The 55975-nt window shown below is 72.2% G+C and carries 51 protein-coding genes and 3 tRNA genes (2 of these 54 cut by a window edge); 22 read left to right on the plus strand and 32 right to left on the minus strand.

All coding sequences use genetic code 11. From position 1 onward, the window contains the following. Positions 1-322, minus strand: the beginning of a protein-coding gene (locus ACWC9R_RS08845) for an SGNH/GDSL hydrolase family protein (protein WP_450729741.1). It extends 989 nt beyond the left edge of the window; 322 of the gene's 1311 nt are visible here — the first part of the coding sequence; its start codon is at positions 320-322; the stop codon falls past the left edge of the window. 272 nt (positions 323-594) lie between these two features. Here ACWC9R_RS08845 and ACWC9R_RS08850 point away from each other — a divergent pair, with 272 nt between their 5' ends. From ACWC9R_RS08850 to ACWC9R_RS08865, 4 genes are all read left to right on the plus strand, one after another. Further along, positions 595-1938, plus strand: a complete 1344-nt coding sequence (locus ACWC9R_RS08850; RefSeq protein WP_450729742.1) for a DUF445 domain-containing protein — start codon at positions 595-597, stop codon at positions 1936-1938. 66 nt (positions 1939-2004) lie between these two features. Next, positions 2005-2790 carry a class E sortase gene (locus tag ACWC9R_RS08855; protein WP_450729744.1) on the plus strand — a complete coding sequence of 262 codons (786 nt, stop codon included), beginning with the start codon at positions 2005-2007 and terminating at the stop codon, positions 2788-2790. 32 nt (positions 2791-2822) lie between these two features. Next, positions 2823-3056, plus strand: coding sequence for a DUF3311 domain-containing protein (locus tag ACWC9R_RS08860; RefSeq protein ID WP_450729746.1), 234 nt, complete (start codon positions 2823-2825; stop codon positions 3054-3056). Beyond that, a complete protein-coding gene (locus ACWC9R_RS08865) occupies positions 3053-4681 on the plus strand; it encodes a sodium:solute symporter family protein (protein ID WP_450729748.1) in 1629 nt (542 codons plus the stop codon). The genes ACWC9R_RS08860 and ACWC9R_RS08865 overlap by 4 nt, the downstream gene beginning before the upstream one ends. Here the strand turns inward: ACWC9R_RS08865 and ACWC9R_RS08870 are convergent. The 3 genes from ACWC9R_RS08870 to ACWC9R_RS08880 form a co-directional block, all read right to left on the minus strand. Continuing rightward, positions 4659-5612, minus strand: a complete 954-nt coding sequence (locus tag ACWC9R_RS08870) for an SCO0930 family lipoprotein (RefSeq protein ID WP_450729749.1) — start codon at positions 5610-5612, stop codon at positions 4659-4661. The two genes, ACWC9R_RS08865 and ACWC9R_RS08870, sit on opposite strands and share 23 nt — an antisense overlap. 189 nt (positions 5613-5801) lie before the next feature. Further along, a complete protein-coding gene (locus ACWC9R_RS08875) occupies positions 5802-7346 on the minus strand; it encodes an NADH-ubiquinone oxidoreductase-F iron-sulfur binding region domain-containing protein (protein WP_450729751.1) in 1545 nt (514 codons plus the stop codon). Then, complete coding sequence (locus ACWC9R_RS08880) at positions 7343-8095, minus strand: hypothetical protein (RefSeq protein ID WP_450729753.1); 753 nt, start codon at positions 8093-8095, stop codon at positions 7343-7345. Before ACWC9R_RS08880 ends, ACWC9R_RS08875 begins: the two co-directional genes overlap by 4 nt. A 578-nt stretch (positions 8096-8673) precedes the next feature. Between ACWC9R_RS08880 and ACWC9R_RS08885 the strand changes: the two genes are divergently transcribed. Beyond that, positions 8674-9474, plus strand: a complete 801-nt coding sequence (locus ACWC9R_RS08885; protein ID WP_018091333.1) for a PucR family transcriptional regulator — start codon at positions 8674-8676, stop codon at positions 9472-9474. Positions 9475-9705: 231 nt separating this feature from the next. Here ACWC9R_RS08885 and ACWC9R_RS08890 read toward each other — a convergent pair whose 3' ends face one another. From ACWC9R_RS08890 to ACWC9R_RS08900, 3 genes are all read right to left on the minus strand, one after another. Continuing rightward, positions 9706-11181: a DUF1996 domain-containing protein gene (locus tag ACWC9R_RS08890; RefSeq protein ID WP_450729892.1), complete on the minus strand. Its 1476-nt coding sequence runs from the start codon at positions 11179-11181 to the stop codon at positions 9706-9708. Between the two features lie 216 nt (positions 11182-11397). Next, complete coding sequence (locus ACWC9R_RS08895) at positions 11398-11988, minus strand: DUF4142 domain-containing protein (RefSeq protein WP_450729894.1); 591 nt, start codon at positions 11986-11988, stop codon at positions 11398-11400. 290 nt (positions 11989-12278) lie between these two features. Further along, positions 12279-14177 carry an AMP-dependent synthetase/ligase gene (locus ACWC9R_RS08900; protein WP_450729754.1) on the minus strand — a complete coding sequence of 633 codons (1899 nt, stop codon included), beginning with the start codon at positions 14175-14177 and terminating at the stop codon, positions 12279-12281. A gap of 162 nt (positions 14178-14339) precedes the next feature. Here ACWC9R_RS08900 and ACWC9R_RS08905 point away from each other — a divergent pair, with 162 nt between their 5' ends. The 3 genes from ACWC9R_RS08905 to ACWC9R_RS08915 all read left to right on the plus strand — a co-directional run bounded on the left by ACWC9R_RS08905 (position 14340) and on the right by ACWC9R_RS08915 (position 16792). Beyond that, positions 14340-14645, plus strand: coding sequence for a DUF6412 domain-containing protein (locus ACWC9R_RS08905; RefSeq protein WP_450729756.1), 306 nt, complete (start codon positions 14340-14342; stop codon positions 14643-14645). 93 nt (positions 14646-14738) lie between these two features. Continuing rightward, positions 14739-15797 (plus strand): YidC/Oxa1 family membrane protein insertase, encoded by a 1059-nt coding sequence (locus tag ACWC9R_RS08910; RefSeq protein WP_450729758.1) that lies wholly within the window; start codon positions 14739-14741, stop codon positions 15795-15797. A gap of 137 nt (positions 15798-15934) precedes the next feature. Continuing rightward, entirely contained in the window at positions 15935-16792 is an 858-nt protein-coding gene (locus tag ACWC9R_RS08915) for a fumarylacetoacetate hydrolase family protein (protein WP_450729760.1), read from the plus strand. Positions 16793-17058: 266 nt separating this feature from the next. On the opposite strand, the gene ACWC9R_RS08920 is transcribed toward ACWC9R_RS08915, so the two are convergent. The 4 genes from ACWC9R_RS08920 to ACWC9R_RS08935 all read right to left on the minus strand — a co-directional run bounded on the left by ACWC9R_RS08920 (position 17059) and on the right by ACWC9R_RS08935 (position 20201). Beyond that, the gene (locus tag ACWC9R_RS08920; protein ID WP_450729761.1) at positions 17059-17286 is read right to left on the minus strand and encodes a hypothetical protein; all 228 of its coding nucleotides are present in this window, start codon (positions 17284-17286) and stop codon (positions 17059-17061) included. Between the two features lie 241 nt (positions 17287-17527). Next, positions 17528-17959: an NUDIX hydrolase gene (locus tag ACWC9R_RS08925; protein WP_450729762.1), complete on the minus strand. Its 432-nt coding sequence runs from the start codon at positions 17957-17959 to the stop codon at positions 17528-17530. 2 nt (positions 17960-17961) lie between these two features. Next, the gene (locus ACWC9R_RS08930; protein WP_450729764.1) at positions 17962-19215 is read right to left on the minus strand and encodes a DegT/DnrJ/EryC1/StrS family aminotransferase; all 1254 of its coding nucleotides are present in this window, start codon (positions 19213-19215) and stop codon (positions 17962-17964) included. Next, entirely contained in the window at positions 19212-20201 is a 990-nt protein-coding gene (locus tag ACWC9R_RS08935) for a Gfo/Idh/MocA family protein (RefSeq protein WP_450729766.1), read from the minus strand. Before ACWC9R_RS08935 ends, ACWC9R_RS08930 begins: the two co-directional genes overlap by 4 nt. Before the next feature lie 155 nt (positions 20202-20356). Here ACWC9R_RS08935 and ACWC9R_RS08940 point away from each other — a divergent pair, with 155 nt between their 5' ends. Then, the gene (locus tag ACWC9R_RS08940) at positions 20357-21682 is read left to right on the plus strand and encodes a helix-turn-helix domain-containing protein (RefSeq protein ID WP_450729768.1); all 1326 of its coding nucleotides are present in this window, start codon (positions 20357-20359) and stop codon (positions 21680-21682) included. A 111-nt stretch (positions 21683-21793) separates the two neighbouring features. Here ACWC9R_RS08940 and ACWC9R_RS08945 read toward each other — a convergent pair whose 3' ends face one another. Both ACWC9R_RS08945 and ACWC9R_RS08950 read right to left on the minus strand, forming a co-directional pair. Continuing rightward, a complete protein-coding gene (locus ACWC9R_RS08945; protein WP_450729769.1) occupies positions 21794-22315 on the minus strand; it encodes a heme-degrading domain-containing protein in 522 nt (173 codons plus the stop codon). Next, positions 22312-23442, minus strand: coding sequence for a Gfo/Idh/MocA family oxidoreductase (locus tag ACWC9R_RS08950; RefSeq protein ID WP_450729770.1), 1131 nt, complete (start codon positions 23440-23442; stop codon positions 22312-22314). Before ACWC9R_RS08950 ends, ACWC9R_RS08945 begins: the two co-directional genes overlap by 4 nt. A 140-nt stretch (positions 23443-23582) precedes the next feature. Between ACWC9R_RS08950 and ACWC9R_RS08955 the strand changes: the two genes are divergently transcribed. Then, complete coding sequence (locus ACWC9R_RS08955; protein WP_450729772.1) at positions 23583-24803, plus strand: ROK family transcriptional regulator; 1221 nt, start codon at positions 23583-23585, stop codon at positions 24801-24803. Between the two features lie 20 nt (positions 24804-24823). Here the strand turns inward: ACWC9R_RS08955 and ACWC9R_RS08960 are convergent, their stop codons facing one another. Further along, the gene (locus ACWC9R_RS08960) at positions 24824-25606 is read right to left on the minus strand and encodes a GntR family transcriptional regulator (RefSeq protein ID WP_450729773.1); all 783 of its coding nucleotides are present in this window, start codon (positions 25604-25606) and stop codon (positions 24824-24826) included. Continuing rightward, positions 25603-26145 carry a UTRA domain-containing protein gene (locus ACWC9R_RS08965; RefSeq protein WP_450729775.1) on the minus strand — a complete coding sequence of 181 codons (543 nt, stop codon included), beginning with the start codon at positions 26143-26145 and terminating at the stop codon, positions 25603-25605. The genes ACWC9R_RS08960 and ACWC9R_RS08965 overlap by 4 nt, the downstream gene beginning before the upstream one ends. A gap of 273 nt (positions 26146-26418) precedes the next feature. Between ACWC9R_RS08965 and ACWC9R_RS08970 the strand changes: the two genes are divergently transcribed. The 5 genes from ACWC9R_RS08970 (at position 26419) to ACWC9R_RS08990 (ending at position 30759) form a co-directional block, all read left to right on the plus strand. After that, entirely contained in the window at positions 26419-26628 is a 210-nt protein-coding gene (locus tag ACWC9R_RS08970; RefSeq protein WP_450729776.1) for a hypothetical protein, read from the plus strand. A gap of 114 nt (positions 26629-26742) precedes the next feature. Next, positions 26743-27522, plus strand: a complete 780-nt coding sequence (locus ACWC9R_RS08975) for an HAD-IIA family hydrolase (RefSeq protein WP_362605130.1) — start codon at positions 26743-26745, stop codon at positions 27520-27522. A gap of 149 nt (positions 27523-27671) precedes the next feature. Further along, positions 27672-28208 carry a hypothetical protein gene (locus ACWC9R_RS08980; RefSeq protein WP_450729777.1) on the plus strand — a complete coding sequence of 179 codons (537 nt, stop codon included), beginning with the start codon at positions 27672-27674 and terminating at the stop codon, positions 28206-28208. Positions 28209-28605: 397 nt separating this feature from the next. Then, a complete protein-coding gene (locus ACWC9R_RS08985) occupies positions 28606-29280 on the plus strand; it encodes a sortase domain-containing protein (protein ID WP_450729778.1) in 675 nt (224 codons plus the stop codon). 402 nt (positions 29281-29682) lie between these two features. Then, a complete protein-coding gene (locus tag ACWC9R_RS08990) occupies positions 29683-30759 on the plus strand; it encodes a glycoside hydrolase family 6 protein (RefSeq protein WP_450729780.1) in 1077 nt (358 codons plus the stop codon). Between the two features lie 166 nt (positions 30760-30925). Here the strand turns inward: ACWC9R_RS08990 and ACWC9R_RS08995 are convergent, their stop codons facing one another. The 3 genes from ACWC9R_RS08995 to ACWC9R_RS09005 all read right to left on the minus strand — a co-directional run bounded on the left by ACWC9R_RS08995 (position 30926) and on the right by ACWC9R_RS09005 (position 36094). Next, positions 30926-32878, minus strand: a complete 1953-nt coding sequence (locus ACWC9R_RS08995) for a galactose oxidase-like domain-containing protein (RefSeq protein ID WP_450729782.1) — start codon at positions 32876-32878, stop codon at positions 30926-30928. Then, entirely contained in the window at positions 32875-34890 is a 2016-nt protein-coding gene (locus tag ACWC9R_RS09000; protein ID WP_450729784.1) for a glycosyltransferase family 2 protein, read from the minus strand. The genes ACWC9R_RS08995 and ACWC9R_RS09000 overlap by 4 nt, the downstream gene beginning before the upstream one ends. A 1130-nt stretch (positions 34891-36020) precedes the next feature. Next, positions 36021-36094: transfer RNA gene (locus ACWC9R_RS09005), tRNA-Lys, on the minus strand. A gap of 380 nt (positions 36095-36474) precedes the next feature. On the opposite strand from ACWC9R_RS09005, the gene ACWC9R_RS09010 reads away from it, so the two are divergent. Further along, a complete protein-coding gene (locus ACWC9R_RS09010) occupies positions 36475-36894 on the plus strand; it encodes an SsgA family sporulation/cell division regulator (RefSeq protein ID WP_362605141.1) in 420 nt (139 codons plus the stop codon). Next, on the plus strand, positions 36894-38246 hold the full coding sequence (locus ACWC9R_RS09015; RefSeq protein ID WP_450729786.1) for a hypothetical protein: 1353 nt from the start codon (positions 36894-36896) through the stop codon (positions 38244-38246). The genes ACWC9R_RS09010 and ACWC9R_RS09015 overlap by 1 nt, the downstream gene beginning before the upstream one ends. Positions 38247-38371: 125 nt before the next feature. Here the strand turns inward: ACWC9R_RS09015 and ACWC9R_RS09020 are convergent. The 6 genes from ACWC9R_RS09020 to ehuB all read right to left on the minus strand — a co-directional run bounded on the left by ACWC9R_RS09020 (position 38372) and on the right by ehuB (position 42794). Next, positions 38372-38445, minus strand: a tRNA-Lys gene (locus tag ACWC9R_RS09020). Between the two features lie 105 nt (positions 38446-38550). Beyond that, a complete protein-coding gene (locus tag ACWC9R_RS09025) occupies positions 38551-39309 on the minus strand; it encodes an IclR family transcriptional regulator (RefSeq protein WP_450729788.1) in 759 nt (252 codons plus the stop codon). 354 nt (positions 39310-39663) lie between these two features. Further along, complete coding sequence (gene ehuA / locus ACWC9R_RS09030; protein WP_450729790.1) at positions 39664-40488, minus strand: ectoine/hydroxyectoine ABC transporter ATP-binding protein EhuA; 825 nt, start codon at positions 40486-40488, stop codon at positions 39664-39666. Continuing rightward, positions 40478-41095, minus strand: coding sequence for an ectoine/hydroxyectoine ABC transporter permease subunit EhuD (gene ehuD, locus ACWC9R_RS09035; RefSeq protein ID WP_450729896.1), 618 nt, complete (start codon positions 41093-41095; stop codon positions 40478-40480). The genes ehuA and ehuD overlap by 11 nt, the downstream gene beginning before the upstream one ends. Positions 41096-41127: 32 nt before the next feature. Continuing rightward, positions 41128-41859: an ectoine/hydroxyectoine ABC transporter permease subunit EhuC gene (gene ehuC, locus ACWC9R_RS09040; protein ID WP_362605146.1), complete on the minus strand. Its 732-nt coding sequence runs from the start codon at positions 41857-41859 to the stop codon at positions 41128-41130. Next, complete coding sequence (gene ehuB / locus ACWC9R_RS09045; protein ID WP_450729792.1) at positions 41856-42794, minus strand: ectoine/hydroxyectoine ABC transporter substrate-binding protein EhuB; 939 nt, start codon at positions 42792-42794, stop codon at positions 41856-41858. The genes ehuC and ehuB overlap by 4 nt, the downstream gene beginning before the upstream one ends. A 110-nt stretch (positions 42795-42904) precedes the next feature. Between ehuB and ACWC9R_RS09050 the strand changes: the two genes are divergently transcribed. Next, positions 42905-43405 carry a DUF3830 family protein gene (locus ACWC9R_RS09050; RefSeq protein WP_362605150.1) on the plus strand — a complete coding sequence of 167 codons (501 nt, stop codon included), beginning with the start codon at positions 42905-42907 and terminating at the stop codon, positions 43403-43405. On the opposite strand, the gene ACWC9R_RS09055 is transcribed toward ACWC9R_RS09050, so the two are convergent. Both ACWC9R_RS09055 and ACWC9R_RS09060 read right to left on the minus strand, forming a co-directional pair. After that, positions 43386-44816, minus strand: coding sequence for an amidase (locus tag ACWC9R_RS09055; RefSeq protein WP_450729794.1), 1431 nt, complete (start codon positions 44814-44816; stop codon positions 43386-43388). The two genes, ACWC9R_RS09050 and ACWC9R_RS09055, sit on opposite strands and share 20 nt — an antisense overlap. An 84-nt stretch (positions 44817-44900) precedes the next feature. Then, positions 44901-45866, minus strand: coding sequence for a D-2-hydroxyacid dehydrogenase (locus tag ACWC9R_RS09060; protein WP_450729795.1), 966 nt, complete (start codon positions 45864-45866; stop codon positions 44901-44903). Between the two features lie 206 nt (positions 45867-46072). Between ACWC9R_RS09060 and ACWC9R_RS09065 the strand changes: the two genes are divergently transcribed. The 3 genes from ACWC9R_RS09065 (at position 46073) to ACWC9R_RS09075 (ending at position 49109) form a co-directional block, all read left to right on the plus strand. Continuing rightward, complete coding sequence (locus ACWC9R_RS09065) at positions 46073-46984, plus strand: maleate cis-trans isomerase family protein (protein WP_393363744.1); 912 nt, start codon at positions 46073-46075, stop codon at positions 46982-46984. A gap of 150 nt (positions 46985-47134) precedes the next feature. Then, positions 47135-47860, plus strand: a complete 726-nt coding sequence (locus ACWC9R_RS09070) for a maleate cis-trans isomerase family protein (RefSeq protein ID WP_450729797.1) — start codon at positions 47135-47137, stop codon at positions 47858-47860. Positions 47861-47981: 121 nt separating this feature from the next. Continuing rightward, a complete protein-coding gene (locus ACWC9R_RS09075) occupies positions 47982-49109 on the plus strand; it encodes an LLM class flavin-dependent oxidoreductase (protein WP_450729799.1) in 1128 nt (375 codons plus the stop codon). A gap of 109 nt (positions 49110-49218) precedes the next feature. On the opposite strand, the gene ACWC9R_RS09080 is transcribed toward ACWC9R_RS09075, so the two are convergent. After that, positions 49219-51033, minus strand: coding sequence for a putative bifunctional diguanylate cyclase/phosphodiesterase (locus ACWC9R_RS09080; RefSeq protein ID WP_450729801.1), 1815 nt, complete (start codon positions 51031-51033; stop codon positions 49219-49221). Between the two features lie 358 nt (positions 51034-51391). On the opposite strand from ACWC9R_RS09080, the gene ACWC9R_RS09085 reads away from it, so the two are divergent. Beyond that, a complete protein-coding gene (locus ACWC9R_RS09085) occupies positions 51392-52633 on the plus strand; it encodes a M6 family metalloprotease domain-containing protein (protein WP_450729803.1) in 1242 nt (413 codons plus the stop codon). Positions 52634-52711: 78 nt separating this feature from the next. Here the strand turns inward: ACWC9R_RS09085 and ACWC9R_RS09090 are convergent. The 5 genes from ACWC9R_RS09090 to ACWC9R_RS09110 form a co-directional block, all read right to left on the minus strand. After that, positions 52712-52785 (minus strand) — tRNA-Lys (locus ACWC9R_RS09090). A gap of 56 nt (positions 52786-52841) precedes the next feature. Further along, on the minus strand, positions 52842-53474 hold the full coding sequence (locus tag ACWC9R_RS09095) for a bifunctional DNA primase/polymerase (RefSeq protein ID WP_450729805.1): 633 nt from the start codon (positions 53472-53474) through the stop codon (positions 52842-52844). Positions 53475-53664: 190 nt separating this feature from the next. Next, complete coding sequence (locus ACWC9R_RS09100; RefSeq protein ID WP_362605167.1) at positions 53665-54048, minus strand: hypothetical protein; 384 nt, start codon at positions 54046-54048, stop codon at positions 53665-53667. 103 nt (positions 54049-54151) lie between these two features. After that, entirely contained in the window at positions 54152-55564 is a 1413-nt protein-coding gene (locus ACWC9R_RS09105; protein ID WP_450729807.1) for an AAA domain-containing protein, read from the minus strand. 40 nt (positions 55565-55604) lie between these two features. Further along, on the minus strand, positions 55605-55975 hold the end of the coding sequence (locus ACWC9R_RS09110) for a hypothetical protein (protein WP_450729809.1). Its footprint extends 1177 nt past the window's final position; 371 of the gene's 1548 nt are visible here — the last part of the coding sequence; its start codon lies beyond the right edge, outside the window; it ends in the stop codon at positions 55605-55607.

A 55975-nucleotide genomic window follows, 5' to 3' on the forward strand; every position in this document is an offset into this window, starting at 1 on the left:
GGCTGACCACCAGCGGCCGGGTGCCGTAGAGGTTGGACAGCTGGATGCGGACGCCGGAGCCGCCGACGCTGGTGTGCACGACGTTGCGTATGGACATCCCCGCGTAGCCGTTCAGGGTGCCGGGCTCGGCGGCGGCCGCGGCCGCCGACCAGGTGCCGACCCACTGGCCGGAGACCGCGGGGTCCGCGGGGTCGCGCGGCTTGTGCGGGGAGCTGCCCGGACCGCCGCTCTCGCCGCCGAAGCCGACGAATATCGCGGTCGAGATCAGTACCACCACTGCCGCCAGACCGGCGAGCAGGGAGTAACCCACACTTTTCTTCATGCGGGAGGGGTCTCCTGGGTCGAGCGGAGCAGCACGCTCCGGGCGGGCAAGGGCAGCGGATGATCAGCGGCACCGTTGCGGTCCGATCGGTCCCCCATGATCCCACGGACCTCGGGTGCGCCGCCCGGCGCCCCGTTCGATGCCTCCTCGTCATGGACGCGGGGAACTCGTGGTTCGTTCCAGGAGTAGGTCACAGTGGGATGACGGCCGGAACGTGGCCGTCGTGCGGAGCACGATAGGCCGTACGGACGGTGGGGGGCACGGTGGGAGCGATGGAGCGGATGGAACGTACAGAAGCGGACACGGCGCCGAGGGCGGAGCGGGCGCCGGCGGCGGCCGGCGCCGTGCCGGGCGGGTTCGCCGCCGGTGCCGCCGACGAGGAGCGCCGGCGCGCGGTGCGCCGGATGAAGGCGCTGGCGACCGGCCTGCTGCTGGCCGTCGCCGCGGTCTATGTGCTGGCGAAATGGGCCGGATCGGCCGGGGCGGGCGGCTGGACCGGGTTTGTCGCGGCGGCCGCGGAGGCCGGCATGGTCGGCGCGCTGGCCGACTGGTTCGCGGTCACCGCGCTGTTCAAGCGGCCGATGGGGCTGCCGATTCCGCACACCGCGATCATTCCCACCAAAAAGGACCAACTGGGCCGGAGCCTGGGGGACTTCGTCGGGGAGAACTTCCTCTCCGCCGACGTCGTCCGCCGCCGGCTGCGCTCCGTCGGCATCGGCCGGCGGCTCGGCGGCTGGCTCGCCGAACCCCGCAACGCCGACCGGGTCACCGCCGAGCTGTCCACCGCGCTGCGCGGGGCGCTGACCGTGCTGCGCGACTCCGATGTGCAGGCGGTGGTCGGTGAGGCCATCACCCGGCGGGCGGACGCCCAGGAGATCGCGCCCGGTGTCGGCACCCTGCTGGAGAGGATCGTCGCCGAGGGCGGCCACCGGCGGGCGGTGGACCTGCTCGTCTCCCGCGCCCACGACTGGCTGGTCGAGCACGGGGACTCCGTGATGACGGCGGTCTCCGGCGGCGCCCCCGGCTGGACCCCGCGGTTCGTCGACCGCAAGGTGGGCGACCGGGTCTACAAGGAGCTGCTGCGCTTCGTCACCGAGATGCGGGACATGCCCGAGCATCCGGCGCGCGGGGCGATCGACCGCTTCCTGCGGGACTTCGCGGAGGACCTGCAGTCCGACCCGGCGACCCGGGCCAAGGTCGAGCGGCTGAAGTCCGAGGTGCTGGGGCGCGGCGAGGTGCAGGACCTGATCGCCTCGGCCTGGGGCTCGGTCCGCACGATGATCGTCGCCGCCGCCGAGGACGAGCGCAGCGAACTGCGGCTGCGGGTACGGGCGGCGCTGCTGTCCCTGGGCCGGCGGCTGGCCGGCGAGGAGCGGCTGCAGGACAAGGTGGACGGCTGGCTGGAGGGCGCTGCCGTCTATGTGGTGACGACCTATCAGGACGAGATCACCTCCCTGATCACCGACACCGTCGCCGGCTGGGACGCCGAGCACACCTCGAAGAAGATCGAGGCGCACATCGGCCGGGACCTCCAGTTCATCCGCATCAACGGCACCGTCGTGGGCGCCCTGGCCGGGCTGTGCATCTACGCCGTCTCGCACGCCTTCGGCGGCTGACCCCGCCCGCCGGCCGCTCCCCGCACGCCTCTGGTGACCTGTGCCCGCAGGGCTTACGGTGCCCGCGTGCGGGAGCGGATACCGGTGGTCGTGCAGGGGCGGCGGACCCGTCGCCCCGGTGTCGTACGGGTGCTGTGGACGGGCGCGGAGCTGGCGGTGACGCTCGGCGCCGTCCTGCTGCTGCTCGTCGTCCACCAGCTGTGGTGGACGAACCGTCAGGCGCAGCACGCGGCGTGGGACCAGGTGGGCCGGCTGGAGCGGCAGTGGGACGCCCGTCCCGCGGCGCCCGGCCCGGACCCGGCGCCGCGGGACGGCCGCAGGGGGGCGCGCGGCGCGGCGAGCGCGGCGCCGTCCGGGCCGCCTTCCCGCAGCGGCGGGAGCCGGGCACCGGAGCCCGCGCAGGACCGGGCGTACGCCGTCCTGCGCATCCCCCGGATCGGGCTCACCGTCCCGGTCGCCCAGGGCGTCGGCAAGGCCGCGGTGCTCAACCGGGGTTACGTCGGCCACTATCCGCACAGCGCGCAGCCCGGCCGGGCCGGCAACGCCGCGCTGGCCGGGCACCGCAACACCCATGGCGAGCCGTTCCGCCGCCTCGACCGGCTGCGGCCGGGCGACACCGTCCTCGTCGACACCGCCGAGGCCCGCTACACCTACGCCGTGCGGCGCACCCTGCCGCGGACCACCCCCGGCGACGGCACGGTCCTCGCCGCCGTCCCGTACAGCAGCGTGCACCCCGCCTACCGCTTCACCGCGCCGGACGCCTATCTGACCCTGACGACCTGTACGCCGGAGTACACCTCCACCTACCGGCTGGTGGTCTGGGCGGTGTTGCGGTCGACACAGTCCCGGTGAGCGGGGCCGGGTGTCCCCTAGGCTCTCGGCTCGTGCGAAACCACCCCTCCGGCGGCCGGTCCCCGGGTTCGAGAAGGCGTCCCGCGCTGCTGTGGCTGCTGCTGCCGTACGTGCTGTTCCTGGCGGTGCTGCCGCTGGTGAACCAGGTGACCCCGACCGTGCTCGGCCTGCCGTTCCTGTTCTTCTGGATGCTGCTGGCGACGCTGGCCACCCCGCTCGCGGTGTGGCTGGCCCGGCGCGGCGACCGGGCCCGGGGGCGGATATGAACGCGGCGGTCTCGACCGCCGTCTTCGGCGGCTTCATGGTGCTCACCGTCGCCCTCGGCCTGCTCGCGGTGCGGGGGAGGGGCGCAGGAAAGGGGCAGCCGGAAGGGCTTCCGGGGAAGGGCGGTGGCGGGCGTCGGGAGGGCGGGCTCGCCGGGTGGTCGGTGGGCGGCCGGGGGCTGGGCACGGTCTTCATCTGGGTGCTGATGGCCGGCGAGAGCTACACGAGCTTCAGCTACCTCGGCGCCGCCGGCTGGGGCTACAACTCCGGTGCCCCGGTGCTCTACGTCCTGGCCTACATGTCCTGCGGCTACGCGCTGGGCTATGTCGTCGGGCCGATGCTGTGGGCCTACGCCCGCCGGCACGACCTGGTCGGGATCACCGACATGGTCGCGCACCGCTTCCGCGCGCCCTGGCTCGGCGCCGCCGTCGCCCTGCTCGCCACGGTCTGTCTGCTGCCGTACATCCAGCTGCAGATCACCGGCATGGGCGTGGTCGTCACCACCATCTCCTACGGCGCCATCAGCCTCAACTGGGCCTACTTCCTGGCCTTCGCGGTCACCACCGGCTTCGTGGTGGTCAGCGGGCTGCGCGGCAGCGCCTGGGTCTCGGTGCTCAAGGACGTCCTCGTCATCGGCACCCTCGGCTTCCTCGCGGTCTATGTGCCGCTGCACTACTTCGGCGGCTACGGGCCCTTCCTGGAACGGCTCGTCCACGAGAAGCCGCAGTGGCTGACGTTCCCGGGCCACGCCTCGGGCGGCCTGGGCCAGGTGTGGTTCGTCACCACCACCCTCGTCAACTCCCTGACCGTGGTGATCTTCCCGACGACCGTGGCCGGCTATCTCGGCGCCCGCAACGCCGAGGCACTGCGCCGTAACGCCCTCTACCTCCCGTTCTACAACGTGCTGTTGCTGGTGCCGGTGCTGCTGGGGATGGCGGCGCTGTTCGTGGTGCCCGGCCTGAAGGGCGCGGACTCCAACCTCGCGCTGTTCAAGATGGTGGTGGACTCCCTTCCGGCCTGGGCCGTGGGGGTGGTCGGGGTCGCCGCCGCCCTCTCCTCCATCGTGCCGATGGCCGTGTTCATGCTGGTCATCGGCACGATGTGGGGGAGGAGCGTGCTGGGCGCGATCCCCCGTCTCAACAGGGGGGCGGCCGGGGCGGCTTCCGGGGACGGCGGGGGAGGTGCGGCGGACGGACGGCAGAAGCTGTGGTCGCAGCTGGTCGTGGTGGTGGCCGGCGCGCTGGCGCTGCTGCTGACCTACACCGCCCCCGACACCCTCGTCCGGCTGTCCCTGATCTCGTACGAGGGCATGGCGCAGCTCGTGCCGATGCTGCTGCTGGGGCTGGTGTGGCGGCGGCTGACGCTGCGCGCCGCGGTGAGCGGCCTGGTGGCGGGCTTCACGCTGGTCTGTGTCCTGGTGTTCGGGGGACACGACCCGGTCTGGGGGATGAACGCGGGGATCGTCGGGCTCGCCGTGAACGTGGTGGTGGCGCTCGCGGTCACCTGGCTGGGGCCGCGCGCCGCGGACGAGCGGCCGGACGCCGAGGTGCTGGCGCTGGACGACGAGTTCCCGCGCGACGGGGTGGCGTCGGGGGGCGGCCCGCTCAGCCCTCCGGTGTCGTCGTGATCTTCTCGCCCTCCTTGGAGACCGCAAACCACAGGCCCATCTTGCCCTGGCCGTTGATGTCACCGGGCTGCTCGTCGCCGGTGAACCAGTAGACCGGCCAGCAGTCGACGGCCAGCTGACGGGTGCCGTCGGGGCGGGTGACGGTGGAGATGAGCTTGGGGGCGATGCCCTTGAGCTTGGAGCGGTCGGCGGGCTTGGCGGGCTTCCAGGTGTCCAGGCAGGCGTCGTTGCAGCCGAACTTCATCGGCCAGGCGCTGTCCTTGTTGAAGCGGTAGAGGGTGCGGCCCTTGCCGTCGACGAGGATGCCGCCGAGGTCGGGGTGGTTGAACACCGAGACGTCGCTGGGCTCCTGGGCGCCGGCCTTCTTGCCGTCGGGGGCGAGCGCGTTCCAGGTGCCGCCGACGCCCTGGCCCTTGGTGTCACCGGCCTTGGTGTCCTTGATGTAGCGGTAGGCGGGCCAGCCGGCGATGGTGAGCTGCTTGACGCCGTCGGCGCGGGTGACCGAGCCCAGCTTGCTCTTGTCGATGCCGGCCGGCGCGGTGGCGCCGTCGGCGGGGACCGGGGGCCAGGTGGTGGCGCAGGACCCGTTGCAGTTGGACTTGGCGGGGTCGGGGGTGTCCTTGTCGAACCGGTAGAGGGTCATGCCCTTGGAGTCGGCGACGACGGTGCCGAGCTTGGCGTCCTGGTGCAGGGCCAGCTTCCCGGCGCTGGGCGCCTTGGGGGCCTTGCCGGCGGCGGCGTCCGTGCCGCCCGCCTGGCCGCCGCCCCCGGAGGAGCCGTAGCCGTAGTCGCTGGTGCCCTGGCCGGCGGGCTGGACGTTGTCGGTGGTGGTGGTGCCGGCGCTCTGGTTGCCGCTGCTGCCGCAGCCGGTGGTCAGGGCCAGGGTGGCGACCGCGGCGGCCGCGAACGCCGCACGACGTCGATTGCTCATGATGTCTCCTCTGCCGATGGGTGGTTCCGTCTTGCTGAGGTGGTGACCGGGTTGCTCGTCCGGCCACCCGTCCCGATCCCGTCCGGGCGCCGGCGGGGTGCCGTCGCCCGGGGAATACGCGCTCCGGGGTGCCGGGCGTTCAACGGCACCGAAGAATTTTCTCCGGGCGCAAAAGCCCTGCGTGAAACGTCAGTTGCCGCCCTGGACCCGCAGCGCCAGCGCGGGACAGCGGCGCACCGCGAGCTGGCCGCGGCGCCGCATCCGGGCGGGCAGCGGCATGTTGGCGGACTGCGGGTAGCCGTCCGCGCCGAGCTTCACGATGCCGGGGACGACGTCGGCGCACAGCCCGTGGCCGCGGCACAGCGTCCAGTCGACCAGCAGCCGTTCCTGCGGCGGCGCGGACACCCGCGCCGGGGTGGGGGCGGGGGCGGTGACCGCCAGCGGCGGGTTCCCGGTGACCGGCAGCGCGCCGGTCACCGGGCGGCCGCACCCGAACCCCTGCGCGTGGCGCTCGAACTCCTCGGGGAAGGACCTGAGGGCCGAGGCGACGAAGCGTGAGGTGCCGTCCGGGTGGCTGCACGCGCCGCGCTTCTCCACGGCCCGCATACGGGCCTGTACGGCCTCCAGGGCGCTCTCCCCGCCGCCCCGTACGGCGCGGTCGAGCTGGTCGGCGAGCGCGGGCAGGCCGAGCACACAGGGGCCGCACTGGCCGGCCGACTCGGCGGCCATCCACTGGGCGACGCGCACCGTCTCCCCGGCGGGACAGGTGTCGTACGGGATCGGCAGCACCGCCCCGGCGCCGAGCACCGCGTTGTACTCGGCCAGCGACTCCTTCGACAGGTTCGCGGTCAGCGCGTCGGCCGGGGAGATGAAGGTGCCGTGGTAGCCGCCGATCAGCACGCCCTGCCCCTGGTCCATGCCGCACAGCGCCAGGACCCGGGCGAGCGAGACGCCGTAGGGGACCTCCACGACCCGGTTGCCGGCGACCGTCAGCAGCAGGGTGCCGGGCTCGGTGGGCAGGCCCGCGGTGCGGTAGCCGAGCGCGCCGAGGCGGGCGGCCACGGCGAGCTGGGCGTAGGTCTCGGTGTTCGACAGCAGGGTCGGCACCCCGTTCAGACCGCGCTCGCTGGAGCGGATCTTGCGGCCCGAGGGCAGCCCGGCGCCGCCGCTCAGCCCGTTCGTCATGGCGGAGCCCTCGCCGGTGACGAACCGTTCGGTGAGCAGGGTGACCCGTAAAGCCGGCCGGACCGGACCGCGTTCGTCGATGGCGCGCTGCACGGAGCTCAGCACGTCGGTGCGGGTCACGCCGAGGGCGACCTCCTGTGCGCCGAGCGCGTCGGCGGCCAGCAGCGCGCCGTCGATCACCAGGTGCGGGGCGTGCAGCAGCATCGCGGTGTCCTTGAGGCAGCTGGGTTCGCCCTCGCTGCCGTTGACGACCACCGCGCCCTTGCCGTCCGCCCGCTTCATCCCGTCGATGACGGCGGTCAGCTTGCGGGCGAACGGGAAGCCGGCCCCGCCCCGGCCGCGCAGATCGATGTCCTCGGCCAGCGCCACCAGCTCCTGGGAGGTGAGCTGGGGGAGGCTGCCGTGCCGGGACAGATGGGCCACCCGGTCCATGCGGGGTATCTCGTCGAGGCCGGCCAGCAGCCGCGGCGGCCCGAAGGACGCCAGCGTCGGGACGGGCTCCGCCTCGGCGAGCGCCGGCAGCAGTTGGGTGGGGGCGGGGGCGGTCATGGGAGTTCTCCTGTGTTCCTGCGGGCGTCGCGCAGCCGCAGGCCGAGTCGTACGGCCACCCCGATGAGGCAGATGGCGTATCCGGCGATGGCCCAGCCGGCCGCCGCACGGCCGGACCTGAGGCCGTGCACCAGGGCGAGTCCCCAGGCGAGGTAGGCGCACATGTGCAGCGCGCGCCACCAGCGGGCACCGGTCAGGCCGGTGAACGCGGCGCGTACCGCGCCGGTCACCGCGACGGCGATGAACGTGTAGGCGGCCAGGGTGCCGAGGCCGATGAGCACCGGCCGGGCGCCGTCGGTGAACGGCACGGTGGCGGCCATGGTGTCGGTGTGGCCCTCGGCGATCTTCACCCAGATGTGCAGGCCGAGGAAGCCGAGGCCGGCGACCGCGGTGCCGCGGTGCACGGCCTGGGCGAGCAGCCGGTGGCCGGAGTGCAGCACCATCCGGTCGGTGGCGGCCAGGCCCCACAGCACGGTGACCGACAGCGAGACCAGCGCGAGGACTCCGGCGCCGAAGTCCAGGAAGCGCATGAGGGTGTCCGCCGCGCCGGAGTGCAGCGTGACGGCGATGAAGAGCAGCAGTGCGGCCGGAAGCGCCGGACGGAGTACGGCAGTTCCGGCGAAGCCGCCGCCGGGGGCCCGCCGGTCCGGCGGGCCGGGTTCGTTCGGAGGGCGCCGGGGGCGGGGTACAGAGGGCGACGGCCGGGCGCGGTGAGCGGCGCGGCGGCTCTGCAAACGCGGTGCGGACATCGGACCTCCCGGAGTCGGGGCACGAGTGCGGGATGCGAATTTCTATGAAATCTCCCGGGGGCGGTATTTGCCCGGGGCTTTTGTTCGGGTGACCCCCGGTAACACTAAACATTCTGTAACCGGGCGGATACGCAGGGCCGTAATCCGGATGTGCAAAAGCATCTCCGAACGTGTTCAGGCTTTCGTAAGGTTTATCGCGCTGTGACAAATTCCTGCACTGGCATCGCGGTCGCGCGGGGGGACTCCGGATGATGCCGACTCAGGCGCACGGGGGGGCGCCAATCCCCTGTACCAACCGCATCCCCGCCAGGATCGAGGTAGCGATGTGTGATCTCCTGAACCGCATCTGGTCGCGTCCCCGCGGCGAGTGGAACCGGGTAGTCAGAAATGAACTCCCGGATCTCGCCGAGAAGTTGGTCGCGGAGTTGCAACGCGGATTTCCCGCATTGTCCGCACTTCTCGGGGATACTCCCGTAGAAGACGCACATTGGGCGCTTGAACAGGCCTTGCTGACAGTTCTGGGGTACCAAAAAGAGTCGGAAAGTAAACCTCCGGCCCGCCCCTCGGTTGTCACACCGATGCCGGTGGCCCGGGCCCGCCAGGACCTGTTCGACGTGCTCGCCGGCCAACGAGAGGTACCCGAGGAGGGGTTGCACGAGCTGGCCCGCGCCGCGGGCTGGCCGGTGCCCGACACCCTCCAGGCCGTCGTTCTCGCCACCCCCGCCGAGGCGCCCCAACTCGCCGCGGCACTGGGGCATGCCCTCATCGGCAACGTCGAGGGCTACACCTGTCTGTTCGTCCCCGACCCGGCGACCCAGACCCGGGCCCGCCTGGAGGCGGCGCTCAAGGGCCGCCCGGCGGCGGTCGGGCACGTGGTCCCGGCCACCGACACCGCGTCCTCGCTGCGGTGGGCCCGGTACCTGCTCACGCTGGCCCCGAGCCGGGTCGGCCCGGAGTCGCGGCCGGCGTTCGTCGACGACCACCTCTCGGCGCTGCTGCTGCTCCAGGACGAGTCGCTGGCCGACGCGCTGACGTCCCGCTGGCTCGGCCCGCTGGAGGAGCTGACGCCCCGGCAGAGCGAACGGCTGGAGGTCACGCTGCTGGCGTGGCTGGAGGGCGGCGGCGCCCCCGAGGCGGCCAAGCTGCTGCATGTGCACCCCCAGACGGTCCGGTACCGTCTCCGGCAGATCGAGAAGCTCTTCGGACCGGTGCTGCGTGACCCGCGGACCCGCTTCGAGCTGGAGATGGCGCTGCGCAGCCGGCGTCTGATGGCCCATGTCCGCAGCTACCGCGCCCGGGCCGGCCGCCGCGCCCGCGCCGTCGCGTCCTCCATACGCCCGCTCGGCATGGCCCGCGAGGCCCGCGTCAACGGTCTTTGAAGTAGCGACGGATGAACCACCGCGCCCCTTGAGCTGACAGCCGGCCGGTCCGACGGCGTACCGCCGGCACCCCCTCAGCACCACGGCGCAGAACAGTGGCCCCGCCCCGGGAATCCGGGTCGGGGCCACTGCGTTGTCCGGTCCAGGGGGCCCACAGGCCCCTTAGGGGATGTCCCCCCAAGGGGCCCGGAGACCGTGGCCCTCAGGGCCGCCGGCCCGTCAGCCGGTCCGTCAGGAGCATTCCTGGCCGTTGTTGATGCAGTCGACGGCCTTGCTCATCAGGTTGTCCGGCATCACGTTGATGAAGTCACCGTGGTCGGTCACCGGTTTGTGCAGCTGTTCGGGGAAGCTGTCCACCGCGAAGCTGTTGCCCTGGGGGACGTCGTAGGTGATCCGCTGGACGAGCTGCGGGACCGCCTCGAAGCCCTGCGGGCAGTTGCCGTTCTGGTCGGAGAACGCCATGTGGTCGCGGTGGTTGCCGCTGTCGATGTCCCGGCCGTTCCAGCAGTTCTGGAAGGCGAAGGTGCGCACGACCTGCGAGCCCTGCGGGCACAGCGGGTACTTGTCCTTCAGCTGCCGGTCCTCGAACCCGGTGCAGCTCCAGGAGGCGTTGGCGTTCTTGGTGCCGTTGGTGAAGGCCTTGGCGTCACCGGTGATGATCTTCAGGAACTTCGGCATCGCCCGGACCTCACCGGACTGGCTGCCCCGGAAGGTCAGGGTCACCGTCGCCGGGGTCAGCGTGGTGCCGACGTTGGCGTCCTGCGCGGCGCCCGGCTTCTGCTCGGCGTTGCCGTCCAGCTTGCGCAGCACCGGCCAGTAATGGGTGGACTGGTCGCCGTTGTCGCAGGTGGTGTCGGAGGCGGCGAGCTTGTTGTCGTCCGCGAAGGCGTCGGTGGCCTTGTTGCCGACGTAGTCGTGGGTGTGGTGGGCGCCGTTGCTGACGCCCGGGGTCACGATGACGTTGTCGGAGTTGAAGTGGCCGTCCTCATTGCGGCCGCACTCGGTGGTGAAGGTGCCGGTGGAGGCGTTGCCCCCCTCGGGGGCGGCGAACGGCGGGGCGTCCGCGTTCGGCTGGACGTTGTTGATGTCGACGAAGTCGTCGGGGGACGGGCCGCCGGGCTGGCCCTGCTGCTGCCCGCCGTCCTGGGCCTGCCCCGGGTCCTGGCTCTGGGCCTGACCGGGGTCCTGGCCCTGCTGCTGGCCGTCCTGGCCCTGCTGCTGGCCGTCCTGGGTCTGGTTCTGGCCGTACCAGCCGTCCTGCACGGACTTGGTGGAGTCGGTGCCGCCCGTGCCCGCGCCCTCGTTGACCGGCTTCATGGTGCAGCCGCTCATCTTGAGCAGGTAGCCGGGCCGTTTGGCGTCCTTGGAGATCGCGGTGACCATCATCCTGATGGTCTTCTGCCGCTTCGTCTTCAGCCCGTTGAGGACGGTGTCGCCGCTGCTGCTCTTGCCGGCCATCATCGAGTGGTAGGCGTCGTGCACCTGCTTGTCGAGCGCCGACAGCCCCTTGGAGACCGGGAGCTTGGCGCTGCGCGGCACCTGGCGCAGCCGTTCGCCCACATCGGGGCAGGAGAGCGTGAAGGCGCTCGCGGTGTGCTGGGAATGGCCGGCCGACGCGTCCGGGGCGTTGTTGCCGGCCAGCGCCGTGGTGGCGTAGGCGGCGAGGCCGCCGCCGCCGAGCAGCAGGGCGGTGGCGCCGATCAGCATTCTGTTCGTCAAACGCGAGCGTTTATGGGCCTGTTGCCGTTGCCTCATGAGATCACTTCGCTTCGTCCGATGTGAGGGGTGTCGGTTGGGTGCGGGTGTCGTTTCTTCCGGGTCGCGGAGGGTGGGGGGCGGGGTGCGTCCCCCGCCGTGGGCGGGGGCGTCCGCCGCCGTCCGGGCCGGCGACCGCGCCGCCGTGGCATACCGGGGCTCCGTCGCCTAGCTGGTGTGCAGGGTGTCGAAGTCGACGCCGCCGGTCTTCTCCAGCACGGTGATGTGGTCCAGGACGATGGTGTTGGCGCGGTTCGCCAGGGCGCGCACCATCGAGTTCTTGGTCTGGTCGCGGACCATGGCCACCAGGCCGAAGACCTTGCCGTGCGCCCGGCGCAGCAGCTCCGCGAAGGTCCGGGTGAACTCGTCGCCCTGCGCCGCGTTCATCTGCGCCAGCCAGCCCTGCTGGTCGGAGTTGGGCTGGTTGGCCAGCGTGACGTCCAGCGCCCGCGCGGTCTCGATCACCCGCCGGTCCAGCTCGGTGTGCCCGGCGACGAGGTGGTTGCCGGCGGTGCGTACCGCCGCGGTCTGCCCGCGCTCCTGCGCCTGCCGGCCCGCGGGCAGTTCCCACAGGCCGGCCAGTCTGACCTTGCGCACGAAGTCCCGGTCCATCGCGGTCAGCGGACCGTACCGGGTGTTCACCGTGCCGCCTCCGTCATCGTCGTAGGTGACGGTGTTCGTCGCCGCCGACGCGGTCTCACCGAAGAGCTGCACCGGCAGCAGCAGAGCCGCGAGCGTGCCCACGAGCGCGGCTACCACCAATCCCGTGGCGATGGTCCGCCCGGATGTTGCGGAATTGCTGAGGATGGACCGCACACGGCCTCCCGGATCGTCCGTACTGAATGCCACCGGACGCTAAGTGCCGTAACGGGCCCGCGGGCGTGGGTCCTCACCCCTGGACAAATAACGGCCGGGTCCGCCGCGGCACTGCTACGGTGCCGCGAGCGGGCCCGGCCGGATGCGGGTGACGTGCGCCGGCTTCCGTATGCCCGGCCGGGCCCGTCCACAGGCGGCTGCCGTGAGCCCTCAGGGGCCCGCGTCGGCGCCGCTCAGCGCGCGTACAGGCTCTCCGCCGCCCATCTGCGCCGCTCCTGGCGGCCTTCGGGGTCCTCGCGCTGTCCCTGGGCGTAGAGCGCGTCGATCTCGTCCGCGTGGCGCCGGACGATCGCCGCCCGCCGCAGCTTCAGCGACGGCGTCACCAGCCCGGCCTCCTGGCTGAACTCCTCGGGCAGCACCCGGAACGCGCGGATCGACTCGGCCCGGGACACCGAGGCGTTGGCCCGTGCCACCGCCCGCCGCACCTCCGCGTGCAGCTGCTCCTCCGGTGTGGGCGCGCTGCCGTCCCTGCCGGGCTCCTCGCGCAGCTTGTGCCAGTGGTCGAGGGCCTCCGGGTCCAGCGTGATCAGCGCGGTCACATACGGCCGGTTGTCGCCGACCACCACGCACTGGGAGATCAGCGGATGGGCGCACAGCCGCTGCTCCAGCCCCTGCGGGGCCACGCTCTTGCCGTTGCTGGTGATGATGATGTCCTTCTTGCGGCCGGTGATGACGAGATAGCCGTCCTCGTCCAGGTGCCCCAGGTCGCCGGTGGCCAGCCAGCCGTCGTACAGCCCGCTGCCCGGGGTCTCCTCCTCGTCGAGATAGCCGGCGAACACCACCGCGCCCCGCACCCACACCTCGCCGTCCAGCGCCAGGTGCACCGCGCTGCCCGGCAGCGGCAGCCCCACCGTCCCGAACCGCACCCGGCCGGGCGGCTGTACGGTGATCGCGCCGCTGGTCTCCGTGAGGCCGTAGCCGTCGTAGACGGTGATCCCGACGCCGGCGAAGAGCAGCCCCAGCTCCCGGAAGAGCGGTGAGCCGCCGGACACCGCGGTCCGCACCCGGCCGCCCAGCAGCTCCCGGATACGGGAGTACACCAGCCGGTCGTAGAGCGCGTGCCGGGCCCGCAGGAACGGGTCGGGGCCGCGCCCGGTGCCCTGCGCCTCCGCCGCGAGGGCCTCCGCGTAGCGCACCGCCACCGTCATCGCCGCGTCGAACGTCCGCCGCCGGCCGGCCTGTTCCGCGGCCTGCCGGGCGCGGGCGCAGATCTTCTCGAAGACGTACGGCACCGCGAACAGGAACGTCGGACGGAACGAGGCCAGCGCGGGCAGCAGTTCGTCGGAGGTCGCATCGGGCTGGTGGGCGAGCTTCACCCCGCCGCGCAGACACGCCACCTGCACCATCAGCCCGTAGACGTGCGCGAACGGCAGGAAGGCCAGCAGCGACGGGCGTTCGCCGGGCGCGGCCAGCAGCCCGCCCCAGCCCGCGTAGAGGGTGTCGCAGCCCGCGGCGAGGTTGGCGTGGGTGATCACGCAGCCGCGCGGGCTTCCGGTGGTCCCCGACGTGTACACGATCGCCGCGACGTCGTCGGGGCCGACCGCGTGCCGCAGCCGGTGCACATCGGCCTCGGTGAGCCGGGTGCCCTCCTCCGCCAGCCGCTGGACGCAGTCCAGGTCCAGCTGCCACAGCCGCCGCAGCGCGGCCCGTTCGTCGCAGGCCTCGGCCACGGTCATGGCCTGTGCCTCGTTCTCCACGACGATCGCGGTGACCTTCGCCCCGGCGAGGATGCAGCGCAGCTGCTCGGCCGAGGCGGTCGGATACACCGGGACGAGTTCCCCGCCGATCGCCCACAGCGCATAACTGAACACGGTCCACTCGTAGCGCGTACGGGACATCAGCGCGACCCGGGTGCCGGGCCGTATCCCGTCCGCCAGCAGCCCCCTGGCCAGGGCCATGACCTCGTCACGGAATTGCGCCGCCGACACCTCCTGCCAGCCCTCGGGTGTCTGGTCGTCGCGGCGGGCGAGCTGAGCGAAATCCGGCTGGTGGGCGGCGGTGTCGAAGACCGAGTCGGCCAGGCCGCCGGTCCGCAGCGGAGCCGCCAGGGCCGGGACGCTGATGTCGCGCACAGCACCTCCTAGGTGTTCCCCCTTGGTCCCCCTGGTCCGCCGCCGTCCCGGGCGGCAGGGAGGGCAAGTTACCCACCGGCCTCCCGGCTGCCCAGATGTGTGGCTACTCTTGAGCGGAAGACGACAAGTCTTGACGACCGGACAACCTGAGGAGGGCGCTGGATGTACCGCATCGCCGATGCCCTGCGCCTGTACACCTCAGCCCTCCTGTTCGTCCTGGCCGGCTTCCTGCTGACGCAGACCGGTCTCACCACGGCCCTGACCGCCGCCGCGACCACCACCGCGCTGCTGCTCCTGTGCCGCGCCTTCCTGATCGCGGCCTGCGCCCGGCCCGTACCACCGGGCCGTATCCGTACGGCGATCCGCGACCGCGAGCGGCGTACGGCGTTCCTGCCGCAACGGGACCCCGACGCGGCCGGCCGCCCGCGCCCCCGGGCACCGGGCCGTTCCCTCCCGACGGCCGCGTAGGCGCACCGGTCCCCGTACCGCTCTTCCGCGTCCGCGCGGCTCGTCACGCCGAATCCACATCCCGGCACGACGAGACCCGTGGAGGGCTCAGCCATGTCCTTGTTCGGCTTCCTCGGCGATGCGCTGGCGCACGGCGCCCAGGCGATCGCCCCGCTCTTCGGCTCCGCGGCCATGGCCGCCGCCGTCGTCCTGTTCACCCTGGGGGTCCGCGCCGCGCTGCACCCCCTCGCCCGCGCCGCGGCCCGCGGTGAGAAGGCCCGTACGGCGCTCGCCCCGCAGCTGGCGGAGCTCCAGCGCAAGCACAAGGGCAACCCCGAGCGGCTGCAGAAGGCCACCGCCGCCCTGTACGCCGAGACCGGCTCCTCGCCGCTCGGCGGCTGTCTGCCGACGCTGCTCCAGCTGCCCGTCTTCTTCGTGATGTACCACCTGTTCTCCACCGGGAGCGGCGACCTCCTGGACCACACCCTGCTGGGCGCGCCGCTCGGCGGGCACTGGACCGGGGCGCTCGCCGACGGCGGTGTGTTCGGGCCGCAGGGGCTGGTCTACCTCGGGCTGTTCGCGCTGGTCGCGGCGGTCGCGACCTGGAACTACCGCCGGGCCCGCGCCACGATGGCCAAGGCCCCGCAGCCGGTCGCGGGCAACGCCGCGCTGCCCGGTATGGCCTCGATGGCCAAGGTGATGCCGCTGCTGTCTTTCGGCACGCTGATCACGGTCGCGGTGGTGCCGCTGGCCGCCGGGCTCTACATGGTCACGACGACGACCTGGACGGCCTGCGAGCGGGCGCTGCTGCACCGGGACCGCGGGCAGGGCGCGCCGGAACCGGCGGCCGCGGGCGGCACGGCGAAGGGGGCGAAGGGGAAGACCGCTTCGGGCGCGGGGAAGCCGGCCTCGGGCAAGGGGAAGTCCGCCGCCGCGGGGGAGCCGGCCGCGGGTGACGGGAAGCCGGGTAAGGGGAAGCCGTCCCCGGACCGGGCGGCCGAGGCCGTCGCGGCCGACGGGGAGCCGGGCGAGGGTGTCGCGCCGCAGCACCCGGCGCGGCAGCGGGCGGACGGGCGCGCGCCGAAGAGCCGCGCGGCCCGGCAGCGGGCGGCCCGCGCGCGGGCCAACTCGCGGGCCAAGGCCGAGGAGCAGACCGCCACTACCCCTCAGTAAGGGTCCAGTCCGTGAACGGGGTCTTGCGGACCGGACCCCGTTCTTGGACGATCAGCCAAATCGCTCGATGGCCGTCCCCCATCGGCCGGCCCGGAAGATCCCTTCCGGGCCGACCTTCGACCACGGGAGTTGAACCGATGAAGCTGCTGCGAGTCGGACCGGTGGGGGCCGAACGCCCGGCGCTGCTCGACGGGGCCGGGGCTCTGCGGGACCTGTCGGCCCTGGTGCCGGACATCGACGGCGCCCTCCTCGCCGACGAGGAAAAGCTGACCGAGATCCGCACCGCCGCCGCCTCCGGCGCGCTGCCGCGGCTCGATCCGGCCGGGCTGCGCACCGGCCCGCCGCTCGCCCGGATCGGCAAGATCGTGTGCATCGGGCTGAACTACCACGACCACGCCCGGGAGACGGGGGCCACGCCTCCCGAGGAGCCGATCCTCTTCCTGAAGGCCCCGGACACCGTCGTCGGCCCCGACGACACCGTGCTGGTCCCGCGCGGCAGCGTGAAGACCGACTGGGAGGTGGAGCTGGCCGTCGTCATCGGCCGGACCGCCCGCTACCTGGAGACCGACGCCCAGGCGAGGGCCGCGGTGGCCGGCTACACCGTGGCGCACGACGTCTCCGAGCGCGCGTTCCAGATCGAACGCGGCGGCCAGTGGGACAAGGGCAAGAACTGCGAGACGTTCAACCCCCTGGGCCCCTGGCTGGTGACCGCCGACGAGGTGCCCGACCCGCAGAACCTCGGCCTCCGGCTCCGGGTCAACGGCGACCTGAAGCAGAACGGCACCACCGCCGACCAGATCTTCCCGGTGGCCGAAGTGGTCCGCTACGTCAGCCGGTTCATGACCCTCCACCCGGGCGACGTCCTCAACACCGGCACCCCGGCAGGCGTCGCCATGGGCCACCCGGACCCCAAGCCGTATCTGCGGGCTGGTGACGTGGTGGAGCTGGAGATCGACGGCCTGGGCCGCCAGCGGCAGGAGTTCAGGGCCGCCTGAGGGGCGGGAGTCCGACGGGCGGTGCGCTCCGATGAGCAGCACGGCCCGGCCGCCCGCTCCGGGGGAGGGCGGCCGGGCCGGGAGGTCACTTTCCTCGTCGCGGCGGAAGCCGCGTACTCACCCGAACGTCTCCGCCGGAAGCGTCGGCCCACCGTCGGTGCCGTCCGGTCCGGGGCCGTGGGGATCAACGGAGTCCTTGTGGTCGGGGACGTGCAGGCGAGTGCCCCGGCTCTCCGCGACGCGCGTCACGTCACGCAACGACTCGCTCAACGGAGTGCCAGCAGGTGGATTTCGCCGGGCGTCCAGGCGAACTCGGCAAGCACGCGGGCTGCCTGATCGAGCAGTTCCGAGGCCACGTCCAGTTGGGCGCTCTCGGTGTCGTCCGCGATACGGGAGAGATATCCGGTGCCGTCCCCGACGAGATAGCACGGCTTGCCGTCCGCCCCGGCCCAGGGGAGCAGCCGCAGTGTGGTGTCCGGCGGCCCGCTGGTCATACGGTCACCGTCCTCTCGCCCCTCGTCGCCCGATGGCGGCGTGGTGGTGGAAGTAACCGGCGCGACAGCATGGTGAAGATGCGGGCGATACCGTGCGGCACGTCGACGGTAGCCCTCAGAACCTACCCACAGGTGGGCGTTCTCCGCCCCGCCCCGCCATGAGGGCCGCTACGCCACACCCGGTGTAGCGGCCCTCGCCGGCTTGACCGGCCTCTATGGCCCGCGTCTCCTCGTCACTTTCCTACACGCAGGCCAGAATCTCCCGTACGCCGTCGGTGACGCCCGGCAGGTCGCCGGCGAGGGCGGCCCACTGGTGCAGGTCGTGTTCGGTCAGGATGACCGGCCCGGTCTCGGAGACGGTGACGGCGAAGTTGAACTGGCGGGTGGTGGTGCCGCGGCTGTTCTCGTAGTCGAAGTGTCCGAGGTAGCGGTCCACGGACGCGACGGTCAGGCCGGTCTCCTCCAGCGTCTCGCGGCGGGCCGCGTCCAGGATGCTCTCTCCGGCGTCCACATGACCGGACGGGATCTCCCACAGGCCGCCCATGAAGTCGTCCGGCTTGCGGCGGACCAGGAGGATGCGGTCGGCGTCGGTGACGACGGCCGCGGCCACGAAGGTGGTGATGCCCTCGGCTTCGGCCTCCTCTGCCAGGGCTCGGGCAAGGTCGGAGGTCACGGTCACAGGAGCTCCTCGTGGTGTTCGCTGGCCTTCCTGGCCGCGCAGACGTACTGCTCGGCCAGTTTCAGATCTTGTTCACGGTGCCAGACGGGCAGCTTGAGCGTGTGCGTGTGCGCCTTCTCAGCGACGGGGAAGTCACCCTCCCGGTATCGGCTGCGGATGTTCGGGTAGTCGGGGAAGAGTTGAGAGGGGCGCTGGTAGAGGGGCAGCTGGTTCAGGGGGCGGGTGGAGCCCGGCCGGTCGAACTCGGTCGCGCCCTCCGCGACGAGGGCCGCGTGGAAGCGGTCGAGGGGCAGGCCGCCGAGCTGGTCGGACCGGTAGGTGGCCGTCAACGCGTACCAGGATGATTTCACCCCCTCGGGCATCGGGCTCACCTCCAGCCCGGGTATCTGCCCGAGCTCTCGGATCAGGTAGGCGGCGATCTCCTTGCGGCCGGCGAGGTAGGCATCCAGGCGGGATAGCTGGTCGTGGGCGAGGGCGGCGGCCAGGGGGTGGATGCGGAGCTTGAGTCCGGCCCCGGTGACCGCGTACCGCGCGAGCGGATTGCTTTCCGGGATCTCGTTCCTGGCCCGCTTGTTGTAGTGCGCGAACGTGAGAACGCGGTAGTAGGTGTCGTCATCGTCGGTGAGGACGAAGCCGCCCTCACCTCCGGACAGCGGCTTGGGACCGTTGAGGGAGAAGGCACCGGCCAGACCGAACGTGCCCACCTTCTGGCCGCCGTGACCAGCCCCGTGGGCGTGTGAGCCGTCCTCCAGCAGGTCCAGGTCGCGGTCCCTGGCCAGCGCGGTGAGGTCGGTCATCTCGGCGGGCTTGCCCCACAGGTGCGTGACCATGATCGCCCGGGTGCGAGGGGTGATCAGCTCGGGCACCCGGCCGGGGTCGATGTTGCCGTCCGGGCGTGTCTCGCAGAGGACCGGGACCGCGCCGAGCTGGAACAGGGGTGAGGCGGTGGCGTGGAAGGTCCAGGCGGGGACGATCACCTCGCTGCCGGGCCGGATGCGGGCGGCCCAGTAGGCGGCGTGCAGGGCGGCGGTGCCGGAGCTGGTGGTGATCGCGTGCCGCACGTCGAAGTAGTCCTGGAGGGCGTCTTCCAGGTCCGCGATGATCCCGGACCGGCCGGGGAGGGAGACGGCCGAATCCAGCTGGGAGACCACCTTCATGCGAGTGAAGTCGTCGATCGGGGGCCAGGTGAAGTGGGGGCCGGCGTCGGTAACGGCCGGGGTGCCGCCGAGGAGGGCGAGCGCGCTGGTCACAGCATCTCCTTCGGGTCGACGTAGCGGCCTGCGCTCTTGGACCGGTAGCAGGACGCGATGAACGCGGCGTGGGAGAGGTGCTGGTCGGGGCCGGAGACGTTGGGCCGTTCTCCGTCCAGGACCCGGCAGAAGTAGTCGATCTGTGCGGTGGCGACGCTGGGGGCGTGCGGCCGGGTCAGCTCCTCCACCACCGTTCCGTCCAGGGCGAGCCGCTGGACGGCGCCCTTCGTCAGCACGACCGAGCCGGCCGTTCCCACGACCCGCATGGACTCCGTCTTCGGCGCCATCCACCGCGACAGGACCAGCGATCCGTACAAGCCGGAGTCGTAGCCGAGCTGGACGACGGCGGTGTCCTCCGCGTCGTAGCCGCCTTCGGGCAGGGCCGTGGTGGAGAACTCCGCGATGACCCTGCTGGGCAGGCCGAAGTACCACAGCAGCAGGTCGATCAGGTGGTAGCCCATGTCGAGGAGGCAGCCGCCACCGGCCTGCTTGAGGTCCCCGCGCCAGCCGGCACCGGGGTTGGGCGTGTGGAACGAGTAGTGCCCGCCGACGAGAAACGGGGTGCCGATCTGGTCCAGCATCCCGGCCACGCTGCTGTAGATCGGGTTGAACCGGCGCTGGAGCGTCACCATCAGTTCCACGCGGCCCTTGTGGCAGATCCCGGCCAGCTCGCGGGCCTCCTCGACAGAGGTGGCGAACGGCTTCTCCTTGAGGACGTGGACGCCCCGGGCGGCGCATTCCTCGGTCACCGCGCGCCCGGCGTGGTGCGGGACGGCGACGATCACGAAGTCCGGGGCGGTCTCGTCCAGCAGGTCACCGGCCCGGGTGAAGCCGGGCACTCCGAGGGTGTCCGCTCGCTGGTGCAGGATGTCCGCGTTGTTGTCGCACACCGCGACGAGTTCCGCCCGGCTGGAGCCGAGCAGACCGGGCAGGTGATCCTCGGCAGCCTGGTGGCCAAGGCCGATGATCGCAGCACGTCGTTTCATGCGCGTTCTCCTTCCACTTCACGGAGGAACGTGTCGGGGATGACGAGTACAGCGCCAACTCCAGTTCAATCCCTAGGTGTTGGCTGTAGTCCCGGGGTTGTCCCACCTGTACGCGCGGTAGCCTGGCCGTCACCGTCGATGATGGGATTGCTCCCGTGGACGACCCGATCAGGCATCCCCTCGCCTACGCCCGCCTCTTACGCGGCTGGTCCCAGAGCGACCTCGTCGCGCGCCTGCACCGCGCTGCCGCGATGCGGCCCGAGGGTCTCCGCTCCGGCACCGACAAGGCGGCCGTCAGCAAGTGGGAGAACGGCCGCAAAACGCCGAACATCGAGTCCCAGTTCCTGATCGCGGACGCCTTCGACGTGCCGATCTCCGACCTGGAGCGGTACCCCTGGCCCCACTGGCTCCCGGGCCGGGACGACCCGGCCCCGCTCGGGGCGGCGTACACCGTCCAAGCACTTCGAGATGCACAGAGAGCCGCGATGAACCGCGAACGCCGTACCTTCCTGACCTACAGCGCACTCGCTCTGGCCGGACTGGCCTCCCAGTGGGCGGCGCTGGAACCCGACCGCCTGACAACCGCGCTCGGCGGGCGGCGCGTCGACGACGAACTGGTGGACTGGCTGGAGGACACCAGCACCAAACTGACCGCCCTGCCGACCGAGCAACGCCAGCACACCATCAAGCTGATGGACGCCCACCTCACGACTGTGACCGACCTTCTCGAAGGTGCCCGGTACAGCCAGGCCACCGGTCGCCGTCTGCACCACCTGGCTGCCTCGCTCTCCAGCACCTGTGGCTGGTACCGCTTCGACCAGGGTCAGCACTACGTGGCCGGCAAGCTGTGGAACGCCGCTCTCACCAACGCGCACACTGCCCGCGACCGGGATCTCGGGGCCGGGGTCCTGTCCGACTTCGCCTACCAGTCGATCTGGCTCGGCCATCCCGGGTCCGCAGTGGAACCCTTGAGCCAAGCCCTGATCCATACGTCCCACCCCACAGCCCGCTCGCTGCTGTACCTGCGCAGGGCCCGAGCCCACGCCGCCCTGGGGGCCGCCGCCGACTGCTACCGCGACCTCGCCGCCGCCGAGACCGCACTGCTGACCGACGTGGCCGACCCCGCCCCCGGCTGGTGCCGATGGATGAGTACAGCGGATCTGGCCGTGGACTCGGGCCAGTGTCTGCTCGACCTCGACCGTACCGACGAGGCCCGCGCCCGCATTGACGAGGGCCTGACCCTGCTTCCACGGGCCCGTGACAAAACGCGCGGGGTCTTCCGCACCTACGAGGCCCGAAGCCTCCTCCGGGCCCGCGAGGTCGAACAAGCCCTCGTCGTCAGCGCCGAGTCGCTCGACCTCGCCACCCGCATCGGCGCCGATCGCTGCGTCACCCTGGTCCGCGAACTCGCCCCCGCTTTCAAGCCCTACCAGCAGGTGGACGGCGTCCCCGAGTTCCTCGAACGTCTCCGGACCGCCTGAGAAACCACCCTGGCGGCCACCTCTCAGGTGGGCTGTACTCCATCCCCGCTGCGATCGGCCCCGGTCGCTGCCTCCACCGACAAGAGTGTGTCCCCCGCCTCTGCTTCCCCCTCAGCCCGTCGCCAGATACCGCTCCAGGCCCTCCACCACCAGCGCGTGGTCGTCGGCCTGGGGGAGGCCCGAGACCGCGACCACGCCGATGACGCCGGTACCGCGCAGCCGGAGCGGGAAGGCGCCGCCGTGTGCCGCGTACCGGTCCGGGTCCAGCCGTGAACTCTCCTCGAAGGTACGGCCCTTGGCGCGGAACCTGGCGCCGACCAGGTACGAGGACTCGGCGTAGCGTTCGACGACGGCGGACTTGCGGGCGATCCAGGCATCGTTGTCGGCGGAGGTGCCGGGGAGCGCACAGTGGAACAGCTGCTGGACGCCGCGCCGGATGCCGATGGTCACCGCGGCGCCGCGCTCCCGCGCCAGCTCCACCAGCAGCGAGCCCAGGCGCCAGGCGTCCTCGTTGCCGAAGGTGTCGAGGACCAGCCGCTCTTCCTGGGCGGTCAGTTCGCGGAGCCCGTCGTCCGCCGGGCGCGGAGCGGCCGGGCCCGTGCCGGTGCCGCGGTCCGGACCGGCCGGGCTCATGCCCGGGCCCCGATGCGGACCGTGCGGCCCTCGGCGGCGGAGAGCCTGGCGGCTTCCAGGACCCGCAGGGCGGCGGCGGCCTCGGTGGCGGTGACCGGGGGCCGGCCGCCCTCGCGGAGGGCGCGGGCGATCGCGGCGTAGTAGGCGGGGTAGTCGCCCGGCAGGGTCGGTACGGGCTCGCCGCCGCCGGTCTGCGGGGACGAGCCGGCGCCGAGCCGGCCGTGGCGCGACTCCGGCTCCACGCCCCATGCGACGCCCTCGGTGCCGGGCCGCAGGCCCTCGCGCAGTGCGGCCTCCTGCGGGTCCAGGCCGTGCTTCACATAGCCCGCCCTGCTGCCCAGCACCCGGAAGCGCGGGCCCAGCATGGCGGTGGTGGCGCTCACCCACAGGTGGGAGCGGACGCCGCTGGCATGGGTGAGGGCGAGGAAGGTGTCGTCGTCGGCCTCCGCGCCCGGACGCCGGATGTCGGACTCGGCGTAGACCGAGACGACCGGCCCGAACAGGGTCAGCGCCTGGTCGACGAGGTGGCTGCCGAGGTCGTAGAGCAGGCCGCCGATCTCCTCCGGGTCGCCGGACTCCCGCCAGCCGCCCTTGGGCTGCGGCCGCCAGCGCTCGAAGCGGGACTCGAAGCGCTGGACGTCGCCGAGGGCGCCCTCCTCGACGAGGGCGCGCACGGTGCGGAAGTCGTTGTCCCAGCGGCGGTTCTGGAAGACGGAGAGGAGCAGGCCGCGGTCGTCGGCGAGCGCGGCGAGCTTCTCGGCCTCGGCGGCGGTCGCGGCCAGCGGCTTGTCGACGACCACCGCCAGCCCGGCCTCCAACGCGGCGGTGGCGAGCGGCACATGGGTCTTGTTGGGCGAGGCCAGCACGATCAGATCGAGGTCGGCGGCGTGGTCCAGCACCGCCTGGGGGGTGTCGACCGTACGGACCCGGGGGTGCTCGGCGCGGGCCTGTGCCTGCCGCTCCGGATCGGAGGTCGAGACGAGGTCGAGCCGCAGCCCTTCGGTGGCCGCGATCAGGGGGGCGTGGAAGACCGAACCGGCCAGGCCGTAGCCGATGAGGCCGACACGGAGCGGGCGGTGCGGGGCGGGGGTGCCGGGGGAGTCGCTCATCTCGATCGTCTCGCTCATGGAAGCCACTTAAGCAACGCTGTTGCCAAAGTGCAAGCGATGCGGACAATGGGTGGGTGAGCGGCAACAGCGAGGGCGAGGACATTCCCCGGGAGCGAGGACGGGGAGGGGTGCGGGGAGGACGGGCCGGAGGGTCGGGGGTGGCTGGTACCTCGGGCGCGGTCGGCGCGACCGGTGCGTCGGGCGGCGTCGGGGGGACGGGCGCTCCCACGACCCCCGGCGCCGCCGGCGATCCGGACCCCGCCGGGAACCAGGGCGCTGCCGGACCCGCCGGCGTCAACCTCCCCGCGCTGCGCGGGCACAACGCCGCGCTGGTGCTCGGGCTGCTCCGGGCCGCCGGTGAGGAAGGGGTCAGCCGGCTGGAGCTCGCGGCCCGGACCGGGCTGACACCGCAGGCCGTCAGCAAGATCACCGCCCGGCTGCGGGCCGAGGGCCTGGCCGCCGAGGCGGGCCGCCGCGCCTCCACGGGCGGCAAGCCCGCCACCGTGCTGCGGCTGGTCCCCGGCGCCCGGCACGCCGTCGGGCTGCACCTGGACCGCGATGAACTCATCGCCGTACTCGCCGATCTCGCCGGCGCCCCGGTCGCCGTGCGCCGTGCCCCGCTCGCCTTCGAGGCGGGCGCCGGGCCGGTGCTCGACACGGCGGCCCGGGAGGTCGCCGCGCTGCGTGCGGAGGCCGGCGGGCCGCCGGTGCTGGGCGCCGGGGTCGCCTGCCCGGGGCCGCTGGACCACACCACCGGCGTCCTGCACCGGGTCACCGGCGCGCCGCACTGGGACGGCTTCCCGCTGCGGGACGCGCTCGCCGCGCGCCTCGGCCTGCCCGCCGTCCTCGACAAGGACACCAACGCGGCCGCGCTGGGCCTGGCCCGGGGGATGCCGTCCGGCGCCGGCTCGTTCGGGTACCTGCATCTGGGCACCGGCCTGGGCGCCGGGCTCGTCCTGGGCGGCGGCCTCTACCGGGGACCGCGTACCGGCGCCGGTGAGTTCGGGCACCAGACCGTGCAGTGGGACGGGCCGCGGTGCGGCTGCGGACGGCGCGGCTGCATCGAGGCGCTCTGCCTGGCGGCGGTGGCCCACGGCGATCTGCCGGGTGCGGCCGAGGTGCTGGGGACGGGCGCCGCCAACCTCGTGGAGCTGCTGGACATCGACCGGGTGCTGCTCGGCGGGCGCACCGTACTGGAGAACCCCGACGGGTTCCGGGCTGGTGTGTCGGCGGTCCTCGACGCCCAGGCCCGCGCCCGCGGCCGGACCGCCGTCCCGGTGGCGCTCGCCCGGGGCGGCGCACGGGCGGTCGCGGACGGTGCGGCGGAACTGGTGCTCGTGCCGCTGTTCGGGACACGGGGAGCCACTCCGGCGAGTTGAGGGGGTGCCGGGCGGCCGCCTCACTCCGCCGTGAACTCGTACTGCATCTCGTAGAGATGACCCGCCTTGACCATCACCGTGACCTCGATGGGGCGCTCGCCCTCGCTGCGCACCACGCGGAGGGTGCGCAGCACAGGCAGATCACCCGGCAGCCGCAGCGCGGTGAACTGCTCCTGACTGGGCACCCGCGCCGAGACGCGGTCCACGCTGAGCCGGGGCGGATACCCCAGCTCGGCCAGGAGGGCCGGCGTCCCGCCCTTGATCTTCGTGCGCCTGGCGATGGCCGTGCCACGGGCGATCTCCAGCGGGTAGTAGGAGCTGACCAGCTCGACCGGTTCGTCGTCGATCAGCAGCAGCTGGTGCCGGAGCAGCGCCGTACCGCCGTCCGGGAGGCCGAGCGCCGCGGACACATCGGCGGGCGGCGCCACCTCCGCGACTCGCAGGAGCTTGCTCCGCGCCTGCGATCCGAGCTTCTCCGCCTCCGTGAGCCACCGGTACCGGTCGTCGGGTCCCGCCGGGGCCATGTACGACGCCGGACGCATGGTCCGCTGCCGGTGTTCGCGTACGGTGACGGCTGATCCGGCGCGCCCGACGACCAGGCGCTCCTGCTTCAGCAGCCCCAGCGCCTTCTGCACGGTCGCGTTCGAGGCCGCGAACCGCTCCTTGAGCCGGGCCGTGGACGGCAGCCTGGCGCCCGGTGCGAGGTCACCGTTCATGATCTCGTCACGCAGATCGGCGGCGATGCGCTCGTGCAGCGCACGGTTGTCGAAGGTGTCGGCGCTGTCACCGGTCACGTCGGTCATCCGATCCTCACGTCGTAGCGCAGCCGCTGGAGCCGCGCGGGCATCACCATTCTGTCCGCCTGGACGGGCCGGTCCCGGGCGTCGAGGGTGAGCCGGAGCAACTGCAGTACCGGCTGCGACGGTTCCGCTTCCAGGGCGGCGGCCTCCTCGTCGCTCGGCAGCCGCGCGGAGACGTCCTCACGGGCCCGCACGCCGAGGTATCCGAGTTCGGCGAGCAGTGTGACCGCTCCGCCGGCGATTTTGGCCGTCCCGGCGAGCCGGGTGCCCCGGGCGATGCCCAGCGGGTAGTAGGTGTCCGTCAACTCGCAGGGCCGCCCGTCGAGATACATGACGCGCCGCCGCGCGACGACGAGACCGCCCGGCTCCACCCCCAGCAGCTCCGCGATCTCGCCGGGCGCGGCCACCTCTCCCGCCTGGACGATGCGCTGACCGCCCCGGCGGCCGCCGGCCGCGGTCTCGGCGCTCCAGGCGTCGCGCTGCCCCGGTTCCCGCGGGGCCAGATACGGCACGGACGTGGTGACCCACTCGGCGCTGTTCACGGCATCCTCCGGCACGGTCGATGGTCCTCCGATCAGACAACTGTGCTGCCTTACGGAACAAGTGACAAGCCTGAGAGCGCTCAGCCTTGCTGCTATTCGCGAATAGCGTTTCGGGAGGGTCAACGGCCCGAAGTGAGGCGGTGGTTCACCATGTATCTCTCTCACCGGCAACAGGCCCGGCTGCTTCCGTGGTCCGGCCCTGGGGGCAAGCCCTGCTACCTCATAGGAGACGGGAACGGCCCCGTTTCGCGCCTCGCTGACGAGGTGGAGGCGGTGCAGCTGGAGATGGGGGCCGAGTTACTCGGTCACGCGCGAGCCATGCTCGACGACCGCCGCGTCTCGAACCATGAGCTGCGTTTTCTGGGTGAGCGGCTGACCGAGGCGCTGCGGGACGTTCTGCGGGTCGCCGAGAGCCGGGGCGTCGGCGCTGTCCGGCCGGTGGAGGACCGAAACGACGGCCCGGGTCAGGGTTCCGGTGGCTGACTTAGGGTGGGGGCGTCGGCCGTGTGAACGGCGCGCGGGGCGCTTCGCGGGGTCCGTGGCGTGTGCGGGAGGCGGTCGGCGCCCCTGGTCCTCACGTACGGCAGGAGTCCGGCAGTGGCAGAGCGCAAGCCGATCGAGTCATGGCTCACCGACATGGACGGCGTCCTGATGCACGAGGGCGTTCCGGTGCCCGGGGCGGACGCCTTCATCAAGCGGCTGCGTGAATCGGGCAAGCCCTTTCTCGTCCTGACCAACAACTCCATCTACACCCCGCGCGACCTGCACGCCCGGCTGAGCCGCATCGGCCTGGACGTGCCGTGGGAGTCGATCTGGACGTCCGCGCTGGCCACCGCCCAGTTCCTGGACGACCAGCGGCCGCACGGCACCGCCTACTGCATCGGCGAGGCGGGCCTGACCACCGCCCTGCATGACATCGGCTACGTCCTGACCGACCACTCCCCGGACTACGTGGTCCTCGGCGAGACCCGCACCTACAGCTTCGAGGCCCTGACGAAGGCGATCCGGCTGATCAACGACGGGGCCCGGTTCATCGCCACCAACCCCGACGAGACCGGCCCCTCCCCGCAGGGCGCGCTGCCCGCCACCGGGTCGGTGGCCGCGCTGATCACCAAGGCGACGGGCGTCGAACCGTACTTCGTCGGCAAGCCCAACCCGCTGATGATGCGGCACGGCCTCAATGTGATCGGTGCCCACTCCGAGACCTCCGCGATGATCGGCGACCGGATGGACACCGATGTGCTGGCCGGTCTGGAGGCGGGCATGGAGACCTTCCTCGTACTGACCGGTCTCACCCGCCCCGAGGAGATCGACCGGCACCCGTTCCGGCCGTCCCGTGTGGTGGACTCGATCGCGGACCTCATCGACCTGGTGTGACCGGGGCGGGGCTCCTGGGCGGGCTGCGGCCCACTCCGGCCGCGGCCCCGCCACCGGCCAGGAGCCCCACCCGAACGGCGCAGCCTCGGACCGCACCGGATGCGGCCGGGCTCGCGTGGGCGGACCTTCGGAGTTATCGGAGGTTCACCATGCGCTCACGGCAACTCGCTCTCTGTGCCGCGGTCGCGGCCTGCGCAGTGACCACGGCGCCCGCGTACGGCGCGGACGCCCGCGGCACCGGAACCACAACGGGCCTGGTCAGGGCAACGGCCCCGGCCGACGGGGCGGGGCCGGCCGGTCCCGCTCCGGGCGCCGCCCGCCGCGCGGGCGCCCTGCGGAGCACCGGGGGCACCGCCGCGTGGGCCGCCGCCCCCTTCCGTTCCGGCTCGGCGGCCGTCCAGGCGGCCCGGTCGGCCCGCCTCGAACCGGCCGCCATGACCGCCCCGGCCGGACCACGGGCCGCTGCCGACGCCACCCGCGCCTCCCGAGGGCGCCCAGCGGCCCCGGCGAACCGGGCGGCCAAGCGCACCGCGGACACCCATGCCGCTCCCAGCGGCGAGCTGAGCAGTACTTCGGCCGTGGGCCTGGTGCTGGCCGGCGGCGTGATCCTGGTCATCGCGGGACAGCTGCTCCGGCTCCGGCTGAGACTGCGCCGCGAGCGACGGGGCGATGCCGATGAGCGCTGACGAAGACGGGCGGACGGGCGCGGTCGGGGTGACGGCCAGGCCTGACGGCTCCGGGCCGGGGGGCGATGTACGGGGCATTAAGGCTGGTGGCCTACGGGCTATGAAGGCCGGCGAGGTGTTGGGCGTGACGGATGCGCCGGGTGGGGCCGGAGGGCAGGTCCCGGGCACCGTCACCGGCCCTGGTCCCGATACGGGCACTGGCCCTGGTCCCGAAACGGGAACCGGCCTCGTCCGGGACACCGAAACCGGCGGCGCCCCCGATGCCGGTGTCGGCCCTGCCCCCGGCAGAGGCCCCGCCCCTGGCAGAGGCCCCGCCCCCACTTCCGCTCACGCTGCCGTCCCCGACCCCACTCGCGAGAACGCGCCCACCCGCCGTCCCGCCCAGCTGCTCGCCGGTGTGGCCTGGACGGTGTTGCTGCTGGGGCTGTGGATGTGGGGCCGTGACCTGGCGGACGGGGTGGCCGCACAGCTCGCCACGACCGGTGATGTGGCCGCCGCCGGGCGCCCGTTGGGCCGGCAGGCGCCTCCGCATGCGCACGCCCCGGTACTCGCCGCCCCGGCCACACGGCCCGTGGGGATCAGTGTCGACGCCCTCGGCGTACGGGGGGCCGGCATCACCGGACAGGACCTCGACGAGGACGGCGTCCTCGCCCCGCCCCCGTACACCTCCCCGGCCCCCGTCGGCTGGTACGCCGCAGGGCCGCAACCAGGTGAGGCGGGCGCGGCGCTGCTCGTGGCCCGGCCCGGCGCCGACCGTGGTGGCGACGCCCCGCGGACCGCCTTCCACCGGCTGACCCAACTCAAGCCGGGCGCACGCCTGGACATCCAGCGCGCCGACGGCAGCACCGCCCGCTTCACCGTCGAGGACGTCCAGCTCCACGACCGCCACCGCTTCGACCCCCGCAAGGCTTACGCCGCCCGCGACCGGGGCCGCTCCGAACTCCGCCTGATCACCGAGGACCGCGGCAGCGCTCCTTCTTCCGCACAACATGGCGGCGCCCCGGGCAACGTGATCGTCGTTGCGGCCTACCTGACGGACTACCAGGAGCCGCCACGCGCCGGGACCGGCTGACGGGATTGCCGGGGGGCCGCCTGACGGCACCGGCCAACCGACGGCCTGAAGGGGCCACCTGACGGGACCCGCCACCAACCGCCTGACGGGACCCGCCAACCGACCTCCCGACAGAGCCCGTTGAGCCGCCCCGCTCACACCCCGGCAGCCACCTCGCCCCGCACCACGCGGCGAACCACCCACACGCCCCGCCCCAGCCGACGGCAGCCAAGAAGCCGCCGTGAACGCCGCCGCGAACGGCCGACCGAGGACGCCCCGACGCCCAGCCGCGGTTCCCGCACAGCGCATTGTGCGCACGCTGTCCACAGGCCGGACCAGGCACTTGAGGCGTGTGCCACGATGGGTGCGGCCGGTGGTCCCCCGCCGACCGTGTTCCGTGTTCGTGCTCCGAGGGGGGAGTGGATGTACGGCAATCTGCGACGGATGGCCGGGGTCGGTAGGCCGGGCGGGTCCCGCGACGGCCGGCGGCGCTCCGCGCGTGCCGGTGCGGTGCCGGCGAGGGTGACCGTGGGGGCGCTGGCTCTGCTGCTGCTCGCCGGCTGCTCCGACGGCGACAGCGAGGGCGGCGTGCCGGACAGACCCGGCCAACGCCCCAAGTCCCTCGCGCCGTTCTGGGTCAACCCCGACAGCAAGGCGGCCCGTCAGGTGGCCGCGTACGGCGAGGACGGCAAGTCCGGCGACGCCCGCCTGGTCAACAAGATCGCGACGCAGCCGGTCGCCGAGTGGATAGGCATCGACGACCCGCAGGGGGAGGCCCGCGGCTTCACCGAGGCGGCCGCCAAGGCCGACCGCGAGGCGCTGCTGGTGCTCTACAACATCCCGCACCGCGACTGCGGCAGCTACTCGAAGGGCGGCGCCGCCGACGGCAACGCGTACCGCGCCTGGCTGGACGGGGTGCTCAAGGGCATCGGCGACCGCGCCACCACCGTGATCCTGGAGCCCGACGCCCTGCCGCACATCGAGGACAAGTGCACCCCGCAGCAGTTCCACGAGGAGCGCTACGCCCTGCTGACGGAGGCGGTCGGCAAGCTCAAGGCACTGCCGCACACCAAGGTCTATCTGGACGCCGGCAACCCTCACTGGATCAAGGACCCGGGCCGGATGGTCGAGCCGCTCAAGCGGGCCGGTATCGACCGCGCCGACGGCTTCGCGCTGAACATCTCCAACTACCAGACCACCGCGGAGAACACGAAGTACGGCAAGAAGCTGTCCGCCATGGTCGACGGCAAGCCCTTCGTCATCGACACCAGTCGCAACGGCAACGGCCCGGCTCCCGGAGGCGACGACCCGGAGAACTGGTGCAACCCACCCGGCCGCGCCCTGGGCACGCCGCCCACGACCAGGACCGGCGACCCGCAGATAGCCGCCTACCTGTGGATCAAGCGCCCCGGCGAGTCGGACGGCAGCTGCAAGGGCGGCCCCAAGGCCGGCACCTGGTGGCCCAAGTACGCCCTGGGCCTGGCCCACAGCGCGAAATGACCACCACCCCCGGCCGGTGACGGCGACCGCACCTCGCCGGTGACGGCCGACCGCGCCCGGCCGGTGCAGGCGAGGTGCCCCGCCGCCGAAGGCGACCGCGCCCCGCCCATGACGCCGAGGGGCCGGCGGTGGACAACCCGCCGGCCCCACGCAAACCCACCGCCCCCTACTGCCGTTCGGGCGCGACCTTCACCCACACCGCCTTCGACGGCGTGCCCTTCGCGTCGACCGCGTGGAGCATGTACCACCCGGGCGGCACCAGCGAGGGGTCCTTGGGCAGGGTGACCGTCACGCCCTTCCCGTCCTTCGCCACCGTGAAGTCCAGCGCGATGGAGCGCTGTTCGATGTTGGTGACATGGGTGAACGAGCCGGGACGCATCAGCCGCATCTTCTTGATGGCGGAGGCGTGCGGAGCGCCGTAGGTCGCACGGTCGCCGAGCGAGAGCGTCCGCGACTGCCCGCCCGTCAGCTCCGGGCGGGACTTCCGGTAGAGGTACGGCGGGGTGTAGAGGTCGATCTCCTGCTGGAAGACGCCCGGCTTGGTGTTGTCCTTGTCGCCGAAGAGGGAGTCGGAGCCGAAGGTCATCACCCGGCCGTCGGGCAGCAGCAGCGCACCGGAGTGGTAGTTGCGGCCCACCAGCGGATCGGCCACCTGCCGGGCGGTGTTGGCCGCCGGGTCGTACAGCTCCGCCTTGAGCACGTTGGAAGCGCTGCGCCCGCGGTAGTCACCGGAGCCGTTGGTGGTCAGCACGGTGTCGTCCGGCATGATCACGCTGCTGGGGTAGCGGGCCTTCGCATACAGCGGCGGACCGTCCTTGAAGCGCGGCGACGGGGCGTGCAGATCCACGATCCGGGTCTTGTCCGTGGACTTCGGGTCCTCGCCGACGCCTCCCCCGCCCAGCACCATGTACCGCTGCTCCTGGGCCGGCGGCAGCAGCACCGACATCGACGTCTCCAGGATGTTCGGGTCGCTCATCCCGGGCACGTACTGGAACCTGTTGGACTTCAGGTCCCAGATGCCGGGCTTGCGGCCGATGTTGTCCGGGCCGTAGCCGGCGTTGGAGCCGGTGTAGAAGATCCGGCCCTGGTCGGTGAGGAAGAGCGCCGGGTAGGTCGGGAAGAAGCGCCGCTTGGGCAGATAGCGCCACTTCTTCGTCTTCGGGTCGTAGATCTCCTGCTTGCCGGGGACCACCTGCCCGATCTCGTCCAGCCCGGAGACGGAGAGGACCTTGCCGTCCTGGAGCGAGGTGAGCGTCGGGTACCAGCGGGCCTCGTTCATCGGGTCCACGGGCAGATAGCGCTCGGCCACCGGGTCGAACTCGAAGCTGTCCTTGATCCCCTGGAAGTCCTTCTTGTCGAAGGACAGCTTCTGCGCGATGCCGTAGTAGTTCCGGGCGTCCGCGCCGGTCAGACCGTGGATGCGGTAGTTGTCCTGGGCGCCCGTGGAGTGGGACGGGCCGTCCTTGAGGGCCTCGACATAGACCCGGGCCTCGCTGTGCACGACGGTGACCTTGCCGGTCACCGGGTCGGCCTTCTTCTTCGCCCGGGGGACCACGACCGGGTCCTTGGAGGCGAAGGTCTTGCCGTTCTTCTTGCCGGTGAAGAGCGTGCCGGCCGGGAACGTCTTCGGGCCGTCCGGGTCCTCGTTGTAGAGGATCATGAGGCCGCCGGCCTTCTTCACATCGCCGTTCAGCTTCTCGTAGCGCTGGGTGCCGCCGGCCACCAGGAGCTTGCCGTCCGGGAGCTGGGTGTGCCCGGAGCAGAAGAGGTCCTTGGGGGTGGGGATGTTCTTGAAGGTGTTCTTCTCCGGGTCCCACAGGACCGTGCGGAACGATTTCGCCCTGAAGTTCGCCGCGTTGTTGCCGGAGCCCGCGACCAGCAGCACCTTCCCGGTGTGCAGCAGGGCCGCGTGGATGGTGTTGATACGGAACTTCTGCGGGACGTCGACGACGTCCCAGTGGCCGTTGGCCGCCTTGTACTCGGGCCGGTTGATCTTGTACTGGTGGTACTGCTCCGAGGCGAAGCCGTAGAGAGCCGGCCCGTTCATCCCGGCCAGCGCGAGCACCACCGCCGTCGCTATCGCCACTCTGCGGGTGCGACGGCTCGGACGGTACTTCATGTGTGACGTCCCCCAAGGGCGATCTGCATGGTCTGTTCGGTGGTGGCGGCCGGCCCGGTGGCCCGGTCACCGGCCGGGGCGGCCGTCTTGCCGGCGTTCGCAGCGGCGGCCTCGCCGGCATCCGCAGCGGCGGCCTCGCCGGCGTCCGGAGCGGGCGGCCCCGCGCCCTCGGCCGGTTCCGGCGGACTCCCGCCGTCGGCCCCGGAGACGGCCGCACTCCGCTTCCGCTTCTCCTCGCGGACGGTCATCCGCCAGGCGACGATCGGCGCCGCGGTGATCAGCATCGCGAGCATCGCCCAGATGACCATCGCCGGATGGCTGTGCCCCAGGACGAACGAGGCGATCAGCGAGCCGCCGAAGATGACCAGGAAGAACAGATGCACCCGGAAGGTCCCGAAGAGCGTGTCGGGGCTGGACGAATCGCCCTTCGGCGTGACCACGAACTTGCTCTTGCGACGGAGCGCCGCGTCGAACAGCGACCGGGCGTAGATCGGCGCGGACAGCGCGGACATCACCATGCCGGCGACACCGCCGGAGCCCTCCGGCTCGTGCGGCGAGACATTGTGCCGCCGGTTCCAGACGTACAGGCCGATCTGCAGCGCCGAGGCGTTGCCGTACAGCATCATCCACACCGACGGGTCGATCTCCACGCCCGAGGCGCCCAGACCCAGGAACAGCGCACAACTCAGCGCCGCCAGAATCCAGTTCAGCGCCGACATCGGGTAGAAGATCACCATCATGCTGTAGTTCACGAGCCGGCCGAACGGCAGGGTGAACGGCGCCTTCCAGAACTGCTTGAGGATCGTCTCGTACGTCCCGCGCGACCAGCGCAGCTGCTGGGTGAAGAAGTCCGTCCAGGCCGTGGGCCCCTCACCGACCGCGAGCACGTCCGGGGTGTAGACCGAGCGCCACTTCTTCCCGGTCTGCGGATTGCGGTGCCGGTGTATCTCGAACCCGGTCGCCATGTCCTCGGTGATCGAGTCGTACAGCCCGCCGATCTGCTTGAGCGCGCTGATGCGTACGGCGTTGGAGGTGCCGACGAACATCGGCGCGCCGTAACGGTTGCCGGCCCGCTGGATCAGCGCGTGGAAGAGGAACTGCTGGGACTCGGCGGCCTTGGTGACGAAGGTGTCGTAATTGCCGTACACCTGGGGGCCGATGACGAAGCCCACATCCGGGTCGCGGAAGAAGCCCAGCATCCGCTCCAGGTAGTTGGGCAGCGGGACATGGTCGGTGTCGACGGAGGCGAAGTAGTCGTAGTCGTCGCCGTGGGCCGCCAGCCAGGCGTTGTAGTTGCCGTGCTTGGTCTTGGCGCGGTGCGGCCCCTTGGGCTGGTTCCACTCCGGGATGCCCTTACGGGAGAAGTGGTGCACGCCCAGCCGCCGGCAGACCTCCTTGACCTCGGGGTCGTCCCCCTCGTCCAGCAGCCAGATGTGCAGCAGCCCGCGGTGACGTATCTTCACCGCCGCCTCCAGGGTCTTCGTGACCATGGCGAGGGGCTCCTTGCCCGGCACGAAGGAGGTGAGGAAGGCGACCCGGGTCCCGCTCTCGGGGATGACCGGGACGGGGTCGCGGGCGACGAGGGTGGCGTGCGCGTTGGACAGCACGTTCATGCACCGGAAGAGTTCGATCAGCCCGATCGAGACCAGCATGACGGTGTCCAGCACCGGCAGGAAGTCGTAGGCGGGGTAGTCGCGTTCGGTCCAGTTGCCCGGCTGCATCAGCCAGACCAGCAGCCCGAACGAGAGCAGCGGCGCGGCACCGAGCATCAGGGCGGCCCGGATGCGGTGCGGCTCGTCGGCGAGCAGCGAGCGATAGCGGACCCGGAACGGCTTGTCCGGGTCCGGCTGGGTGAGTGGCCCGGCCAGTCTGCTGTAGTGCTCGTAGTCGTAACGCGGCAGCGGCTTGCGCTGGGTGCGCCGCTGCCGGTGCTGACGTGGCACACGCAGGCGCGCGGTGGCGGACGAATCGTACGAGTGCTGCGGCCGGGCACCCTCAGGTGGCGACGTCATGGGTCCATCCCCCCGCACGCGACTGAGCGCGTGCCGTGTGCTGATAGCCCGATTTCTCGGTCCCCTCGACCGACTCGGGCTCACTGGTCTCGGCCGTCCGCACCATCAGAACGGTGACGGCCATGTTCCGGTGTATGAGGAACGCCCCGTAATCCTGCCAAGCAGCGGGGTCCCCGCGTTCACATCACGCCACCGGGCGTATGCCTTTCTTCCCACTCCTGCGAACCCCGCCGCATTTCGACCGAGTTCCCTGGTCAGAGTGCCGAACGGCCCTGCCGATTGCAAGATGCAACACAAGGTATGAGTACCGGAAGTGGCAATATCCGGACGCCCGATGGCGCTGTGCGCAGGGCTTTGACCTGGAACGGCAGCTGATTTCCGGCTTGTTGACAGTTAGTGTCGGGATAACTGGAATGGCATACTCCGTCAACACAGAGTTACCTTTCCGGATAAAGGAGAACGCCCTTCGCCTGCAAAGTCCGACGGCAACTGGCAAGGAAATAAGGAGAGTCGACGGAATCGGGCCCGCGAGGGGCCACGATTTGCGGTTCGAGGCGTATGGGCCGAACCCTCAGGCCGGAGCCTTTGTGGCCCTGCGTGCGATTTGGAGCGGTATCTGAAGGAATTCACCCGCAAAACATGGGATGGGCAGATCCGCGCCGGATTCGGCACGAACCGCCGAATCCCGGTAAGTGACCTGCGAGTACGGCGAATTGGCTGAAGGTCAGGCCCGGCGCCCTGGTGGTCCGCGCCACGGTCCCGACAGGCGCAGCGCCCGCACTCGACGCCGCCGGCTCCGTCCCCGTCCGGGCCTGCCGGTGGCGTCACGCGACCTCCCTCGGAGCCTCACGGAGCCGTGCCGCCATGGAGTCGCGCGCCGCGCCGCCGTGAAGCCGTACGCCGTGCCGCCATGGAGTCGCGCGCCGTGCCCGCCGTGAGGCCGCACACCGCGACGCCGCGACCTCGCACACGCGTTCCCCCGCGGCCGCCCGCCCGGCAAGGGGCTGCTCCTCCCGGGCGACCGCCACCCGCGTGCCCCGAGGGGCCGCGGGTGACCTGGTGCGCCCACCCCGTAAGGGTGCGGGCATACGACTGAGGCCCCTCGCGTGGCGAGGGGCCTCAGTGTGTCGTGCGCCGCCAGGGACTCGAACCCCGGACCCGCTGATTAAGAGTCAGCTGCTCTAACCAACTGAGCTAGCGGCGCGTGCTGACCTGGAAAACTCTACACGACCTCGGAGGGTGCTCCGTACCCGCGACCGCGCACCTCACGCATCCACCCCCTGTGACCCTCGCCACTCGCGACGGGTGGGCGCTTGACCGAATCATCACCTAAGTGCGCATTCGTCCACTCTCTCCTCATGGGTCACCAATTGACCCGTCAACATGCGATATCGACGGCCGGTTGAGAGGCTGAGGCGAGCGCTGTGACGCAAGAACCGAACAGGGTCCAGAGGGCGCCGGCCATGGCGTCCGTCACTCCTCCTGTCCCTGTTGCAACCCCGCCCGCCACAGCTACGTCTGCCAGGACGCGCGCCCCGGACCGGGTCCCCGGGACTCGCCCCTCCGTCGGAAAGGTTGATCGTCGTGGTGTCGACAGCCAAGCGCACCCTTGAGATGCGGCTCCTCCTCGGGCCGGACGAAGCAGTTCCGGTGGCCGGCCGGTTCAGCTACCGCAGTGACCGCCCGTACGAGGTCGAGGTCGCCTTCATCAGCCGCGGCCAGACGGTCGCCACCTGGCTGTTCGCCCGCGAGCTGCTGCTGGCCGGGCTGCAGGACGAGGCGGGGGAGGGGGACGTACGGGTCTGGCCCTTCCGCCGGCCGGGGGAACCGCGCCGGGTCCACATCGAGCTGTCCACCGACGACAGCGTCTGCGAGCTCTCGGTGCGCGCGACGGAACTGACCGCCTGGCTGGAGCAGACCGTGGCGATCGTGCCGCCCGGCCACGAGGGCGGCTACCTCGACATGGATGCCCACCTGGCCCGGCTGTTCGCAGGGAAGTGCTGATGGGGGACACGGCGATCATGAAGACGACGACGGCCGGGCCGGTCGGCATGGCGGGCCCGATGACGACGGCAGACCTGAGGGCGGCGCCCGGGACGATGACGCCCGCCGACCCGGGGGTGACCGCCGGTCCGGTGACCGCGCCCGGGGCCGGCATACCGCCCGCCGCCGCCCCGCTGCCGGCCGCCCGCCGCCCCATGGGCCCCTGGCGGGCCGAAGCGGGCACCCAGGCGGCGGTCCGGGAGGGGGGTGAGCCGCCGCCCGCCGGGCGTACCGACGGGGACGCGGACGGTGGCGCCGACCCCGCCGCGGTCGCCCCGCACGACCCCTGCGCCCACGGCTTCCTGCCCGAGCGGCCGCCCGTCCGCTCCCTGATCGGGACCTGGACCCGGCTGGACGCCATGGCCCGCGCGGCCGCGATCGCGCCCGACCGGGAGGCCGCCGTCGCGCTCGTCGAACGGGCCCGCCGCGCCGACGAGTTGGCTGCCCTGCGGCAGCGCGTCTCCCGGCTCTCGCTGCGCAACGCGGAGGCCGCCGCCATGCGGATCGCGGTCATCGCGGTGTCCTGCGGCTGGTGCGGCATCGACCCCCAGGCACCGGCCGCACGGCAGGTCGCCGACGAGGCGTTCCTCGATCTCTGGGCGGCGATCGCGCACCGTATCGACCACGACCAGTTCGTCGCGCTGCCCACCCTCGCGCTCCACAACTGGGCCCCGGAACGCAAACCGCGCCGCCACATCCCCATCGACCAGCTGGCCCGCACCGAAGCCCTGGTGCCGATCGTCCGCTGGGCCCCGGAGGGCCAACCGCTCAGCCGGCTGGACCGGTTGATGCTGGCCGCGACCCGCCTGGAGGCGCACGGGATCTGGCTCTTCCGGCTCGCCGAAACCCTGGCGGGCCGCGCGCCCGACGACTCCTCCACCCCGACGGCGCTGCGCCGGCTGGTCCGGGTCCAGCACGCGCTGCGCACCCAGCTCCAGGCCGAGGCGGCGGAGCTGTCGGCCGCGCCGGCCACCCCGCAGCAGCGCGCGGTGCTCGGCGCGCTCGCCGGGCAGGGCGCCCTGGAGCCGCCGGTGCTCCAGGCCGCCGACGCGGTCCTGGGTATCGGCGCCCGGCGGATGCGGGAGGGCCGGCGGCAGCTGCTGCGGCGCCATCTCCCGGCGCAGCACCGTGCCTGGCTCAGCGCGATGGACCGCCACTGCGCCCCCGTGCGGACCCTCGCCCACCGCGGCGGCCCCGACGCCGCCGTCTACCGGGAGGCCCAGGAGTCCCTGATCGCCCTCCGCCGCACCTACACGGCACTGGTGCAGGCCGCGGCCCGCCCCACGACGGCCCCGCTCACCAGGGCGGCCTGACCCGACCATGCTCCGCGCCCGCGCCGCCCCCGTGAGCGGCCGGGCCGGGGCGGCCGGGCGTGAAGGCGTGCGGGCGCACAACGAAGTGGGCGTTCCCGGAGAACCGGAAACGCCCACTCGATACGTGCGCCGCCAGGGACTCGAACCCCGGACCCGCTGATTAAGAGTCAGCTGCTCTAACCAACTGAGCTAGCGGCGCGCGCTGACGAAAGAAATACTACCTGGTCGAGAGGGGTGCTCAGGACCACGGCCGGGAGGTGGTGCACCCGGCGCCGCCGGATCGGCGGCGCGGTGGCCCCCGGGCTCAGATCGCCAGGGACAGCAGGACCGGAGCGGCCTGACGGTTGAGGGTGTCGGCGGCCTGCCGCAGCCGGTGGGCGTGCTCCAGCGGCATGGACAGGGCCAGGCAGCCGACCGTCGCACCGGCGGTGATCGGCACGGCCGCGCAGACCGTGCCCACCGCGTACTCCTGGAGATCGAGCACCGGGACCGTGGGCGGCTGGCTGTCGAGCTTGTGGAACAGGACCTTCTCGTTGGTGATCGTCCGCGAGGTGAGCCGGGCGGTCTTGTGGCGGGAGAGGTGGTCCTTGCGGCCGTCGTGGTCGAGCTGCGCGAGCAGGCATTTGCCGACCGCGCTGGCGTGCGCCGTGCGGTGGAACTCGGCCCACTCGTTGACCTTGGGGGCCAGCGGTCCGTCGGCGTAGTGGAGGATCTTCACCTCGCCGTCGATGTACCGGCTGATGTAGACCGCCGCGCCGACCGAGTCACGCAGCTGGTCGAGGGTGAGCTGCAGCTTGTCGCGCAGCGCCTGGTCGCGGTCCCCGTCCGAGCCGAGGAGCAGGAGCGAGGCGCCGATGACGTACGCCCCGTCCGTGACCTGCTCGACATAGCCCTCGCGTCGCAGCATCGAGAGCATCTGGTCGAGCTGGCCCGGTGGCAGACCCGTCTCCCGGGCGATCTGCGCGTCGGTCACGCCCTCGGCGTGCCTGGAGACCGTTTCGAGTACGCGAAGGGCGTACTGCACCGAATGGAACGGCGCGGTCGGCTCGGGCTTCAGCGCCACGGTGTCCCCCTAGCAGGTTGTTACCGCTTGCGTCGTGACCGCCGTCGGTGGTCCCGGCCCGGGCTGGCGCGGCCGGTCCCGGACAACGGGGCTGCCCTCACGATAGCGGCCAACGGCCTTCAGGGGAGGGGGTCTTGACTGAAAAGAAGCGCGCCCCGGACAGCTGTACTGGGGGTGGGGACTTTGGCATATGCCAAGGTCACGGTTCCGGGGCACCGGCGGCTTGGTGCCGTACGGACCCGGCGCCCTGGTGCCCGGGCCGGGGAGCGGCCCGGCAGGGCGCGGAACCGGCCAAGGGCGGTGAGCCCCCGGTCAGGGGCTCACCACCCGGACTCGCGCCGTGACGCGTGCGGTTCAGAGCACGGCGCTCAGGAACTCCCGGGTCCGCTCGTGCTCCGGCGCGCTGAAGATCTGCTCCGGCGGCCCGAATTCGAGCACCCGCCCCGAGTCGAACATCATCACGCAGTCGGAGATGTCCCGGGCGAAGTTCATCTCGTGGGTGACACAGAGCATCGTGATGTCCGTGGTGTGCGCGATGTCCCGCAGGACGTCGAGCACCCCGGCCACCAGCTCCGGGTCCAGCGCCGAGGTCACCTCGTCCAGCAGCAGCACCTGCGGGCGCATCGCCAGTGCCCGGGCGATGGCGACCCGCTGCTGCTGGCCGCCGGAGAGCTGGGTCGGGTACTTGTCGAGATGCGCGGTCAGGCCCACCAGTTCGAGGAGTTCACGGGCCCGTTCCTCGGCGGCGTCCTTCTCCATCCCCAGGACGTGCACCGGCGCCTCGGTGATGTTCCGCAGCACCTTCATATTGGGGAAGAGGTTGAACTGCTGGAACACCATGCCGATGTTCTTGCGGACCTCACGGATGTGCTTCTCGCCGGCCGGGACGAGCTTGCCGCCCTTCTCCTCGTGCGTGAGGTAGTCGCCGCCGACCTTGATGGTGCCCTCGTCGGGCTTCAGCAGCGTCATCAGCAGCCGCAGAATCGTGGTCTTGCCGGAGCCCGAGGGGCCGATGAGGGTGACGTGCTTGCCGGAGTAGACGGTCATGTCCAGCGAGTCGAGCACCGTGTGGGTCCCGAACCGCTTGGTCACACCGTCGAAGCGGATCAGCTCGGCGCCGTCCACCGCCGGGTTGGTCGTTTCCTTCGCGTCTTTCGAGGGGTTGCTGTCAGCGGACAAGACGACGCTCCAGGGCTCGCAGGAGGAGAGAAGTGGGGTAGGAGATGACCACGAAGAGGATGCCGACGACGGTGATCGGCTCCAGGTAGTCGAAGGTGGTGGCGCTGATGCTGTTCGCCTGGAAGAGCATGTCGGCGACGGTGATACCGGCCAGCAGCGGCGTGTCCTTGAACATCGCGATGACGTAGTTGCCGAGCGCGGGCACCACCCGGCGGAAGGCCTGCGGAAGGATCACCGCGGTCCAGGTGCGCCGGCGCGGCAGGTTCAGCGCCGTGGCGGCCTCCCACTGGCCGGGCGGCACGCCGTCGATGCCGGCGCGGTAGACCTCGGAGGTGTACGTCGAGTAGTGCAGGCCCAGGCCGATGACGCCCGTGGTCAGCGGCGTGAAGGTGAGCCCCCAGCCGGGCAGCACGAAGAACAGGAAGAACAGCTGCACCAGCAGCGGGGTGTTGCGGACGAACTCGACGAAGACGCTGACCGGCCAGGTCACCCAGCGGCTGCGCGCCCGCAGGGCCAGCGCCCACACCAGCCCGAGCGCGAAGGAGACCAGCGAACCGTAGATCGTCGCCTGGACCGTGATCCACAGCCCTTTGAGGATCTCGGGCATGATCTCGCCGATGTAGCTCCAGGACCAGTTGTTCACGGCTTTCCTCCGGTGGCCAGTGCCTCGGGGCCCTGCTTCTCGACGGGCAGTTTGCGGGAGAACCAGCCCTCGCCCTTGGGCACCGACCGGCCGACCGACGCCTTGGCGCGGCGCTCCAGCACCCGCATGATCCGGGTCAGCACGAACGCGACCGCGAAGTACAGGACGAGGATGATTCCGTAGATCTCGGCGCTCTGGCCCGTCGACAGCCGGGCGAGCTTGGCCTGGAAGGTGAGTTCACCGATGGACAGCAGCGACGCCAGCGCGGTGCCCTTGAGCAGCTCGATCAGCAGGTTGTTGAACGGCGGCATCATCTCGGGGACGGCCTGCGGCAGGATCACCTTCCGCAGCCGCTGCCAGGGCGTGAAGCTCAGCGCGATGGCCGCCTCCTGCTGGGCGGGGGCCACCGCCTGCACCGCGCCGCGGACGACCTCGGAGCCGTACGCGCCGTACGACAGGCCCAGCGCCAGGGTGCCCGCCCAGATGCCGACCAGCTGCCAGCCCAGCAGCGGCAGCGCGAAGAACAGCCAGAACATCAGCACCAGTGCCGAGGTGCCGCGGAAGAACTCCACATAGATGCCGGACAGAATGCGGACGGTCCGGAACCGCGAGGTGCGTGCCAGACCGATACCGAAGGCGACGGCGGCGGCCAGCGCGGCGCTGTAGACCATCAGCTGGACCGTGATCCACAGCCCTTCGAAGAAAAGCTCCCACAGTGCGCCGGTCACTTCTTACAGAGCTCCTTCGCCGTGAGGTCGGTCATGAACTCCTTGGTGAAGCCGTACGGCTTGGCGATACGCAGGAGTTCGCCGCTCTTCTTCATCTTCTGCAGCTCGTTGTTGAAGGCGTCGCGGAGCTTGGTCTCACCGAGCCGGAAGCCGTAGCCGCCGCCGTCCCGCTGGGGTTTCCCGTCGACCTCCGGCGTGAACGGCGGGGTCATCTCCACCTTGGGGTGCCCGCCGGTCTTCAGCGCCTCGATCATGGTCAGCGCGGTGCCGGCGAAGACGTCGATACGGCCCGCTTCCAGGGCCTCCATTCCGGCGATCTGGTCACCGTAGGTCTGGATCTCGTCCTTCTTGACACCGTTGCCGACCGCGTAGTCGATCTCCGCATAGCCGATACCGGAACCCATCCGGTATTTCCCCTTGGCGATGTCCGCGTAGGAATGGATGTTGTCCGGGTTCCCCTTGCGTACGAGGAAGGCGTCCTTGCTCTCGTAGTCCGGGTCGGAGAAGAGCACGGCGGCACACCGGGCCTTGTTGATGAACATGCCCGCGACGATCACGTCGTACTGGAAGGAATGGAGGCCGGGTACCAGTGCGCCGAATTCCACCGGTACCGGTTCGAAATTCTTGACGCCCAGCCGCCGGAAGATGGTCTTGGCGACGGCCGGGGCCTCGCCGGTCAGTTCGCCCTTGCTGTTGATCGAGGCATAGGGCGGTTCGCTGGCGATTCCCATGCGGACGGTGCCTTTTTTCCGCAGGTCCTCGAGGAGGTGTCCGCCGCCGGTCGCGCCCGAGACGTCGACCCGTGAGCAGCCCGTGGCCGCTCCCATCGCACCCGTCGCGCCGAGCGCCGCTACCCCCGCGAGCAGCGAGCGGCGGCGGATGCCGCTTGCCAGTTTTCTCTTGATCATTTTGGTGTTCTCCTGTGGTGGAGCCATGGGCGCGCGGCTACCCGAACGCCTCACACATATGCCGATCGTTTCCAGCCCTTGATAGAAGCGCCGCGGACTTGTTCCGTACGCCGGTATTGCCCACCTACGATCGGGGCATGACCGATCGCTTCATCGAAGTCTCCCTGGACAAGCGCGGCGTGAGCTGCACGGCCAAGTTGCTCGACGACCGCGCGCCGATCACCTGCAATGCCGTGTGGGACGCCCTCCCGCTCGGCGGCGACGTCTACCACGCCAAGTACGCGCGCAATGAGATCTACGCCCTGCTGGCGCCCTTCGCTCCCGAGGAGCCGCCGCTGGAGAACCCGACGATCACCCCGATCCCCGGCGATCTGTGTTACTTCACCTTCACCGACACCCAACTGGGCACCAAGTCCTACGGTTACGAGAGCCAGGCGGCCCACCAGGGCCGCACCACCGTCGTCGATCTCGCGCTGTTCTACGAGCGCAACAATCTACTGATCAACGGCGATGCGGGCTGGGTGCCGGGCATCGTGTGGGGAAGTGTCGTCGACGGGCTGGACCGGATGGCCGACGCCTGCCAGGACCTGTGGCGGGCCGGCGCGCTGGGGGAGACCCTCAGCTTCCGGCGGGCCTAGCGGCGGGCGGCGCGGGGATCGCCGCGGTCCCCGCCTCGTAGAGGGCGTGTGCGGCGCGCAGCACCAGTGCGTCCGCGTGCCGCGCGCCGACCAGCTGGACGCCGATCGGCATCCCGTCGGCGTCCACCCCGCAGGGCAGCGACGCGGCCGGCTGCTGGGTGAGGTTGAAGGGGTAGGTGAACGGCGTCCAGCCCGTCCAGCGGGTGTGGGCGGAGCCGGGCGGGACCTCGGTGCCCGCCGCGAAGGCGGTGAGCGGCAGGGTCGGCGTCACCAGCAGGTCGTAGGCGCTGTGGAAGCGGCCCATGGCCTGACCGAGCGCCATCCGGGTGTCGACCGCGGCGAGATAGTCCAGCGCGCTGTAGCGGGCGCCCTGCTCGCAGACCTCCCGCAGCCCCGGGTCGAGCAGCGCCCGCTCCGCGTCGTCCAGATGCTGCACCACCCGGGCCGCGCCGCTGAACCACAGCGTGTGGAAGGCCTCCACCGGGTCGGTGATGCCGGGGTCGATCTCCTCGACGACCGCCCCGAGCCCGGCGAGCGTGCCGACGGCCGACCGCACCGCCGCGGCGATCTCCGGCGCCACCGGCACGTCCCAGCCGAGCGACGGGCTGAAGGCCACCCGCAGCCCGGAGACCGGACCGGCCAGCGCCTCCCGGAACGAGCCGGCGGCCGGGCCGAGCTGGGACCAGTCCCGCCAGTCCGGCCCGCAGATCACCTCCATCATCAGGGCGGCGTCCGCCGCGTCCCGGGTCATCGGCCCGACGTGCGCCAGGGTCCCGAAGGGGCTCGCCGGATAGAGGGGCACCCGCCCGTACGTCGCCTTGAGCGCGAAGATCCCGCAGAACGACGCGGGGATGCGCACCGAGCCGCCGCCGTCCGTGCCCAGGCTCAGCGGGCCCGCGCCGAGCGCCACCGCCGCCGCGCTGCCGCCGCTGGAGCCGCCCGCGGTGCGTGCCGGGTCGTACGGATTGCCCGTCACCCCGTGCCGCGGACTGTCGGTGACGCCCTTCCAGCCGAACTCCGGGGTGGTGGTCTTGCCGACGAACACCGCGCCGGACTCCCGCAGCCGGGCGACCGACGGGGCGTCCTCCTCCCACGGCCCCCCGGCCCGCACCGTGCGCGAACCGCGCAGCGTCGGGGTGCCCCGGGTGAGGATCAGGTCCTTGACGGTCACCGGCACCCCGTCCACCGGCCCGGCCGGCTCCTTGGCCCGCCAGCGCGCCGCCGACTCCGCGGCGTCGGAGAGCGCCGCGTCCGCGTCGATCCGGGTGAAGCAGTTCGTCGCGGCCTGCGCGGACTCGGCGCGTTCCAGCACCGCCCGGACCGCCTCGACGGGGGAGAACTCGCCCGTCGCGTACCCGGCCGTGAGACGGGTGGCGGTGAGGTCGGCGAGGTGGGTCGGTTCGGTGGTCATGCGTCCTCCGAGCGTCGGCCGCCCCGGGCGGGACGGCGGTGGGGGGAGCGCGGCTGCCGCGCCGGGGCCCGGCAGCCGGCCCCGTCACTGCACCGGCACGTACCCGAGCCGTTTGTCGACGAGGTTGTCCAGCGGCTCGCCCGCCGACCACCGCTCGAAGTTGTCCTGGAACTGCTCGGCGAGGGCGTCCCGCCAGCCCAGGGTGTCGCCGCTCATGTGGGGCGAGACGATCAGGTGCGGGACGTCCCACAGCGGGCTGTCCGCGGCGAGCGGCTCCTCCTCGAAGACGTCCAGCGCCGCCGCCGCGATCCGCCACTCGCGCAGCGCCGCGACCAGCGCGTCCTCGACCACCATCGGCCCGCGCCCGACGTTGATGAACCGGGCCCGCGGTGACATCAGGGCGAACGCCGCCTTGTCGAACAGGCCCCGGGTGGCCTCGGTCAGCGGCGCCGCGCAGATCACCCAATCCGCCTGGGGCAGCAGGCCGTTCAGCGCGTCACTCGCGTGTACCAGACCGAACCGCGGATCGTCCGGGCGCTCCCGGCGGCCGACCAGGTCGACCTTGACACCCAGTGCCAGGAGGGTGGTGCCGATGGCCCGGCCGATCGGCCCGGAGCCGACCACCACGGCCCGGCTGCCGGCCAGCCGCAGCGTCTCCCGGTGCCGCCACCGCCGCTGCCGCTGGAGCTCCCAACTTCCGTAGAAGTCCTTGGCCATGGCGATCACGAGCCCGGCCACGTACTCTGCGATCGGCTGCTCGAAGACCCCCCGGGCGTTGGTCACCAGGGTGTCGTCGGCGACCAGTGCCGGGCACAGGAGCTGATCCACACCGGCGCTCGCGGTGTGCACCCAGCCCGGCCTGGGGCCCTTCTCCGGCCAGGCTCTGCGGATCGCGTCAGAGGTGAAGTCCCAGGCCAACAGCACGTCGGCGGTGGGCAGTCGGTCGGCGAGCGAGTCCTCATCGGTGAAGATCACCCGCGCCCGGCCGGCGAGCCGGTCCAGCTTCGGCGGCGGGTCGGAACCGAGGACGAGGACGGTGCTTTCGGTCATAGCCAGAAACCGTTCTGAAACGTCAGCCCCTTTCACTGGAAAGGGGCGCCGGCAGATGCCTGAGATGCGAGGATTGACCACGCTAGGAAGTCGTATCTACCGTGTCAACAACGGCTCTGTACCGACGTCCCGGCTTGCTCCGGTTGCACCTCATCCCCGGCCACTGGCCTGGCCATTCCAGCCCTTCGTTTCTTCTAGGGGCCTTCATGGACGTCTCTTTTCTGGGTGGCCCACAGCCGCAGCTCGGCGTGGGCGTCGTCGCTCCCTTCGACTTCGCGCTCGACCGAGAGCTCTGGCGCTGGGTGCCCGACGACGTGTCCCTCCACCTCACCCGCACCCCTTTTGTACCCGTCGAGGTCAGTCTCGATCTGGCCCGGCTGGTCAGTGAGCACGAAACGCTGGACGCCGCCGTCCAGGCGCTGTGTGCGGTATCACCGCAGGTCATCTCCTATGCCTGCACCTCCGGCAGCTTCGTCGGAGGGGTCGCGGGCGAGCGGGCCATGTGCGCGGCCATGGTCCAGGCGGGGGAGGTTCCCGCCCTCACGACCTCGGGCGCACTGATCGAAGCACTGCGCGAGATCGGCGCCCGGCGCATCGCCGTGGTCACGCCCTACACGAAGTCCGTCACCGACTCCCTGGAGGACTATCTCGGCGAGGCCGGCATCACGGTCACCGGCCGCGCCTATCTCGGGCTGACCCGGCACATCTGGAAAGTGCCGTACCGCGATGTCGTCGACATGGCCCGCGCGGCCGTCGTCGGCGGCGCCGACGCCCTCTTCATCAGCTGTACGAACCTGCCGACGTACGACGTCATCCCGCAGCTGGAGGCCGAGCTGCGGATGCCGGTGCTCTCCGCCAACCAGGTCACGATGTGGGCGGCGCTGCGCGCCATCGGCGTCCAGGCGGTGGGCCCGTACCAGGCGCTGCTCGATCCGGTGGCCCGGCGCGGCCCGGCCGCGATGACCGGAACGACGGGCGGTCCCGGGGAGGGAGTGCCGGGGGCCACCCCGGAGGCGGCCTTCGCCGGACCCCCCGCCCCGCCGGAGGGCGAGCCGCTCGACGGACTTGATCCGCCGCCGTATCCGCCCGATGACACGGGAGGTCTGCCCCCGGTCTGAGGCCGGTCCGAACCCGCCCCCACCCCGGATGCTGCCGGCGTCGTCCGCTACGCCGGCAGCACTCCTGCCCCGCGTCACCGCACCACCCGTGAGCGCATCCGCACCCACGAACCCCCTGCACCCGCAGCCGTACACGCAAGGGAGATCTGCATGGCATCGGTCGGCTTCCTCTACCCCGGTCACTCGGCCGAGGACGACTACCCACGGCTCGAGGAGCTTCTGGGCGGCGGGGTCAGCCTGCCGCTCGTCCACACCGACATCGGGGAGGACGCCCATCGCGTCGACGCGCTGCTGGAGATGGGTTCCGCCGGGCGGCTGGCCGCGGGGGTCGACGAGCTCAAGGAGCGCGGCGCCGAGGCGGTCGTCTGGGCCTGTACGAGCGCCAGCTTCGTCTTCGGCTGGGAGGGCGCCCATGAACAGGTCAGGGAGCTGTCCGCCACCGCCGGCCTGCCCGCCTCCAGTACGTCCTTCGCCTTCGCCCACGCCGTCCAGGCGCTGGGCGCCCGGCGGGTCGCGATCGCCGCGACCTACCCCGACGACGTGGCCGAGCGCTTCCACGGCTTCCTGAAGTCCGCCGGTGCGGAGGTGGTCTCGACCCGCGGCAGCGGCATCATCACCGCCGCCGAGGTCGGCACCTGGGGGGCCGAGGAGGTGCTGGCGCTGGCCCGTGCCGGTGACCACCCGGACGCCGAGGTGGTGCTGCTGCCCGACACCGCGCTGCACACCGCCGCCCACCTCCCGGCGCTCGAAGCCGAGCTGCGCAAGCCGGTGCTCACCGCCAATCAGGTGACGGCCTGGGAGGGGCTCCGGCTGCTCGACCGGACGATCAACTGCCCGGCGCTCGGCACCCTCTTCTCGCGGAGCGCGTACGCCTAGGCACCCCGTACGGGAGCGCCCCGCCGACCGCGGTGCCGTGCCGGGCTCCTGACCCGGGAATAAGTGGAGACGCTCTCCGGTTGTCCTCCTCGCAGACCACCGACGCGAGGAGGACCGCACCGTGAGCGGCGCAGACGAGGAGACCCGGAGCAGCGGCGAGCCGGCCGGGGACGACGGGATACGGGGCACCGCCCGGGGCACCGCACCCGTCCCGCTGTCGGTGCTCGACCTGGTGACGGTCGGCGCCGGCAGCACCGCCTCCGCCGCGGTGCGCACGGCCGTCGACATCGCCCGTACGGCCGAACGCCGCGGCTTCCACCGCTACTGGGTCGCCGAGCACCACTCCATGCCCGGCGTCGCCTCGTCCTCGCCCGCGGTGCTGCTCGCCCACCTCGCCGCGCACACCACCCGCATCCGCCTCGGCTCCGGCGGCGTGATGCTGCCCAATCACGCCCCGCTCGTCATCGCCGAGCAGTTCGGCACCCTGGAGGCGATGGCTCCCCGCCGGATCGACCTCGGCCTCGGCCGCGCGCCGGGCACCGACGGTGCCACCGCCGCCGCGCTGCGCAGGACCGAGCGGCTGCACGAAGGGGCGGACGACTTTCCGCAGCAGCTGGCCGAGTTGACCCGCTTCCTGGACGACTCCTTCCCCGACGGCCACCCGTACGCCAAGATCCACGCCGTCCCCGGCCCGGTCCAGGCCACCTCACCGGGCGGTGTCCAGGACACCCACCGCCCGCCCCTCTGGCTGCTCGGCTCCTCCGGCTTCAGCGCCCGGCTGGCCGGCTCCCTCGGTCTGCCGTTCGCCTTCGCGCACCACTTCTCCGCGGCCAACACCCTCCCCGCGCTGGACCTCTACCGCTCCTCCTTCCGCCCCTCCGCGGTGCTGGCCGAGCCGTACGCCCTGATCGGGGCCGCGGCGCTGGCCGCCGAGTCGGAGGAGGAGGCCCGCCGCCAGGTCCTGACCGGCGCGCTGTCCATGCTCCGGCTGCGGACCGGACGCCCCGGCCTGGTGCCCGCCCCGGAGGAGGCAGCGGCCCATCCCTTCAGCGAGGTGGAGCGGAACTTCGTCGACAGCTGGCTCGGCAATGTCGTCCACGGCACCCCGGACGCCGTCCGCCAGGGCCTGGACGACCTCGCCAAGCGCACCGGCGCCGACGAGCTGATGATCACCGCCAACGCCCACGGCGGCGCGGCCCGGCTCCGCTCGTACGAGCTGATCGCGGACGCGTACGGCCTGCCGGAGTAAGGGCGTCGTGCGGGGTGGCCGCGGCCGGCGGTGATTCCGCCGGGCGCCCTGCGCGGACGGGTTCTCCTCCCGCCCGCGCCCGGTGTGCCCCCGGGCCGCGGACCCGCCCTCAGGCGCCCGTGTGCCGGCCCGCGTCGAGGAGGGCCTCGACGCGGTCGGGGGCGACGGGGCGGGAGTAGAGCCAGCCCTGGCCGGTGTCGCAGCCGATCCGGCGGAGCCGTTCGGCCTGCTCGGCGCTCTCCACGCACTCGGCGGTGACCGTGAGGCCGAGCCGGTGCGCCAGCGCCACCAGCGCCTCCACGATCATCTCGTCCGCCGGGTTGGGGTGCTCCTGCGAGCGGAAGCCGCGGACGAAGGACCCGTCGAGTTTCAGCACGGAGACCGGGAGGCGGCTGAGGTAGGCGAGGTTGGAGTAGCCGGTGCCGAAGTCGTCGATGGCGATCCGTACGCCCATGTCGCTGAGGGCCTGCAGGGCCTGGAGCGGCCGGCCGGCCGAGCCCATCACCGCGGACTCGGTCAGCTCCAGCTGCAACAGCTCCGGCGGCAGCCCGGTCTCGGCGAGGATGCCGGCGACGTCCGCGACCAGGTCGGAGTCCCACACCTGACGTACGGCCACGTTGACGCTGACGAACAGCGGCTCGCCGGGGTGCGCCAGCTGCCAGGCGCGCGCCTGGTGGCAGGCCCGCTCCAGCACCCAGCGGCCCAGCTCGACGATCGCGCCGTTCTCCTCCGCCAGGGCGATGAACCGATTCGGCGACAGCGTCCCGAACTGCGGGTGCCGCCAGCGCACCAGCGCCTCCACGCCCTGCGCGCGGCCGTCGCCCAGCCCGACCAGCGGCTGGTACTCCAGGGTGAACTCGCCGCGGTCGACGGCCGGGCGCAGGGTGCTGGAGAGCGCCTGCCGGGTCATCCGGTGGGCGTTGCGCTCCGGGTCGAAGAGCGTCCAGCGGGCCTTGCCGTCCTCCTTGGCCCAGTACAGCGTGGTGTCCGCGGCCTGCATCAGGCCCGTCGCGGTGGTGCCGGTGGCGGTCCGCTCCACGACGCCGATGCTCGCCGACACCGACAGCCGCTGCCCGGCCAGGTCGAACGGGCGCTGCAGGGTGTCCAGCACGCACTGGGCCAGCTCGGCGAGCTGGTCGGTGCCGGTGGAGTCCTCCACCAGAAGGGCGAACTCGTCACCGCCGAGCCGGGCGACCAGGTGCTCGCCACGGCCCGGCCCGCGCTCCGCGGCGCTCTCCGCGCAGCGCGTCAGCCGCTGGGCCACCGCGCTCAGCAGCCGGTCGCCGACGCGGTGCCCGAGGGTGTCGTTGACGGCCTTGAAGCCGTCCAGGTCGAGGTAGCACAGCCCGATCCGGCCGGTGCCGGACGGTTCGACGGAGGCGGTCTCCAGGGCGGCGGAGAGCCGCTCGAAGAACAGCGCCCGGTTGGGCAGCCGGGTCACCGGGTCGTGCATCTGGAGGTGCCGCAGCCGGGCCAGCAGGTCGTGCCGGTCGCTGATGTCCGCCACCGACAGCAGCATCCGCTCCTCGCCGCTGAGCGGCTCCGGGGTGAGCGGCTCGACGGTCACCTCCACCCAGACGGAGTGCCCTTCGGGGTGTTTGAGGCGGCGGGTGCAGCGCATCCGGTCGCTGCGGCCGCACAGCACCTCGCGGTAGGCGGTCCACACCCGCGGGTCGGCGCCGAGGTCGGTGAGGTCCGCCGCGGTGGCCGCGACCAGCTCGGCCGGGTCGGTGCCGACCAGCTCGCCGAAGGCCGGGTTGGCGGCGAGGACCAGGCCGTCGCGGTTGAGGACGGCCATCGCCACCCGCGCCGCGTAGAAGGTGGCGCGGTAGTCGCCGAGGGAGGCGGCGCTGTCGTCGCCGGTGCCGCCGGGGGCGGGCCGGGTCTCGGTGGATTCTTTGGTCGTATCCTCACGCTCCGTCACTGAGGGGAGCGTCGCTCCGGGCGTGCGGCCCGGGCTGTCGGGGTGTCCGCTCACTGCTCGCTCCCGCGTGGCGCTGTCTCGTGATGGAGGGGGTCTCGCGCTGGAAAGTGTGGCGATCATAGAGGCTGGCACGACGGCCGATCCAGCGACGCTGCCGTGATCGCCCGCCCGCGTGACGGAACTTCAGCCATTTCTGCTCGGCTCTGTTCGTACGGATTGCCCCGATGGTCGTTTGTGACTTTCCGTTAGGGGACGGCCAAGACGCGCCGGTCACTCGTCCGGACCTTCAAAACGGGACGAATAGCATTAAATCGCCACAGGGTAGATGAGGTCTCCGAATCCGTCCCTGGAGGTATGTGTGCCGCGCGCCCAGACACCCGGCGGGGTGGAACGCCGCAGCCTGCGGCGGGTCGCGGCCGTTTTCACCTCGCTGAGCGCGCTGATCGCGACCTCCATCGTGGCCGGGCCCGCCACCGCCTCCGAAGCCGCGCTCCCGTGCGCCCTGGGACGCACCGACGCGCACCACTCCGAGGGCGTCGACAGCTGGAACGGGGCCTATCCGCGCCCGGACCGTCCGCTCAACGCCGTCATGATCTATCTGTCCTTCCCGGACTCCCGGCCCCTCTCGGCGCCCCAGGAGCTGTCCCGCGACTACTTCCCCGCCACCTCCGGCTTCTTCGAGCGCGCCTCGTACGGGAAGTTCCGGCTGCGCCCGCACGTCCACCGCCGCTGGGTGCGGATGCCGCGCCCGTCCTCCGCCTACGGGATACAGCGCGACTGGGACGCCGCCCGGCGCTCGTCCTATCTGCACGACGCGGTCACCGCCGCCGACCCCTCCATCGACTTCAGCCGCTACGACGTGGTCTATTTCGTCGCCGACCCGGACGCCCCCGGCGTCGACTCGGACGCCACCAAGGTCGTCAACCTCGACCGGCCGATGCACGCCGACGACCACGACCTGCGCCGGTTCGTCACGGTCTTCGAGCAGAGCCCGCCGGACCGCAACGTCCTCGCCCACGAGACCGGGCACGTCTTCGACCTGCCGGACCTCTACCACCGGCCGGAGGACGGCAAGGGCGACTGGGACACCCACGTCGGGGACTGGGACCTCATGGGAAGCCAGTTCGGACTGGCGCCCGACCCGTTCGCCTGGCACAAGTGGAAGCTGGGGTGGATCGCCGACAGCCAGGTGGACTGCGTCGATCTGACCGGGCCCGTCATGCACTCGCTGCGGCCGCTGGCCGCGCCCAGGGAGTCCCGGGCCCAGCGCCGGCCGCGGCTCCTGGTGGTCCGTACGGGGCCCGACAGCGCACTCGCCATCGAGGCACGCGGTGCCATGGGCAACGACCGCTCGCTGTGCACGGAGGGCGTCCTGGTCTACCGGGTGCACAGCCGGACGGCCTCCGGGTCGGGCCCCGTGCAGGTGCTCGACGGGCACCCGGCCACCTCGGCCTGCTGGGGCACCTCCGTCTACCCGCCGCTCGCGGACGCGCCGCTGGGCGTCGGCGAGAGCATGGACGACACCGAGGACGGCGTCCGTATCCAGGTCGAGGGCCGGACGGCCGACGGCGACTGGGCGGTGAAGGTGAGCCGCGGCTGACCGCGCCGCCCCCCGATGCCCCGCCAAGGAAGCACAACGAAGAAGGCCCCCACCGGAGTGGAGGCCTTCGACCGTCTGTGCGCCGCCAGGGACTCGAACCCCGGACCCGCTGATTAAGAGTCAGCTGCTCTAACCAACTGAGCTAGCGGCGCCTGCTGACGGGGAAAACATTAGCATCCTGGTCGGGGAGGACAAAAATCGGTTTCGCTCAGCCCGCGGTCAGCAGCGAAACCGGGTGCTGAGCTGCGGCTTCCGGCGCCGGCCCGGCCATCGAGCGGGCCGCGCGGACACAGGCCCAGAGCAGGACGTCGGGGCCGGGCAGCCAGGGGTGGCGGACATCCGGCGCCACCAGCCAGCGGGAGACGGACGGGGCGGCCGGGTCCTCGTCGGCCGGGGCACCGGCTCCCGGCGCCCGGTCCGCGGCGGGGCGGCGGGGGTGCAGCGGCGGGACGGTCACCGCGTCGCCGCTGCCGTGGCACAGCAGCGGCGGGACGGCGGTGGCCCACTCCTCCCACGCGAGCAGCGCCGGCAGCCGCTGGGCCGTGCCCGGGGCGGTGAACAGCAGGATGCGGCCGCGGTGCGCCGCCACCGGTCCCGAGCCGGGCCCGGTGGACCATAAGCGGTCCACCATGCGCCGCCCGAAGAGCGCCGGGGCGTTGATCACGTCGAAGGCGGTACCGCAGGGCAGCACGCTGGGCGCGGACGGCCGGGTGGCCCACAGGGTGTGCATCTCGTCCGGGTGGGGGCTGGCGGAGGCGAGCCAGTCGGCGCCCGCGAGGGTGACGTACGCCGCGGTGGGAAAGGCCAGGGTACGGGGGGTCTCAGGCAGCCAGTCGCTCATGGGGACAGGTCTACCCAGCCGGCACACCGGGACTTGCCTGATTGGCGGAAAACGGGACGGGGCGGTGGGGGAGCCGGTATCTTTCCCCCCTTGCATATGCCAGCGGCTCATGATCATGGACCATGAGCCGTCGTGGGGCGCGTCGGGCGGGCGGGTTTCGTCGGGGGCCGGCGGGCGGGGCCGGGGGCGGTCAGTCCATGTCGCCCGGGAGGGTGCCGCCGCTCCGCATCAGGCTGCGGCCGAACTCGATCATCTTCTGCGCGTAGTCCTCGGTCCACTCCGCCTGCTCGGCGAGCGCGGCCAGCGGCAGCCGGTCGAACCGGCTGGGGTCGGACAGCTGGGCCGCGGCCAGCGCCTGGAACTCCGTGGCGCGGTCGGCCGCGGCGCGGAAGGCGAGGGTGAGTTCCGTGGCGCGGCCCAGCAGCTCGCGCGGGTCCTCCATCGACTCCAGGCCGAAGAAGTGCTCGGGGTCGGTGACGGCCTCGGGCGGCTCGAAGAGCAGCTGCGCGGGCTTCAGCCGCCGTGGTCCGGGCGCCGTACCACGCGGGTCGGGAGCCGGTCGCGGCTCGGACATGTACCTACCTCCAGATCGTGTGCCGCATTCCATTGTCCCGCCGTGCGCAAGTGGGCCCGGGGGAGTGGCCGTACGGCCCGCGGGCCCCACGGCACGGGACGCCCTAAGGACGCCAGGTCACCCGGTGTTCCGCGAGATGGGCGAGCACGGCGTGGTTGGCCTCCCAGCCGTCCGGGAACTTGACCGTGACGCCCAGGCGGACCGGCTCCGTCGAGGGGTGTTCGTCCAGCAGGTCGGCGACGCCCGCGCGGCAGACCACGATGCAGGCGTGCCGGTGGCGGGAGGCGAGCACACACAGCCGGCCGGTCTCCAGATGGAAGGCGGTGGCGTCGGGCCGGCCGGACAGGGGGTGCAGGACGACCGTGACATCGAACTCGCGGCCCTGGAGACGGTTGGCGGTGTCCACCGCGACACCCGTCACCCCCAGGTCGGCGAGCGCGGCGCGGACCGCCGCCGCCTGGTCCCGGTGGGCGGTGCCGACCGCGATCCGGGCGGCCGTCAGCGGTGCCGGGTCGGGCGCGGCCGGAGCCCCGTGGGCCTCGGCGGTCGTGGCGCCGCCGCGGTCGAGGAGGCGGCGCACCACCTGGGCCACCGCGCGGACCGCCTCCGGGTCCGTACGCGGCGTATGGCGGGCGGGCAGCTCCAGCAGGCCCCAGCCGGACTCGGCGGCCTCGTCCAGCACGCGGTCCACGCCCGAGCCGTCGCCCGTCACCCCGAACGCCAGCCGCCGGTCGCCGGGGCCGGTGCCGCTGCGGAACGGGGTGTACGGATAGAACGCGGCGGAGACCAGCGGCGCCGCCGAGGCGGGCAGCCGCCAGGACACCGGCAGCCGGTGCTGCGGCAGATCGGGGTTGTGCGCCAGGAGGGTGGACACCGCGCTCGACGACGGGTCGTAGGCCAGCCCCGCCCACTGCTCGGCGCCGACCACGCTGAAGGGGTCCAGCTGGCCCGGGTCGCCGACGAACAGCGCCCGTTCGAAGAGCCCGGCGACGCTCAGCAGCGCGTCGGAGCGCATCTGGTAGGCCTCGTCCACGATGGCGTGCCGCCAGGGCTCGTCGACCTTGGTGTACGCCCACTTCGCGGCCGTCGCGACCACGATGTCCATCCCGGCCAGGTCGGCGGCCTTCGCGGAGGTACGGACCGCGGGCAGCTCGGCCAGCGCCGGGTCGAACGCGCCGGGCTCACTGCTGTGCAGCCGGCCGACCGGCAGCTCCGGGTCCTTCTCCGCGAGCCGCAGCACGAGGTCGTCGACCTGGGCGTTGGTCTGCGCGACCACCATCAACGGACGTCCGGCGGCGGCCAGTTCGCGGGCCGCCCGCACCACGAGGGTGGACTTGCCGGCGCCGGGCGGGGAGTCCACGACCACGCCGCGCCGGGTGCCGTGCAGGGTGTCCCGGAGGATCGTGTCGGTCGCCGCGGCGGCCGCGGCGGCGGGGTCGAAGGGACCGGCCGGGGTGGCTCCCCCACTGCCGGAAGGGCGGGGGAGGTCTCCCCGTGGGTCCTGAGTGGCCGTCATACGGGAGCGTTCTCCAGTGCGGTCGCGGGCCGGGTACGGGTCACAGGAAGTCCTCCGCGGTCACCGGGTCGGGGGCGGGGTGCGGCAGGTCCGCGGCGCCGGGCGGCGGGCCGCCATGGGTCCACGGGGTGTCCTCGGGGTCGGGCAGCCCCGGGCCGCCGCGCGGGGCGTGCTCGAACAGCGTCCAGCACACCGTGTCGTCCGGCTCCGGCACCGAACCGGGCTCCGGGGTCTTCCCGCGCCCCATCCCGCCCGTCAGCCGCACCACCAGCACCCCCGGCTCCTCGTCGGCCGCCACGCACTCGGCGGTCTGGGCCTTCCCGTCCGGCAGCGCGCGGTGCAGCCTGCCGCCCCCGGACAGCTGCGGCCGGTCCTCCGTCCGGAGCGTCACCAGCGGGCGCGGCATCGGGC

It is taken from the genome of Streptomyces sp. NPDC001219, assembly GCF_053597915.1.

Coding starts and splice junctions, on each gene's coding strand:
- ACWC9R_RS08980 (WP_450729777.1), top strand. CDS start 27,672: ATGCGCTCACGGCAACTCGCTCTCTGTGCCGCGGTCGCGGCCTGCGCA.
- ehuB (WP_450729792.1), bottom strand. CDS start 42,794: ATGGCTCCACCACAGGAGAACACCAAAATGATCAAGAGAAAACTGGCA.
- ACWC9R_RS09100 (WP_362605167.1), bottom strand. CDS start 54,048: ATGTCCGAGCCGCGACCGGCTCCCGACCCGCGTGGTACGGCGCCCGGA.
- ACWC9R_RS08850 (WP_450729742.1), top strand. CDS start 595: ATGGAGCGGATGGAACGTACAGAAGCGGACACGGCGCCGAGGGCGGAG.
- ACWC9R_RS08865 (WP_450729748.1), top strand. CDS start 3,053: ATGAACGCGGCGGTCTCGACCGCCGTCTTCGGCGGCTTCATGGTGCTC.
- ACWC9R_RS08945 (WP_450729769.1), bottom strand. CDS start 22,315: ATGAGCCCGGCCGGTCCGGACCGCGGCACCGGCACGGGCCCGGCCGCT.
- ACWC9R_RS08960 (WP_450729773.1), bottom strand. CDS start 25,606: ATGACCGACGTGACCGGTGACAGCGCCGACACCTTCGACAACCGTGCG.
- ACWC9R_RS09065 (WP_393363744.1), top strand. CDS start 46,073: ATGGACGTCTCTTTTCTGGGTGGCCCACAGCCGCAGCTCGGCGTGGGC.
- ACWC9R_RS09105 (WP_450729807.1), bottom strand. CDS start 55,564: ATGACGGCCACTCAGGACCCACGGGGAGACCTCCCCCGCCCTTCCGGC.
- ACWC9R_RS09000 (WP_450729784.1), bottom strand. CDS start 34,890: ATGACGTCGCCACCTGAGGGTGCCCGGCCGCAGCACTCGTACGATTCG.
- ACWC9R_RS09050 (WP_362605150.1), top strand. CDS start 42,905: ATGACCGATCGCTTCATCGAAGTCTCCCTGGACAAGCGCGGCGTGAGC.
- ACWC9R_RS08920 (WP_450729761.1), bottom strand. CDS start 17,286: ATGACCAGCGGGCCGCCGGACACCACACTGCGGCTGCTCCCCTGGGCC.
- ACWC9R_RS08875 (WP_450729751.1), bottom strand. CDS start 7,346: ATGACCGCCCCCGCCCCCACCCAACTGCTGCCGGCGCTCGCCGAGGCG.
- ACWC9R_RS08880 (WP_450729753.1), bottom strand. CDS start 8,095: ATGTCCGCACCGCGTTTGCAGAGCCGCCGCGCCGCTCACCGCGCCCGG.
- ACWC9R_RS08910 (WP_450729758.1), top strand. CDS start 14,739: ATGTCCTTGTTCGGCTTCCTCGGCGATGCGCTGGCGCACGGCGCCCAG.
- ACWC9R_RS09060 (WP_450729795.1), bottom strand. CDS start 45,866: ATGACCGAAAGCACCGTCCTCGTCCTCGGTTCCGACCCGCCGCCGAAG.
- ACWC9R_RS08905 (WP_450729756.1), top strand. CDS start 14,340: ATGTACCGCATCGCCGATGCCCTGCGCCTGTACACCTCAGCCCTCCTG.
- ACWC9R_RS08990 (WP_450729780.1), top strand. CDS start 29,683: ATGTACGGCAATCTGCGACGGATGGCCGGGGTCGGTAGGCCGGGCGGG.
- ACWC9R_RS09015 (WP_450729786.1), top strand. CDS start 36,894: ATGGGGGACACGGCGATCATGAAGACGACGACGGCCGGGCCGGTCGGC.
- ACWC9R_RS08890 (WP_450729892.1), bottom strand. CDS start 11,181: ATGCTGATCGGCGCCACCGCCCTGCTGCTCGGCGGCGGCGGCCTCGCC.
- ACWC9R_RS08885 (WP_018091333.1), top strand. CDS start 8,674: ATGCCGGTGGCCCGGGCCCGCCAGGACCTGTTCGACGTGCTCGCCGGC.
- ACWC9R_RS09095 (WP_450729805.1), bottom strand. CDS start 53,474: ATGAGCGACTGGCTGCCTGAGACCCCCCGTACCCTGGCCTTTCCCACC.
- ACWC9R_RS08870 (WP_450729749.1), bottom strand. CDS start 5,612: ATGAGCAATCGACGTCGTGCGGCGTTCGCGGCCGCCGCGGTCGCCACC.
- ACWC9R_RS09055 (WP_450729794.1), bottom strand. CDS start 44,816: ATGACCACCGAACCGACCCACCTCGCCGACCTCACCGCCACCCGTCTC.
- ACWC9R_RS08915 (WP_450729760.1), top strand. CDS start 15,935: ATGAAGCTGCTGCGAGTCGGACCGGTGGGGGCCGAACGCCCGGCGCTG.
- ACWC9R_RS08935 (WP_450729766.1), bottom strand. CDS start 20,201: ATGAAACGACGTGCTGCGATCATCGGCCTTGGCCACCAGGCTGCCGAG.
- ehuD (WP_450729896.1), bottom strand. CDS start 41,095: ATGCCCGAGATCCTCAAAGGGCTGTGGATCACGGTCCAGGCGACGATC.
- ACWC9R_RS08995 (WP_450729782.1), bottom strand. CDS start 32,878: ATGAAGTACCGTCCGAGCCGTCGCACCCGCAGAGTGGCGATAGCGACG.
- ACWC9R_RS08950 (WP_450729770.1), bottom strand. CDS start 23,442: ATGAGCGAGACGATCGAGATGAGCGACTCCCCCGGCACCCCCGCCCCG.
- ACWC9R_RS09070 (WP_450729797.1), top strand. CDS start 47,135: ATGGCATCGGTCGGCTTCCTCTACCCCGGTCACTCGGCCGAGGACGAC.